The sequence below is a fragment of the Loktanella sp. D2R18 genome (assembly GCF_003318235.1).
GTDB lineage: Bacteria > Pseudomonadota > Alphaproteobacteria > Rhodobacterales > Rhodobacteraceae > Yoonia.
In genome coordinates this window covers 113,637-169,015 of sequence record NZ_QOCG01000030.1, presented here as the reverse complement: position 1 = coordinate 169,015, position 55,379 = coordinate 113,637, and the positions used below count along the sequence as shown (strand labels likewise).

General features: G+C 55.2%; 61 protein-coding genes, 1 tRNA gene, 1 other RNA gene and 1 pseudogene (2 of these 64 cut by a window edge). 34 read left to right on the top strand and 30 right to left on the bottom strand.

Going from position 1 to position 55,379, the window contains the following annotated elements:
• Both DS901_RS14315 and DS901_RS14310 read right to left on the bottom strand, forming a co-directional pair.
• A protein-coding gene (locus DS901_RS14315) for a DUF58 domain-containing protein (protein WP_113777605.1) crosses the window boundary here: on the bottom strand, positions 1-709 show its 5' portion. The gene continues 161 nt to the left of window position 1, outside the view; 709 of the gene's 870 nt are visible here — the first part of the coding sequence; its start codon is at positions 707-709; its stop codon lies off the left edge, out of view.
• Positions 706-1,710 (bottom strand): AAA family ATPase, encoded by a 1,005-nt coding sequence (locus DS901_RS14310; protein WP_113777604.1) that lies wholly within the window; start codon positions 1,708-1,710, stop codon positions 706-708. Before DS901_RS14310 ends, DS901_RS14315 begins: the two co-directional genes overlap by 4 nt.
• A gap of 69 nt (positions 1,711-1,779) precedes the next feature.
• On the opposite strand from DS901_RS14310, the gene DS901_RS14305 reads away from it, so the two are divergent.
• Complete coding sequence (locus tag DS901_RS14305) at positions 1,780-2,355, top strand: DUF1285 domain-containing protein (protein ID WP_113778043.1); 576 nt, start codon at positions 1,780-1,782, stop codon at positions 2,353-2,355.
• Positions 2,356-2,430: 75 nt separating this feature from the next.
• Here DS901_RS14305 and DS901_RS14300 read toward each other — a convergent pair whose 3' ends face one another.
• On the bottom strand, positions 2,431-2,757 hold the full coding sequence (locus DS901_RS14300) for a cupin domain-containing protein (protein WP_113777603.1): 327 nt from the start codon (positions 2,755-2,757) through the stop codon (positions 2,431-2,433).
• A gap of 157 nt (positions 2,758-2,914) precedes the next feature.
• Here DS901_RS14300 and DS901_RS14295 point away from each other — a divergent pair, with 157 nt between their 5' ends.
• The 5 genes from DS901_RS14295 (at position 2,915) to DS901_RS14275 (ending at position 6,744) form a co-directional block, all read left to right on the top strand.
• A complete protein-coding gene (locus DS901_RS14295) occupies positions 2,915-3,664 on the top strand; it encodes a hydroxypyruvate isomerase family protein (RefSeq protein WP_113777602.1) in 750 nt (249 codons plus the stop codon).
• Positions 3,665-3,838: 174 nt separating this feature from the next.
• Positions 3,839-5,206: an MATE family efflux transporter gene (locus tag DS901_RS14290; RefSeq protein ID WP_113778042.1), complete on the top strand. Its 1,368-nt coding sequence runs from the start codon at positions 3,839-3,841 to the stop codon at positions 5,204-5,206.
• Positions 5,203-5,634, top strand: a complete 432-nt coding sequence (locus DS901_RS14285; protein WP_113777601.1) for a glyoxalase superfamily protein — start codon at positions 5,203-5,205, stop codon at positions 5,632-5,634. The genes DS901_RS14290 and DS901_RS14285 overlap by 4 nt, the downstream gene beginning before the upstream one ends.
• Before the next feature lie 61 nt (positions 5,635-5,695).
• The gene (locus DS901_RS14280) at positions 5,696-6,061 is read left to right on the top strand and encodes a VOC family protein (RefSeq protein ID WP_181820881.1); all 366 of its coding nucleotides are present in this window, start codon (positions 5,696-5,698) and stop codon (positions 6,059-6,061) included.
• Positions 6,061-6,744, top strand: coding sequence for a helix-turn-helix transcriptional regulator (locus DS901_RS14275; RefSeq protein ID WP_113777600.1), 684 nt, complete (start codon positions 6,061-6,063; stop codon positions 6,742-6,744). The genes DS901_RS14280 and DS901_RS14275 overlap by 1 nt, the downstream gene beginning before the upstream one ends.
• Positions 6,745-6,748: 4 nt before the next feature.
• On the opposite strand, the gene DS901_RS14270 is transcribed toward DS901_RS14275, so the two are convergent.
• The 3 genes from DS901_RS14270 to DS901_RS14255 are packed head-to-tail and all read right to left on the bottom strand — an operon-like array spanning position 6,749 to position 10,575.
• A complete protein-coding gene (locus tag DS901_RS14270) occupies positions 6,749-7,702 on the bottom strand; it encodes a formylglycine-generating enzyme family protein (RefSeq protein ID WP_147249944.1) in 954 nt (317 codons plus the stop codon).
• 60 nt (positions 7,703-7,762) lie between these two features.
• Positions 7,763-10,042 (bottom strand): vWA domain-containing protein, encoded by a 2,280-nt coding sequence (locus tag DS901_RS19040; RefSeq protein ID WP_258546742.1) that lies wholly within the window; start codon positions 10,040-10,042, stop codon positions 7,763-7,765.
• A complete protein-coding gene (locus tag DS901_RS14255; protein WP_181820913.1) occupies positions 10,039-10,575 on the bottom strand; it encodes an RNA polymerase sigma factor in 537 nt (178 codons plus the stop codon). Before DS901_RS14255 ends, DS901_RS19040 begins: the two co-directional genes overlap by 4 nt.
• A 571-nt stretch (positions 10,576-11,146) precedes the next feature.
• Here DS901_RS14255 and DS901_RS14250 point away from each other — a divergent pair.
• Positions 11,147-11,881 carry a tetratricopeptide repeat protein gene (locus DS901_RS14250; protein WP_181820880.1) on the top strand — a complete coding sequence of 245 codons (735 nt, stop codon included), beginning with the start codon at positions 11,147-11,149 and terminating at the stop codon, positions 11,879-11,881.
• Positions 11,882-12,295, top strand: coding sequence for a peptidoglycan-binding domain-containing protein (locus DS901_RS14245; protein WP_113777596.1), 414 nt, complete (start codon positions 11,882-11,884; stop codon positions 12,293-12,295).
• 196 nt (positions 12,296-12,491) lie between these two features.
• Here the strand turns inward: DS901_RS14245 and DS901_RS14240 are convergent, their stop codons facing one another.
• Entirely contained in the window at positions 12,492-13,970 is a 1,479-nt protein-coding gene (locus DS901_RS14240; protein WP_113777595.1) for an NAD-dependent succinate-semialdehyde dehydrogenase, read from the bottom strand.
• Between the two features lie 63 nt (positions 13,971-14,033).
• On the opposite strand from DS901_RS14240, the gene DS901_RS14235 reads away from it, so the two are divergent.
• Both DS901_RS14235 and DS901_RS14230 read left to right on the top strand, forming a co-directional pair.
• A complete protein-coding gene (locus tag DS901_RS14235; RefSeq protein WP_113777594.1) occupies positions 14,034-14,819 on the top strand; it encodes an alpha/beta hydrolase in 786 nt (261 codons plus the stop codon).
• Between the two features lie 111 nt (positions 14,820-14,930).
• Positions 14,931-15,266, top strand: a complete 336-nt coding sequence (locus DS901_RS14230) for a hypothetical protein (protein WP_113777593.1) — start codon at positions 14,931-14,933, stop codon at positions 15,264-15,266.
• A gap of 49 nt (positions 15,267-15,315) precedes the next feature.
• Here DS901_RS14230 and DS901_RS14225 read toward each other — a convergent pair whose 3' ends face one another.
• A complete protein-coding gene (locus DS901_RS14225; protein ID WP_258546741.1) occupies positions 15,316-15,915 on the bottom strand; it encodes a ribonuclease T2 in 600 nt (199 codons plus the stop codon).
• Positions 15,916-16,081: 166 nt separating this feature from the next.
• Between DS901_RS14225 and DS901_RS14220 the strand changes: the two genes are divergently transcribed.
• From DS901_RS14220 to DS901_RS19170, 3 genes and pseudogenes are all read left to right on the top strand, one after another.
• Complete coding sequence (locus tag DS901_RS14220) at positions 16,082-16,837, top strand: DUF1013 domain-containing protein (RefSeq protein ID WP_113777592.1); 756 nt, start codon at positions 16,082-16,084, stop codon at positions 16,835-16,837.
• A gap of 141 nt (positions 16,838-16,978) precedes the next feature.
• Positions 16,979-17,299: a hypothetical protein gene (locus DS901_RS14215; RefSeq protein WP_113777591.1), complete on the top strand. Its 321-nt coding sequence runs from the start codon at positions 16,979-16,981 to the stop codon at positions 17,297-17,299.
• Positions 17,300-17,317: 18 nt separating this feature from the next.
• Positions 17,318-17,530, top strand: a pseudogene (locus DS901_RS19170) (hypothetical protein); the annotation flags it as partial.
• Positions 17,531-17,651: 121 nt separating this feature from the next.
• Here DS901_RS19170 and recR read toward each other — a convergent pair.
• The 3 genes from recR to DS901_RS14195 all read right to left on the bottom strand — a co-directional run bounded on the left by recR (position 17,652) and on the right by DS901_RS14195 (position 20,741).
• Positions 17,652-18,245, bottom strand: a complete 594-nt coding sequence (gene recR, locus DS901_RS14205; protein WP_113777589.1) for a recombination mediator RecR — start codon at positions 18,243-18,245, stop codon at positions 17,652-17,654.
• 18 nt (positions 18,246-18,263) lie between these two features.
• Positions 18,264-18,608, bottom strand: a complete 345-nt coding sequence (locus DS901_RS14200) for a YbaB/EbfC family nucleoid-associated protein (protein ID WP_113777588.1) — start codon at positions 18,606-18,608, stop codon at positions 18,264-18,266.
• Between the two features lie 381 nt (positions 18,609-18,989).
• The gene (locus DS901_RS14195) at positions 18,990-20,741 is read right to left on the bottom strand and encodes a DNA polymerase III subunit gamma/tau (protein WP_113777587.1); all 1,752 of its coding nucleotides are present in this window, start codon (positions 20,739-20,741) and stop codon (positions 18,990-18,992) included.
• A 148-nt stretch (positions 20,742-20,889) separates the two neighbouring features.
• On the opposite strand from DS901_RS14195, the gene DS901_RS14190 reads away from it, so the two are divergent.
• The 4 genes from DS901_RS14190 (at position 20,890) to DS901_RS14175 (ending at position 24,843) form a co-directional block, all read left to right on the top strand.
• Positions 20,890-22,275 (top strand): multicopper oxidase family protein, encoded by a 1,386-nt coding sequence (locus DS901_RS14190; RefSeq protein WP_113778039.1) that lies wholly within the window; start codon positions 20,890-20,892, stop codon positions 22,273-22,275.
• Positions 22,276-22,369: 94 nt separating this feature from the next.
• On the top strand, positions 22,370-22,684 hold the full coding sequence (locus DS901_RS14185) for a DUF1272 domain-containing protein (protein WP_113777586.1): 315 nt from the start codon (positions 22,370-22,372) through the stop codon (positions 22,682-22,684).
• 202 nt (positions 22,685-22,886) lie between these two features.
• Complete coding sequence (locus tag DS901_RS14180) at positions 22,887-24,377, top strand: ankyrin repeat domain-containing protein (protein ID WP_113777585.1); 1,491 nt, start codon at positions 22,887-22,889, stop codon at positions 24,375-24,377.
• Positions 24,370-24,843: a protein-tyrosine phosphatase family protein gene (locus DS901_RS14175; RefSeq protein WP_113777584.1), complete on the top strand. Its 474-nt coding sequence runs from the start codon at positions 24,370-24,372 to the stop codon at positions 24,841-24,843. The genes DS901_RS14180 and DS901_RS14175 overlap by 8 nt, the downstream gene beginning before the upstream one ends.
• On the opposite strand, the gene DS901_RS14170 is transcribed toward DS901_RS14175, so the two are convergent.
• From DS901_RS14170 to ffs, 3 genes are all read right to left on the bottom strand, one after another.
• A complete protein-coding gene (locus DS901_RS14170; protein ID WP_113777583.1) occupies positions 24,840-25,763 on the bottom strand; it encodes a glycosyltransferase family 8 protein in 924 nt (307 codons plus the stop codon). The genes DS901_RS14175 and DS901_RS14170 overlap by 4 nt on opposite strands.
• Positions 25,764-25,769: 6 nt before the next feature.
• Complete coding sequence (gene rsgA / locus DS901_RS14165; protein WP_258546740.1) at positions 25,770-26,801, bottom strand: ribosome small subunit-dependent GTPase A; 1,032 nt, start codon at positions 26,799-26,801, stop codon at positions 25,770-25,772.
• A 210-nt stretch (positions 26,802-27,011) separates the two neighbouring features.
• Positions 27,012-27,110, bottom strand: an RNA gene (gene ffs, locus DS901_RS14160) — signal recognition particle sRNA small type.
• A 108-nt stretch (positions 27,111-27,218) separates the two neighbouring features.
• Between ffs and nudC the strand changes: the two genes are divergently transcribed.
• On the top strand, positions 27,219-28,163 hold the full coding sequence (nudC, locus tag DS901_RS14155; protein ID WP_113777581.1) for an NAD(+) diphosphatase: 945 nt from the start codon (positions 27,219-27,221) through the stop codon (positions 28,161-28,163).
• Between the two features lie 38 nt (positions 28,164-28,201).
• Positions 28,202-28,666 (top strand): SRPBCC family protein, encoded by a 465-nt coding sequence (locus tag DS901_RS14150; RefSeq protein WP_113777580.1) that lies wholly within the window; start codon positions 28,202-28,204, stop codon positions 28,664-28,666.
• Here the strand turns inward: DS901_RS14150 and DS901_RS14145 are convergent, their stop codons facing one another.
• Positions 28,667-29,506, bottom strand: coding sequence for a prephenate dehydratase (locus DS901_RS14145; RefSeq protein WP_113777579.1), 840 nt, complete (start codon positions 29,504-29,506; stop codon positions 28,667-28,669).
• A gap of 120 nt (positions 29,507-29,626) precedes the next feature.
• On the opposite strand from DS901_RS14145, the gene DS901_RS14140 reads away from it, so the two are divergent.
• The 8 genes from DS901_RS14140 to DS901_RS14105 all read left to right on the top strand — a co-directional run bounded on the left by DS901_RS14140 (position 29,627) and on the right by DS901_RS14105 (position 38,335).
• Entirely contained in the window at positions 29,627-30,145 is a 519-nt protein-coding gene (locus DS901_RS14140; RefSeq protein ID WP_113778038.1) for a c-type cytochrome, read from the top strand.
• Between the two features lie 155 nt (positions 30,146-30,300).
• Positions 30,301-32,220: an extracellular solute-binding protein gene (locus DS901_RS14135; RefSeq protein ID WP_113777578.1), complete on the top strand. Its 1,920-nt coding sequence runs from the start codon at positions 30,301-30,303 to the stop codon at positions 32,218-32,220.
• A 9-nt stretch (positions 32,221-32,229) separates the two neighbouring features.
• Positions 32,230-33,309: a microcin C ABC transporter permease YejB gene (locus tag DS901_RS14130; RefSeq protein ID WP_113777577.1), complete on the top strand. Its 1,080-nt coding sequence runs from the start codon at positions 32,230-32,232 to the stop codon at positions 33,307-33,309.
• Positions 33,306-34,475: an ABC transporter permease gene (locus tag DS901_RS14125; RefSeq protein ID WP_113777576.1), complete on the top strand. Its 1,170-nt coding sequence runs from the start codon at positions 33,306-33,308 to the stop codon at positions 34,473-34,475. The genes DS901_RS14130 and DS901_RS14125 overlap by 4 nt, the downstream gene beginning before the upstream one ends.
• The gene (locus tag DS901_RS14120; RefSeq protein WP_113777575.1) at positions 34,472-36,067 is read left to right on the top strand and encodes an ABC transporter ATP-binding protein; all 1,596 of its coding nucleotides are present in this window, start codon (positions 34,472-34,474) and stop codon (positions 36,065-36,067) included. Before DS901_RS14125 ends, DS901_RS14120 begins: the two co-directional genes overlap by 4 nt.
• Before the next feature lie 69 nt (positions 36,068-36,136).
• Positions 36,137-36,778 (top strand): PEBP family protein, encoded by a 642-nt coding sequence (locus tag DS901_RS14115; protein ID WP_113777574.1) that lies wholly within the window; start codon positions 36,137-36,139, stop codon positions 36,776-36,778.
• Positions 36,775-37,737 (top strand): YHYH protein, encoded by a 963-nt coding sequence (locus DS901_RS14110; protein WP_258546739.1) that lies wholly within the window; start codon positions 36,775-36,777, stop codon positions 37,735-37,737. The genes DS901_RS14115 and DS901_RS14110 overlap by 4 nt, the downstream gene beginning before the upstream one ends.
• 64 nt (positions 37,738-37,801) lie before the next feature.
• Positions 37,802-38,335 carry a ricin-type beta-trefoil lectin domain protein gene (locus DS901_RS14105; protein ID WP_113777572.1) on the top strand — a complete coding sequence of 178 codons (534 nt, stop codon included), beginning with the start codon at positions 37,802-37,804 and terminating at the stop codon, positions 38,333-38,335.
• A gap of 123 nt (positions 38,336-38,458) precedes the next feature.
• Here the strand turns inward: DS901_RS14105 and DS901_RS14100 are convergent, their stop codons facing one another.
• Positions 38,459-39,976, bottom strand: coding sequence for a D-alanyl-D-alanine carboxypeptidase family protein (locus DS901_RS14100; protein WP_113777571.1), 1,518 nt, complete (start codon positions 39,974-39,976; stop codon positions 38,459-38,461).
• Between the two features lie 260 nt (positions 39,977-40,236).
• Between DS901_RS14100 and clpS the strand changes: the two genes are divergently transcribed.
• From clpS to DS901_RS14085, 3 genes are read left to right on the top strand one after another with little or no spacing between them, the layout of a single operon-like run.
• Positions 40,237-40,581, top strand: a complete 345-nt coding sequence (clpS, locus tag DS901_RS14095) for an ATP-dependent Clp protease adapter ClpS (RefSeq protein WP_113778037.1) — start codon at positions 40,237-40,239, stop codon at positions 40,579-40,581.
• Positions 40,582-40,605: 24 nt separating this feature from the next.
• Positions 40,606-41,577 (top strand): class I SAM-dependent methyltransferase, encoded by a 972-nt coding sequence (locus DS901_RS14090; RefSeq protein WP_113777570.1) that lies wholly within the window; start codon positions 40,606-40,608, stop codon positions 41,575-41,577.
• Between the two features lie 18 nt (positions 41,578-41,595).
• A complete protein-coding gene (locus tag DS901_RS14085) occupies positions 41,596-42,399 on the top strand; it encodes an SDR family NAD(P)-dependent oxidoreductase (RefSeq protein ID WP_113777569.1) in 804 nt (267 codons plus the stop codon).
• Here DS901_RS14085 and DS901_RS14080 read toward each other — a convergent pair whose 3' ends face one another.
• Positions 42,400-42,786 (bottom strand): hypothetical protein, encoded by a 387-nt coding sequence (locus tag DS901_RS14080; RefSeq protein WP_113777568.1) that lies wholly within the window; start codon positions 42,784-42,786, stop codon positions 42,400-42,402.
• 103 nt (positions 42,787-42,889) lie between these two features.
• Between DS901_RS14080 and hemF the strand changes: the two genes are divergently transcribed.
• Positions 42,890-43,768 carry an oxygen-dependent coproporphyrinogen oxidase gene (gene hemF / locus DS901_RS14075; protein WP_113777567.1) on the top strand — a complete coding sequence of 293 codons (879 nt, stop codon included), beginning with the start codon at positions 42,890-42,892 and terminating at the stop codon, positions 43,766-43,768.
• The gene (locus DS901_RS14070) at positions 43,759-44,400 is read left to right on the top strand and encodes a LysE family translocator (RefSeq protein ID WP_181820879.1); all 642 of its coding nucleotides are present in this window, start codon (positions 43,759-43,761) and stop codon (positions 44,398-44,400) included. Before hemF ends, DS901_RS14070 begins: the two co-directional genes overlap by 10 nt.
• Here the strand turns inward: DS901_RS14070 and DS901_RS14065 are convergent.
• Together DS901_RS14065 and hemE are read right to left on the bottom strand one after the other, a co-directional pair.
• Positions 44,387-44,770, bottom strand: a complete 384-nt coding sequence (locus DS901_RS14065; RefSeq protein WP_113777566.1) for a hypothetical protein — start codon at positions 44,768-44,770, stop codon at positions 44,387-44,389. The genes DS901_RS14070 and DS901_RS14065 overlap by 14 nt on opposite strands.
• A complete protein-coding gene (hemE, locus tag DS901_RS14060; RefSeq protein ID WP_113777565.1) occupies positions 44,763-45,797 on the bottom strand; it encodes a uroporphyrinogen decarboxylase in 1,035 nt (344 codons plus the stop codon). Before hemE ends, DS901_RS14065 begins: the two co-directional genes overlap by 8 nt.
• Before the next feature lie 81 nt (positions 45,798-45,878).
• Between hemE and hemC the strand changes: the two genes are divergently transcribed.
• Positions 45,879-46,823 (top strand): hydroxymethylbilane synthase, encoded by a 945-nt coding sequence (gene hemC / locus DS901_RS14055; protein ID WP_113777564.1) that lies wholly within the window; start codon positions 45,879-45,881, stop codon positions 46,821-46,823.
• Here the strand turns inward: hemC and DS901_RS14050 are convergent.
• From DS901_RS14050 to DS901_RS14035, 3 genes are all read right to left on the bottom strand, one after another.
• A complete protein-coding gene (locus tag DS901_RS14050) occupies positions 46,820-48,235 on the bottom strand; it encodes an FAD-binding oxidoreductase (protein WP_113777563.1) in 1,416 nt (471 codons plus the stop codon). The two genes, hemC and DS901_RS14050, sit on opposite strands and share 4 nt — an antisense overlap.
• Positions 48,236-48,307: 72 nt before the next feature.
• The gene (locus tag DS901_RS14045) at positions 48,308-48,673 is read right to left on the bottom strand and encodes a hypothetical protein (protein WP_113777562.1); all 366 of its coding nucleotides are present in this window, start codon (positions 48,671-48,673) and stop codon (positions 48,308-48,310) included.
• 471 nt (positions 48,674-49,144) lie between these two features.
• A tRNA-Met gene (locus DS901_RS14035) sits at positions 49,145-49,221 on the bottom strand.
• A gap of 157 nt (positions 49,222-49,378) precedes the next feature.
• Between DS901_RS14035 and uraH the strand changes: the two genes are divergently transcribed.
• The gene (uraH, locus tag DS901_RS14030; RefSeq protein ID WP_113777560.1) at positions 49,379-49,723 is read left to right on the top strand and encodes a hydroxyisourate hydrolase; all 345 of its coding nucleotides are present in this window, start codon (positions 49,379-49,381) and stop codon (positions 49,721-49,723) included.
• Here the strand turns inward: uraH and DS901_RS14025 are convergent.
• From DS901_RS14025 to DS901_RS13995, 8 genes are all read right to left on the bottom strand, one after another.
• Positions 49,720-50,682: an aldose epimerase family protein gene (locus DS901_RS14025; RefSeq protein WP_309472534.1), complete on the bottom strand. Its 963-nt coding sequence runs from the start codon at positions 50,680-50,682 to the stop codon at positions 49,720-49,722. The two genes, uraH and DS901_RS14025, sit on opposite strands and share 4 nt — an antisense overlap.
• Complete coding sequence (locus DS901_RS14020; RefSeq protein ID WP_113777559.1) at positions 50,679-51,503, bottom strand: SMP-30/gluconolactonase/LRE family protein; 825 nt, start codon at positions 51,501-51,503, stop codon at positions 50,679-50,681. The genes DS901_RS14025 and DS901_RS14020 overlap by 4 nt, the downstream gene beginning before the upstream one ends.
• A gap of 12 nt (positions 51,504-51,515) precedes the next feature.
• Entirely contained in the window at positions 51,516-52,421 is a 906-nt protein-coding gene (locus DS901_RS14015) for a 2-dehydro-3-deoxygalactonokinase (RefSeq protein WP_113777558.1), read from the bottom strand.
• A gap of 69 nt (positions 52,422-52,490) precedes the next feature.
• Entirely contained in the window at positions 52,491-53,363 is an 873-nt protein-coding gene (locus DS901_RS14010; RefSeq protein ID WP_113777557.1) for a dimethyl sulfoxide reductase anchor subunit family protein, read from the bottom strand.
• Positions 53,363-54,112: a 4Fe-4S dicluster domain-containing protein gene (locus tag DS901_RS14005; protein ID WP_113777556.1), complete on the bottom strand. Its 750-nt coding sequence runs from the start codon at positions 54,110-54,112 to the stop codon at positions 53,363-53,365. Before DS901_RS14005 ends, DS901_RS14010 begins: the two co-directional genes overlap by 1 nt.
• Positions 54,109-54,258 carry a hypothetical protein gene (locus DS901_RS18805; protein WP_181820878.1) on the bottom strand — a complete coding sequence of 50 codons (150 nt, stop codon included), beginning with the start codon at positions 54,256-54,258 and terminating at the stop codon, positions 54,109-54,111. Before DS901_RS18805 ends, DS901_RS14005 begins: the two co-directional genes overlap by 4 nt.
• Positions 54,255-54,875 (bottom strand): DUF6882 domain-containing protein, encoded by a 621-nt coding sequence (locus DS901_RS14000; protein WP_113777555.1) that lies wholly within the window; start codon positions 54,873-54,875, stop codon positions 54,255-54,257. The genes DS901_RS18805 and DS901_RS14000 overlap by 4 nt, the downstream gene beginning before the upstream one ends.
• Positions 54,872-55,379, bottom strand: partial view of a molybdopterin oxidoreductase family protein gene (locus tag DS901_RS13995; RefSeq protein ID WP_113777554.1) — the 3' end only. It continues 2,300 nt past the right edge of the window; the window shows 508 of its 2,808 coding nt (coding positions 2,301-2,808); the start codon falls outside the window, past its right edge — the gene reads right to left on this strand; it ends in the stop codon at positions 54,872-54,874. The genes DS901_RS14000 and DS901_RS13995 overlap by 4 nt, the downstream gene beginning before the upstream one ends.

Genomic DNA, 55,379 nt, shown 5'->3' with positions numbered 1-55,379 from the left:
CAGCCTTCATGGTTTCATGTTCCAATGCGCCCGTCATCGATGTGAACACGGTACGCCCGTCAAATGGAAATTCTTCTTCTTGCGGGTCAAGCACCTGTAACAATGCACCGCCCACACCGCGATCTGCGGCGCGCATCAAGGCTTCTTCGACGGGGGCGATATCGCCCATGAAATCGCTGATGAATAGGGCGCGCGAATGTGGCAGCATCCCTTGGGTTTCGGGCGCGCCGTAATCGACATCGCTTTGTTCTGACAGGATTTGTGCCATCTGCGAAATCTGGGTCTCGCCACGCCGGGGGCGCAGGCGCAACCCGGTCAGGCCTACCCGTTCACCGCCACGTATCAGCAAAATGGCGGTGGCCAACCCAAGGAGCCGCGCACGCGCGCCCTTGCTTGGCAGGTCACCTGAATGAAACTGCATTGACGCCGACTGATCGATCCAAAGCAGGATCGATTGGGCAATCTGCCACTCTTTATCTTGTACGAAATTCGCGTCTGATCGGGCCGAGCGCCGCCAATCGATACTGCGCGCCGCGTCTGACGGTTGCGCTGGGCGGTATTGCCAAAACGCATCGCCCACGCCAGCACGCCGCCGCCCGTGGTCGCCCAGCAAAACGGTGGTCGCCAGATGCTCTGCCTCGGCCAGAAGTGCCGGCAGCGGGGCTGAAAGGGTCTGGGCCTCAGCGCGAAGGGCGAGCGGGGTGATCATGCGGCGGCAGAGACCTTGGTCACATCGGCGGCCACGCGGGTGATGATATCTGCGATGCTTTCGCCACGCGCACGTGCCGCAAATGACAGCGCCATCCGGTGCTCTAGCACAGGCACAGCCATTGCAAGCACATCTTCGGCCGAAGGTGCCAAACGCCCATCAAGCAGCGCCTGCGCGCGCACGGTCAGCATCAATGCTTGCGCGGCGCGCGGGCCGGGGCCCCAGCTGACGTTTTGTCGGATCACTTCGGGGGCGTCTGCGTCAGGGCGGCAGGCGCGCACCAAATCGAGGATCATTTCCACGATATTATCGCCAACCGGCATGCGGCGTAGCAATGTCTGAGCGTTTAATAATTCGGAAGCGGTGAAGACGGCGGTCGCCTCCGCCTCGGCCACGCCGGTTGTGGCAATCAAAATGTCACGTTCGGTTGCGCGGTCAGGGTAGGGAACATCAATCTGGACAAGAAAACGGTCGAGTTGCGCTTCGGGCAGCGGGTAGGTGCCTTCTTGCTCAATCGGGTTTTGTGTCGCGAGCACGTGAAACGGCGCGCCAAGGGGGCGATGTTCGCCAGCGATCGAAACTTCTTTTTCCTGCATCGCTTGCAACAGCGCAGATTGGGTGCGCGGCGAGGCACGGTTAATTTCGTCGGCCATCAATAGCTGGCAGAAAATCGGACCTTCGATAAAGCGAAAATTGCGAGTGCCGTCATCAGAGGTTTCCAACACTTCAGACCCCAAAATATCCGCAGGCATCAGGTCGGGCGTGAACTGAATTCGATTGCCATTGAGCCCCATCACAGTTGAAAGCGTATCAACGAGCATGGTTTTCCCAAGGCCGGGCAGTCCGATCAAAACGGCGTGTCCGCCACAGATCAGCGCAGTCAGGGTCAAATCAACCACCCGCGTTTGGCCGATAAAACGGGCCGAAATACTGCTGCGTGCTTCTTGCAGCTTTGCGCCCAGATTTTCAATTTGGACAACAAGATCGGCGTGATCGGCCATGACTTTCCTCCGGATAAACGTTATCAGCTATACCAACAGATATTTACATAAACCCCAATGGCAAAAACAATGACAACACAAAAGAGTGTGACCCCAAACGCCCAAAGCATCGCCGAAAGTGCCCGTGCCGCCCAAAAAGGGGGCTTGCCGCCGGTGCATTTGTGGAATCCGCCCGATTGCGGGCCGCTTGATATGCGGATCGCGCGCGATGGGACGTGGTTTTATATGGGCACACCGATAGGGCGGCCCGAGCTGGTACGCCTTTTTTCGACGATTCTGCGCAAAGATGGCGATGATTATGTATTGGTCACGCCTGTTGAAAAGGTGACGATCACCGTAGATGACGCGCCGTTTGTCGCGGTGGATTTCAACCGGGTGGGGGATGCGCTGGTGTTTGAGACGAATGTGGGGGACACGGCGACCGCTGGGCCTGACCATCCGATCCGCGTCGAAAAAGACCCTGACACCGGCGAACCCAGCCCCTATATTTTGATCCGCGCAGAGTTAGAAGCGCTAATTGATCGCAAATCGTTCTACCGCCTCGTTGAGATCGGAGAAGTGGCGACACATGGTGGGAATGACTGGTTTGGTGTGCGATCGAATGGACACTTCTTTCCAATTATTCTTGCAGAAGAGTTGAAGTAGGAAATGTACGGGTGCATCGCGCCGAGCTGATGATTTTACGCGGTTGGTCGAGGTGAGCACATTTGGGCAGGCAGACTATGTGGTCGTCACTACGCCTGCCCTCGGCTCTAAAAGCTCAACCTCTACAAATGCGCATGCAAAATCATTGCCATTGATAACATCGTGTTCGACCCCAATTTCGCGGTAATAGGGCACCCCATTTTGCATTTGAGCCGTGATGTATTCCCCGTCACCCAAGTTTATTTTCAAAAAACCATCGAACAAAGGAATAACGATGTAGTCATAGGCGTGACGGTGCCAGCCAGTGTTGTCGCCTTTGGCGTTAAAGCGCCATTCGGTAACTTTTACACGGTCATTGTCGATCCTCACCGTTGGCACCGCGGATCCGCTTGTAGAACACATGATTGCACCCTTCGTTTTTCAAATATGAAATCTTAGCCTCACGATGGGAAATCTGGATAGGTCCAATCTAAGGCCTGCTTGCGTCCAGTCATATTGACGATCTTCTTGCACGCACGCGATTCCCGTTTAAGCTGTGCCCGAGTTTTCTGGAGCCTGTATGTCCAAATATTGTGCCAATCTGACGTGGTTGTTTGCCGAACTGCCGTTCTTGCAACGCTTTGGCGCTGCTAAGGATGCGGGCTTTGACGGGGTTGAGGTGCAGTTCCCCTATGATGTGAATGCGCAAGATATCGTGAACCAATTGGCGCGGTATGATCTAAAAATGGTGTCGCTCAACTGCCCGCCACCAAATTACACGGGTGGGGAACCCGGATGGGCAGCCGTGCCCGCGTTGCAATCCCGATTTCAGCGCGATTTCATGCGGGCCGCACGGTATGCGAAAACGCTTGGCGCGCAGCATTTGCATATTATGGCTGGCGTGGCAGACGGGCCCGAGGCCGAAGCCGTCTATATCGAAAACCTTGCTTGGGCGGCTGCGCAGGTGCCCAAGCAAGACCTGCTCATTGAGCCGATCAATGGCGACAATATGCCTGGATATTTTTTGCGCGATTACGATCTGGCGGCAAAGGTGATCGCAGCCGTGAATGCGCCCAATTTACAGCTTCTGTTCGATGCCTATCACGCAAAAAAAATTACGGGGGATGTGTGCGCGACTTGGGAACGAATGCGCCCAATCACGGCCCATGTGCAAGTTGCACAAACCCCTGACCGGTCAGAACCTGATGCAAGTGATATCGATTACCCGGCCTTCTTTGACCGGCTACAGGCGGATGGATATCAAGGTTGGATCAGCGGCGAATATAGACCACGCGGGGAAACGGCAGCAGGATGTCAGTGGCTTGCTTGACCAAAGCAATACCCCACGCTAAATGACGTGCAGGCCGCTGACGCCCGCCACCCGCTGACATCTGTCTTGGTGAAGTTTAGCATAACGATACATACTTCTCTTCCGCATTTCGCGCGGATGGTAACGCGGGTGCCCATCCTAAACGACGCGATTTTTGGATTCCGGAGTATGGGCATGTCTGACATCCCAAGAAATAAATACCTGTCTGACCCTTTGGGCCAGCTCTATATCAAAACTGCGCTGCCAATTATTTTTGTGATGGGGATGAATGGTGCGCTGACGGTCGCGGATGCGCTGTTTTTGGGGCATTACGTAGGGCCGCAGGCCTTGGCCGCGGTCACCTTGATGTTTCCAATCTACATGCTGATTGCCGCCTGCGCGACCCTAGTGTCCAGCGGCATGTCGAGCATTCTTGCGCGCCATCTGGGCGGAGATCGTATAGCACAGGCCCGCGCGGTGTTCGCAGGCGCGCATGGGCTCGCACTGTTGGTCGCGGGGATTTTGATCGTGCTGTCGGGGTTGTTCGGGGCAACCATTGCCAGCCTGTCTGCTGCATCTGACCCTGCGCTTGCGCAAATGGGGCTGACCTATCTGCGGATCACGGTGTTTTTCACGCCGTTGATGTTTGTCCTGTCGGTCAATTCGGATGCTTTGCGCAACGAAGGCCGGGTTGGTTTCATGGCCGCGATGAGCCTGCTTGTGTCGCTCGCCAATATTGCGTTCAACTATGTGCTGATTGCAAAGCTGAATATGGGGGTTGCCGGGTCTGCCTATGGTACGGGGATGGCGCAATTGCTCGCCTTTGCGATCATTGCGACGTTTCGGCTGCGCGGGAAAACGCCATTGCCGTTTGTAGTACTGCGCCAGTCTTCTTGGTTACACGGGTGGACACGGATGCTGGCACTTGGGGCACCGCAAAGCCTGAATTTCACAGGGCTGGCGCTTGGGTCTGCGGCGATCATGGCCGCGCTACAACTGGCACAAACCCCGCATTATGCTGATACGGTCACGGCCTATGGGATCATCACGCGGATCGTGACGTTTACCTATCTGCCGATGTTGGGGCTGTCGTTTGCGATGCAATCGATCACAGGCAACAATTATGGGGCTGGGCTATGGGTGCGATCAGCAAGGTCGCTGCAGATCGCTTTGGCCACATCACTTGTCTATTGCGTGATTGTGCAGATCATCGTGACCAGCTTTGCCGTGCAAATCGGAGCGGCTTTTGTCGATGATCCAGATGTCATTGCAGAGGTCGCGCGGATCATCCCAATTATGGCGATTGTGTTCTTCCTGATGGGACCGTTGATGATGGTGGCGAGCTATTTCCAAACCATCGGGGACGCCACACGTGCCGCTATATTGGGGCTATCTAAACCCTATCTCTTTGCGATCCCGCTTACGTTCGTCTTGCCGATGGTCTTCGGAGAACCCGGCATTTGGTACGCGGGGCCGCTCGCCGAAGTCATGCTTTTGCTACTGACAATTGCGGTCGTCGCATTGCGGCGTAGCCAAAAGCGCTCTCAGGAGGTCACACAATGAGCGGACAGTTCCCAACGCTACACAAAGCAAAAACAATGGCCAAGGTATTGCGCGCCGGGGCTTCAGGTATGAGCCACGCACAAGCGCTTGAACAAATCGCCAAAGATCACGGGTTCCGGGATTGGAACAGTTTTCACGCGGTGATCTGTGATTTTACGCCAGCGTATCTGACGGTTGGTGCAAGGGTCGCTGGGCGCTATCTGGGCCATGCGTGCGCGGGCGAGATCATACACCTAAGTCCGCAGCAACCGGGTTGGACCCGCGTTGAAATTCAGCTTGATCACCCCGTTGACACAGTTTGTTTCACTAGTTTCAAAAATATGCGCAGCCGGATCACAGGAACAATTGGGCCTGACGGCTATTCAAAAGAACGGACATCTGACGGGCAGCCACATCTTATTTTGGATACTGAAAACATGCTGACATAACGCTGTCAGGAGGGGTATGATTAAACGTGGCCATCAACATCGCAAAACAAGGAGATGAACGATGGGTAACAAAGCAATTGTGGTATGGGCTGAAATTCCTGTGACCGATATGGATAAATCAGTGGCATTCTACAGTGAGGTTTTCGGTTATCAGATGAGCATTGATAACTCTGGGCCAAACCCGATGGCGGTTCTTGGGTCCGAAATGAACGCGGTTGGTGGGCATTTGTACCCGGGTAAACCTGCGGCGGATGGTGGTAACACGATCCACCTTTGCGTGCCCGATACGCTTGAGGCTGCGATTGAACGCTGTCAGGCGGCAGGTGGCAAAGTCGTCAGCCCGGCCATTACGATCCCGCCCGGCCGCTTTGTTTATGCCAAAGATCTGGACGGTAATTCAATCGGCCTGTTTGAGCGCGCGTCATAATGCGTAGGGCCGACCGTCTTTTCCAGATATTGCAGTATCTGCGGGGTGGTCGGCTCACCACGGCGGCACAGTTGGCTGAACGGCTTGAGGTGACAAAGCGCACGATCTACCGCGATATCGCGCATTTGATTGGGTCTGGCGTGCCGATTGATGGTGAGGCGGGCATCGGATACCTGATGCGTGACGGCTATGATTTGCCGCCGCTGATGTTTTCTGAAGATGAAATCGTGGCCTTGGTCGCGGGCGCGCGGATTTTGCAGACATGGGGCGGCACAAAGATGTCAGCCGCAGCCCAAGAAGCCTTGGTCAAGATCGACACCGTTCTGCCCGACACGGCCCGGCGCAAGATCGGCCAAGTCAATGTCCATGCGGTCACGATGCCATGGCACGGCGGCAGTTGGCGCGATCATATTGATCAATTCGAAGAGGCGTCAGAAACCCACACCCGCCTGACAATCAGCTACGAAGATGAAAAAGGCGCAGCCAGCACCCGCACCGTGCGCCCGCTTGGGGTCTGGTTCTGGGGCAAAGTCTGGACCGCCGTCTGCTGGTGTGAACTGCGGAATGATTTCCGGATGTTCCGGCTCGACCGGATGGTCGCGGTTGAGGACGCAGGGACGTTCCGCCCGGCCAAAGGCCAAACGCTCAAGGATTTCATGGATTGCAAGGCGTATGAGCGGTGAGGGGTTATGGGTTGGGGGTGCGCATTTCACGCAGGACACGAAACCCCACAAATGATACACGCGCATCGTCGTCAATCGGGTAGCGCGCACCAGTACGCGAGAAGTTCTTACTGAAGACATAATTGCCCCCGCGCCGAACGCGATCACATGTCCCATTTGTTTGCGCATGTTCTAGGTATTGGCTAGTGAGTGTGAACAGCTGTTGCCGTTCAGACCAACACGACAGTGTGATTTCTCCCACATTCCCGGACATATGTCGCAATCCCCATCCATTAGCTGCATCTAAATTTTCAACGGGAACCGGAAACGAGCTTATAATATAATCGGGATCACCATCAGCACGTACGCGTGCGGCATCCTGATCACTGTAATTTACTTGGTCTTGGGTAACATACACCCCTTGATAGAAAGGTGTTTGGGTGCCCGCGCGTGCGGCATACTCCCATTCAGCCTCTGTCGGTAAACGATAAGATGTTGTATCCGTTTTATCGTTAAGCCAATCAACATATGCTAATGCATCTATATACGAAATGTTGCGCACTGGATGCGACCCTACGGCCTCAACTCGGACGACGTCTTCAATGCTTTCTGTCGCGGTTAGCAGCAAAACTGAAGAGTTGGGCGTATACCCGTTACATCCGCTATCATTCACGCAAATCATCCATTGATCATATGTAATCTCAGTGCGCGCCATAGCGACAGGAATATCAACTTTCACGAGATGCAGCGGCCCTTCTTCATGTGCAATAAAAGGGTTTTCAATAGTCGTGGGGCGCAAGGCACCATTGTACCAATGGTATTCCAGCTGCGCTTCACCTTCAGGCGCACCCATCATGAATTCACCCAATGGCAGTTCAATCATCTCGGGACATTCATCACAGTCACGGAACATGTCGAGAGGTGCGGTAAAGGCTGGTGACGCGGTGAGAAGACAAAGCGCGGAAAATAGTGTTTTCATCAAAATACCAATCAAATTTTGTCCCACCCTACACACCCGCAGGGCAGGACAAAACCAGCGTTATCGCGACAGGCTTTGCGCGAGCCGCATGAGTTGCACGGCCTCGGTCCGGTAGCCGAAGTTATCTTCTCCACGGTTGGCATTGGCCAGTGCGATGGCATCAGAATAGCCCCAATCACCAAGGTAGGTATCGTCGCGCAGGAGTTGCCCGAAGCCCGCGATTGCGGCGGCGAAATTGGCCTCTGTACCGGGGATGCTTGTCCCCGTGATCGCGGTTTCGATCAGCTGGCTGGAGTCTTCGCCCGGTGCTTTATAGCGCAGTTTGACAAAGCCGAGTTCATCCGATGTCGCCGCGACCGTATTGGGCGCATAGCGGAGCGGATCAGACAGTTGCGCAGGGCTGCCCACGGGCGTGATTTCATAGATCGCCGTAACCGTGTGGCCCGCGCCAAGCTCCCCGGCATCGACCTTATCATTGTTGAAATCTTCACGGTTGAGCGCGCGGGTTTCGTAGCCGATTAATCGGTGTTCGGCGACTTGGGCCGGGTTGAACTCGACTTGGACTTTGACGTCGCCCGCAATCGGGAAGAGCGCGCCTGACAGTTGATCAACCAGCACTTTTTGTGCTTCGGACAATGTATCGATAAAGGCCGCAGTTCCATTGCCATTTTGGGCGAGCGCCTGCATCGTCGCGTCATCCAAGTTTCCGCGCCCAAATCCAAGCACCGATAGATATGTGCCTGTGTCGCGTTTGCCCGCGATAAAGTCTTTGAGTGCATCGGGATTGTTGATCCCGACGTTAAAATCCCCATCCGTGGCAAGGATCACGCGGCTCACCTCGCCATCTTCGGCCATCGTGTCAGCTACGGCGTAAGCCTGTTCCAGCCCGCCTTGACCATTGGTCGATCCACCTGCGCCTAGCGACTGCAGCGCTTGCAAGATCGTCGCGCGGTCAGAGGCCGCCGTGGGCGCGAGCACCTGACCGGCGCTGCCCGCATATTCGACAATCGCGACCTGATCTTCGGGGCGCAACTGGTCAAGCATGATCCGGAAAGATTGTTTGAGCAGCGGCAGTTTTTCGGGCTGGTTCATTGACCCCGATGTGTCGATCAAAAACACAAGGTTCAGCGGCGGGCGGTCGTCAAGCGCAGGCATCTGTCCTTGCAGCGCAATATGCACCAGTTGCGTGTCCGGGTTCCATGGCGTTTCAAAGTTGGACACGGTTGTGCGGAACGGCCTGTCATCTTCGGGAGCCGGGTAGGCATAGGGAAAATAATTTACCATTTCTTCGATCCGCACCGCGTTGGCGGGCGGTAGCTGCCCGCGAGACAGGGACGAGCGGATAACCGAGTAGGAAGCCGTGTCGACATCGATAGAAAAGGTCGAAACCGGATCGTCAGAAGTGATTTTGAGCGGGTTCGTGGCCGCGTTGGCGTAGGTTTCTGTGAAGGGTCGCACGATGCTGGGGCTTTCTACCGCGATGGACGACAGGGTCCCCGCAGCGATGCCTTCGAACTGTGGTGCCCGACGCGTCACTTCGTCGGCCATGACAGGGGCTTCGGAATTCATAGCTGACGTCACCGCTTCGCTCACGGATGGAGCCCTTGGGGGAGTTGCTATACGGTCAGCGCTCGCATCCCCTGAGTTCCACACAGTTTCGGCCTCAAATGAGCTTTCGCCATAAAGCATGGTTCCTTCTGAGGCGCCGGTAGCCGCCAAATCCGCAACGTCCAGGCTGCCTAACTGCTCGGAATCCAACGCTTCCCAATGATCTGAAAGGCCTTCTTGTACTGCCGCCACATCAACGGATGACCCCATATCTAAGTCAGCGGTAGGTTCTGGTTCTTCCGACATTGTCTTGGCAATGCTGCCAGTCAGATCGCCTTCGGCAGTACCTGCGTTTGGCGTATCGGCTTTTTCAGGTTCATTGAAGCGTATGTTGTCGTCGCTTTGCGCGGCGCTATTCTCTGGCACTGGCACTGGCACTGGCACTGGCGCTGGTATCGGCGTTGGGTAGAAATCATATTCGTCGGGTGCTGGGCTGGGGCCAGATGTCAGCAGGTCTTGCCCCGTTGGCGTCAGTACAAGAAATCCGCAGGCCACGATGGCTGTGGTTGTCGTCAGTGCCGCTTTTGATGTCATTGCGTTCAGCATGTCTCTTACTCCTGTCCAAAGGCGCTTTGGCCCGGTTACAGGGGTGGGACGCGGCCGCTGGCGCGATCCTTGGAGGTCGTCGAAATTTTTCTGTGCAAGCGCAAGGTTTTCACCCCGGCGCGCGGCATCAGGGCGCGGGGTGGCGGTATTCATCATAGATTTGAGATCATCGAGGTCGTCTGTCATAGCGCGTCCTCCTTTTGTTTGATTGCGCGCAGTGCTTTCTTGGCTTCGGATATGCGCCAGCTAATCGTGCCCTCGGACACACCCAAGATTTCGGCGGTTTGGGCGTGGGTCATATCATCAAGCACAAGTGCCAGCGTGTCGCGTAGATCATCGGTTAATTGGTTCATCGCGGCGGTAAGCCAGTCAATTTGTTCTGCCGTGTCTTTGTTTGTCTCAGTCCGGGCGATCTCCCAATCGCCCCAGCCGGCGGTGGCCTTCATATATGTCGCGCGTTTGCGGCGGCGATCATGGGCGGCATTCACGGCCACGCGGTAAAGCCATGTGGTGACCTTGGCGCGGCGTTGGTAACTGGCCAGTTTCGCAGGCAGGGCGGCGCAGATATCTTGCGTCAGGTCTTCGGCCTCTGCCCGTGCGCCGGTCAAGCGAAAACAAAAGGCAAACAGCCGATCGTAATGACGATCCAGCAGGCTCGCAAAAGCCTGCCCGTCACCATTGGCAGCCGCAGCCGCGAGATCTTCGTCGCTGGTTATCATACGCATCACAATTGGTTGGACGCAGACGAAACGTCAATCCTTGGCGGGGTTTTCATTTTTTACGAAGTTTGTAAAAAATATTGGACCGGGTAGGGCGCATTGCCCCTGTATCGTTAGATAAAACCCGCGGGCTTTTGGTGCGTATTGCTTTTGTCATGATTGGGGAACTAACAGAAGTGCTGCCCTCCACAACGAAAGCCGACGTTCACCGTTTAACGCATTGATGACCGCTCTGCGGGACTTTGCCGCCGTTCTCTGCATATTGCATAGATGTCTGCTTTGCATAAGCTGTGTCAGGCGTCAGGTACCGCTAACATTGACTGATGCTGCAGATTATCTTCTAACGTCCAAACTCAGAATCTTTTCACTTACAATGATTCACTAAAGGACCTTTATGACGCTTAGAAAGCTAAATCTGTTCATTATAACCTGTGCAATGGGAATACTGGGCTATGTATTTTTGATCAGCGACAACAGAATGGTTCAGGCATGTTTTCATGGCAAAAACGATGCAGAGGATGTGTCCGCTTGTACCAAGTTGATCGCGGCATCTGACGGAACAAACGTGCCGATGCTGGCGCAGTTTCATCTGCACCGTGCCCAAAAATATGTACGGTTGGATCAAGATGCGGATGCATTGCCTGATCTAGATCGCGCAATCGCCTTGGATGACAGCAATGCGGAAAGTTACACACAACGCGCAATAGTCCATTCGAAACTGGGTGATCATTCGGCTGCCCTGCCAGATTTTGAAACCTCTTTGCGGTTGTCCCCGGAATCTCGTTGGGCATTGCATTGGCATGCTTTTACCTTGTTCGAAATGAAACGATATCAAGAGGCTCTTGATGGTTACGAGGCAGCGCTGGTTATTGACCCTGAATATATTCCAAGTCTGACAGGTCGGAGCCGAAGCTTAGCTTGGTTAGGCCGTTCGGATGAAGCAATTCAAGCTACCACGGACATTCTGGAGCTCGATCCCGAGAACCTGTGGGCTCTGCAAGGGCGGGCCAATATGCTCGCCAACGCAGAACAGTTTGAACCCGCAATCGCAGATATTGAGCGGTACATTCAGATTAACCCAAACAATTCGTATGTGCACGTAAAGCTAGCTAGCTACCTTGAAAAGGTTGGCGAAATTGATGCTGCCGCTGAAGCTTTGGATAGGGCCATAGAATTGAATCCCGAGAGTGTAAACCATCAGATTGCACGCATCGGACTGTGGTTGATGGTTGAAAATTATGAACAGATGGCTGCCGACGCCGAGAGTGCATATGCACGCTTTCCTCACAACGATGAAGTGTTGTAATTGTTATTCACATCATATTTACGGACCGGACAGGATGCCCTTGCCGGCGAACATTTCAACATTTGGGCGGGACGGCAGCCTGCTTTCTTGCATGTTCTGCAACATGCGGAAAATTCGTGGGGTCAAAACCACCCGATTGCATCCGTAGATGCACAGCTTCATCTGTTCAAAGGATTTACGTTCGCTCAACCATTTTTCCAAAGAGCTGATCTAGCGAAGACTGCGTTCGAACGCTACTTCGAAGCCGGTGGGCCGGATAGTGTTCGTCAGATCCAGAGACTGTTAGACGAAATGGGCCTGTATCGTGGTGATTTCACCGGCATATACGATGATAGTACATCAACCGCGTTATCAGCTTGTATAAAAAACGCTGAAAGCTGTTTTGAAGAATGGCAGAAGTCTACCGCGCTTTGACATGTTGCTACTTCAAGTTCCCGATAGCTGACATTGCTGCGCTGCAGAAGATCGGTCGAGAGGGCTCTGAGCTGCCATGCGTTGAATGGTGCACCAACGTCTGCATTGTTAGAACGCCCACGCAGCGATGTAGGTTTTGAGAGAATGGAATGCCCCCATGCAAGTCGTGATGGAGGCATTCAAGTCGTTGATTTATCTACACTTGCGTACAAATGTATTTCATCTCAAGGTAGTCTTCGATCCCATGCGATGATCCTTCGCGTCCCAAGCCAGATTGTTTGACCCCGCCAAACGGCGCGACCTCGGTGGAAATGATCCCGGTGTTTACGCCCACAATCCCGTATTCGAGCGCTTCAGCGACTTTGGTCACACGTGACAGGTCCTTGGCGTAGAAATACGAGGCCAACCCAAAAATCGTGTCGTTGGCTTGAACGATTACGTCGTCTTCGTCTTCGAACATGAACAGGGGCGCGAAGGGGCCAAAGGTTTCGTCGGTGCTGACGGTCATGTCTTTGGTGGCATTGCTGATGATGGTTGGCTCAAAAAACAAACCACCCAGATCATGAGGTTTCCCGCCTGTCAAAACGGTCGCCCCCTTGGCCAGCGCATCATCAAGGTGATCTTGAACTTTATCAATCGCTTTTGGTTCGATTAGCGGGCCAAGCGTTGTGCCGTCTGCCAGTCCATCGCCGACGCGCAACGCATTCACAGCGGCAGTGAACTTTTGGGCAAAGGCATCATATACACATTTTTGAATATATATCCGGTTGGCGCAGACGCAGGTCTGCCCGTTGTTGCGGAACTTACAGGCGATGGCGCCCTCAACGGCTGCGTCCAAATCAGCATCATCGAACACGATAAACGGCGCATTGCCGCCCAATTCCATGCTGCATTTCATCACCTGATCGGCGGCTTGGCGCAGCAGGATGCGGCCAACTTGGGTTGACCCTGTAAAGGTCAATTTGCGCACGATGGGGTTTTCGCAGAATTCTTTACCAATCCCATCAGCATCGTCAGAGGTGACGACGGAAAACAGCCCCTTAGGCACGCCTGCTTCTTCGGCCAATTTGGCCATTGCCAAGGCCGAAAGCGGGGTTTGTGATGCGGGACGTACGACAAAGGCGCATCCGGCGGCCAGCGCGGGGGCGACCTTGCGCGCGATCATCGCATTTGGGAAATTCCACGGTGTGATCCCGGCGGCGACGCCGATGGGTTGTTTGATCACGGTGATCCGTTTGTCGGGCATATGGCCGGGAATGGTTTCGCCGTAAACGCGCTTGGCCTCTTCGCCGAACCATTCGATAAAGGACGCGCCATAGGCAACTTCGCCGCGGGCCTCTGCCAGCGGTTTGCCCTGTTCGGCCGTCATAATGATGGCAAGATCATCTTGGTGCGCCATTAATAGATCAAACCATTTACGCAGAATTTGCGCGCGTTCTTTGGCGGCGCGGGCCGCCCAAGATTTCTGAGCCTTTTCAGCGGCTGCGATGGCGTCATTGACCTCTGCGCGGGTCAGGTCCGGCACACTTGCGATCACATCGCCACGCGCCGGGTTGATGACGTCGAAACTTGCGCGCCCTTGGGCCAAAACCCAATCGCCCGCGACAAACGCTGCCTCGCAAAGCAGATCAGGGCGTGTAAGCATAGATTTTAGATTGGTTGATTTTTCAAGCATGGTAGGCTCCGTCATGTTTCGCGCTATCTGACCTGTCTGCGGCGGGCGCGTAAAGGGGGCCTGATGGAATTAGATGATGCATTTGCGAACGCGGCCTATATCCCGGATGGCGCGCGCTATCCCGATAAATGGGCACAAGAAGCCGCGCAGTTTCGCAAAAACGCGCTGTGCGAGTTGGATATCGCATATGGCGAAGGGCCGCGCGCCCGGTTCGATCTGTTTCACCCTGCGCGGCTTGCACGCGGCGTTGTCGTTTTTGTGCATGGGGGCTATTGGCGGATGTTCGGCAAATCCTATTGGTCGCACCTTGCGGCAGGGCCGCTTGCGCAGGGGTGGGCGGTCGCGATTGTATCCTATGATCTTTGCCCACAAGCCACCATCACCCAGATTGGCGATCAAGTCGCCACTGCGGTTGATGTAATTTCCCAGCGGGTACCTGGCCCGATTCGGCTGACGGGGCATTCGGCGGGTGGTCAGTTGGTCGCGCGTTTGGGCGCAATCGGACCGAATGCTGCTTGGAAAACACGCCTTGCGGGTATTGTCCCGATCTCACCCGTTGCAGATTTGACACCATTGCTTAACACTTCAATGAACGCGGATCTGCGGCTTGATGCGCAAGAGGCGCGCGCGCAAAGCCCGGTGCATATGCCAGCGCCGGATTGCCCGGTTGCGGTTTGGGTGGGTGCCGACGAACGCCCCGTATTTATTGCGCAATCGCAGCGCCTTGCGCACCTTTGGGGCTGTGAAATCTATATTGACCCAGCCAAACACCACTTTGATGTGATTGCGGGGCTTACCAGGCCAAGCAGTCGGCTGACGCAGGCGGTTTGCTGCGGGGAGATAGCGTGATCGGAGCAAAGACTAGATAGCGTTTTTGTGACGTGCTAAGGCATTCATGGAATCTAAATTGTACTTGTTGTATAAATGCGCGGCAGGTAGTGCCGTCGTGAGGAAAAAAAGATGAAGAACAATATGACTGTCCGGATGCTGTCTATCATCGCAGCTGCAACCGTATTAGCGGGCTGCGAGGTTTCTCGTGATGGGAGCGGTATTACCGATGGTGGTTATGACGGCGGGGGCGCCGGTGGCCGCTATTTGGCTGATGGTGTTGCGAACATTTGGGTGGATCCCGATGGGTGCCAGCATTGGTATATTGATGACGGTATCGAAGGGTACATGTCGCCACGTCTGAACCGTGATGGCACGCCACGTTGCCAAGATGACCGCGGCGAGATTGTCTTGAAAGATGGCACTACAATGATGACCGAACAAGAACCCGTGCTTCCAACGACCTAAGCGCGAATGATACCCTAAAATCGGCGCCCAATCGGGCGCCTTTTTTGTTTTAGCGCATCGGGGTGAAATACGCGTCGGTCATTGAACAATCGCGGATGACATCAGCACCGCAGGTCCGCAATTCTAAATTACGGGTCAGGCAAATGCGCGCCTCTTGGATGTACCCATCCTTGCAAGTGATCGTGATCTGATCTGACGCCATATCGTGGTTATCGGCAAGAAAGGCCTCTTCAATTACATGCGCGGGAACCGTGATGTCGCGATTTATCGTACGAAAGACGGGCGGCCGCGTGACACTGGCAAAAGCGACCCGCGATAAAGCATAATAGTCTTGCGCGCTTAATCCCGTGCAGACCCCGTGTTTGCGCCATTGATGCCAGGCAAGCCCCGAACTGCCCATGATGTCGGTCATTTCAGCGGTTTCCCGTCGCGATGGCGCGCTGTGGCCAGTGCGACAATAAGATGGGTAGCCAGTTTCATATTGTGGCCAAAGCCCGTGCAATATCCAATCAAAATCTGCCGCATCATCGCATTGCTCTGCCCCACGCGCGTCACCTTCGAGGGCGCACCAATTGGCAGACCAGGACAGGGCCATAACGTAGTAATCAAATTCGCCCGCGACGTCCTCGGCTTGAGCGGGGCTGGACATAGCGAGTAAAAGGGCGAAAAACCTGCGCATTTTGATCTTTCCTAAATCTGTTTGCCCCACTATATAGGGTTCAAGTTCCCCGACAATGCGAACCCGGCTGTAACGACAGTCTGCCTAGTTTAAGGGCGCAGGATACGCTTGTCTGAAAATACGCAGGAGATGAAAGATGTCCAATACACCGATTATGGCCAAAGCAACGGCTGTTTGGCTTTGCGACAATACGACCATGACATTCAAGCAAATCGCTGATTTTTGCGACCTGCACGAATTAGAAGTCCAAGGGATCGCCGATGGCGACGTGGCCGTGGGCGTGAAAGGGTTTGATCCGATCGCGAACAAGCAGCTGACCCAAGAAGAAATCGACAAGGCCGAAGCCAGCCCGCTGCACAAGCTCAAGCTTTTGTATAACCCGGCATCTGCAGGCGAAGAAAAGCGCCGTGGTCCGCGCTATACGCCACTGTCAAAACGCCAGGATCGCCCAGCTTCCATCTATTGGTTGGTGAAATTCCACCCCGAATTGTCAGACGCGCAGGTCAGCAAATTGGTTGGCACGACCAAGCCGACAATCCAAGCGATCCGTGAGCGGACACACTGGAATATCAACAACATCGAACCGATTGACCCGGTTGCTTTGGGCCTGTGTAAGCAGTCTGAGCTGGACGCTGCTGTGCAAAAGGCAAACGCTAAGAAAGCTTCTGAAGGCGGCGCGATGTCCGACGATGAACGTCGCAAGCTGGTGAGCACGGAGCAGTCTTTGGGCATGGAGCCAGAGCCGAAAATGCCGGCGGCCCTGTCCGGCTTGGAAACCTTCAGCCTCTCCGATCCGCGCGACGATGAAGAAGACAGCGGTGCTGATCCACGCGATGTGTCAGATGCGGACAGTTTCTTTAACCTGCCAGATAGCGACGACACGGACGATTGATCGCTAGAAGATTGTGAACTTTAAAGGCGTGTGGCCAGTAAAGGTTGCACGCCTTTTTGTATTGTTGTTGGATGCTGGGTAACATGACGTGTCCGCTTAGTAATTGGCACGAGGCCCTGAACTCATCGGAGCACTCTGTGAATGCGCTTTTTCTTTGTGATGACCTTGCTAGTGATCGTGGTTGGTGTTGCCGTTGTACCTACTGGCGTCCCGAGAAATGTGTTTTCTGAAGCAGAGCCATCCAAGATACCCAATGCGCTCTTAGCGGCCGCAAAATTTGAACGGTTAAGCTCTTACGCCGTTTCTATCGCTGTAAGTGACCATGTTGTTTCACGCGGACCGGGGATGCCCCAACCTGAGACACTCCTAACTTATATTCGTGGGCGATTGTTCGCAGGTGAAGTGCAAATGACGGCTTTTGCGCTTGAGCGCGCATACATCACGTCGCAGATTCAAGGTTGAGAATTAGCCGCGAATTTATGCTTTGGAAAACGTGCAGAGGAACTTACCCTCGCTGATGCGGCTATTCTGCTTATTCATATCAGATCACCTTCGACAGTGTGGGACGCAAGAGCAGACGAGTTACGCGCACGTCGAAATGCGTTTGTTCAGGGGATGGTTGAAAATGAATACGCGGCGCCTAATGACGCGGCATCAGCGATAATGTCACCGATCAGTTTTTGTAAGGCATAGTGGGTATGGCGCTTTACCTGTATCGCGGGCAGCGGACACGTGTTTTGTTCCAGATTATAGACCAATAAATTCTTACAATTGTAGGCGTTGCGTTTGATCTGATAGGAAAGTTGCCGCGCGGCTAAAGCGCTTTGCGCGCGTTCAGCGCAGCCGTAATTGTGCCATCGTCCAGGTAATCTAATTCGCCCCCGACAGGCACGCCCTGCGCCAATGATGTGACAGTGATGCCGGGCAGTTGGTCGGCGATGTAATGCGCCGTTGTTTGGCCGTCGATAGTCGCCCCAAGCGCAAGGATCACTTCGGTGATATTTTCGGATTTGACCCGGTCCAAGAGTTTCGGAATGCGCAGCTCATCTGGCCCGACCGCATCCAGCGCCGAAAGCGTCCCGCCCAGCACATGATAGCGGCCTTTGAACACCTGTGACCGTTCCATCGCCCAAAGATCTGCGACATCTTCGACCACAGCAATCTGGCCGATATTGCGTTTCTCGGATTGGCAAATATCGCAGATATCTGCGGTGCAGATATTGCCGCAGTTCAGACATTCGCGCACCGTTGATCCAACGCGGTGCATGGCCTCGGCCAGTGGGATCAGCACAAGGCTACGTTTCTTGATCAAATGCAGCACCGCACGGCGGGCTGACCGGGGTCCAAGCCCCGGCAGCTTTGCCATAAGCGCGATCAGATTATCGAGATCATCGGTGCCGTTGGTCATTGCGGTCGCTCCCCCCCGCTAGAACGGGAGGTTCATTCCCGCCGGTAGCCCCATGTCTTCGGCCATTTTCGCCATCTCGCGCTGGCTGCGATCTGCGGCTTTGGCTTGCGCATCTTTGATCGCGGCCAAAATCAGGTCTTCGACAACTTCTTTTTCGTCGCCGTTAAAAATGGATGGATCAATATCCAATCCCTTGAGTTCGCCCTTGGCAGTTGCTGTCGCTTTGACCAGCCCCGCGCCGCTGACACCTTCGACCATGACGTTTTCAAGGTCCTCTTGCATCTGCGCCACTTTGCCCTGCATTTCTTGGGCTTGTTTCATCATCTTGGCCATATCGCCAAGACCACCTAATCCTTTGAGCATTTCATGCACCTCTTCTTGCGCGCCTTAGGCACGCCCATGTCATTAGGATACATATTGCAGCACAGCCCCCGATCGACAAGTAGGTAGGACCGATGCAGCCCTCGATAATAGCTGCACGATGGACATCATCTACATAGAATGGACTAACTTGAGCGAGTAATAAAATACCCCATAGAACCGACGATAGAGCCAGTATTGCACGGTGGCCTGAAAGTAAGGCAATCAATGCAATAGCGCTGAATACGACCCCGATCGGGCTTGTTAACAATGCAAGCAACTCATCTACCGCAGTTGCGTCGCCGCTGGCGGGAGACCAAAGGGGGCGCTGTTTATCGCATACTTCTGCAAATGTGGCCGTTGGCAAGCTGCAAGTGAGTGCGATTACTCTTCGTCGAAGGGATCCCATTCGTCATCTACCTCGGGCAATGCATCTTCGAGCGCGTCTTGCGTCTTATCCGCCTCGGTTTGGATTTTACTGATTTTGGCCTTGGGGAAGGCTTCGATCACGGCTTGCACCAGCGGGTGTGCTTGGACTGTAGCGCGGAGGGCATTTTCATCGGCGTCGCGCACTTCGGCGATTGTGGGTGCACCTTCTTCTGGTGAGGCTGACACGACCCAACGGGTCCCTGTCCATGATTGCAGCCGCGACCCCAGCCGCCCAAGCAAATCTTTGGCCGCATTCTGGGTTGGGTTCACGGTGATCCGGCCCGGTTGGTAGCCGACCAGACGCAGACCGGTTTCGACTTCGACCAAAAGCTTCACATCGCGGTGGGTGCGGATCAGTTCAATGACATCTTCGAACCGTGCGTAGTGTTGCAATGCGTCGGGCGTTAGCGCGACAGCCGTCTGCGCGCCTGATGCGGATGGGCCGCTGGGACCGCTATGTGTCGGGGTTGGGGTTTGCGACATTGCTGAGGTCGTGCCACCCGTAGGGGCGGGGCGTCCGCCTGATGGACCGCCGCCGGGGGGCGGTGTTGCGTTTTGCAGTTTGCGCACCAATTCGTCCGGTGTGGGCAGGTCGGCAACATGGGTCAGTCGGATCACAGCCATTTCGGCGGCCATCATCGCGTTGGGGGCCATCGCGACCTCTTCCAATGCCTTAAGTAGCATCTGCCACATCCGCGACATGACACGCATGGGCAGATCCGCAGCCATTGCCTGACCGCGGGTGCGTTCATCGGGGCTGATGGTGGGGTCTTCGGCAGCTTCGGGGGTGATTTTAATGACGCTGACCCAGTGGCAGATCTCGGCCAAGTCACGCAGCACGGCCATCGGATCGGCCCCATCGGCGTATTGGCCAGACAATTCGGTCAGCGCCTTGGCAGCTTGGCCGCGCAGGATCATGTCAAATAGGTCAAGCACACGTCCACGATCCGCCAGCCCAAGCATCGCGCGGACTTGGTCGGCTGTGGTTTCGCCTGCGCCATGGCTAATCGCCTGATCTAGCAGGGACGTTGCGTCGCGCGCTGACCCTTCGGCGGCGCGGGTGATCAGCGCAAGGGCGTCATCACTGATCTCTGCGCCTTCGCCCATCGCGATTTTGCGCAACAGCGCGATTTGTACTTCGGGTTCGATCCGGCGCAGGTCAAATCGCTGACAGCGCGACAGCACAGTGACCGGGACTTGCCGGATTTCTGTCGTTGCAAAGATGAATTTGACGTGCGCGGGCGGTTCTTCAAGCGTTTTCAAGAGCGCGTTGAACGCGTTCTTGGATAGCATGTGGACCTCATCGATGATGTAGATCTTATAGCGGGCAGAGGCCGCGCGGTAATGTACTGAATCGATGATTTCGCGGATATCGCCAACACCGGTACGTGACGCGGCATCCATCTCCATCACGTCAACATGGCGGCCTTCCATGATGGCGGTGCAATGTTCGCATTTGCCACAAGGTTCGGTCGTTGGCCCGCCGTTTCCGTCTGCGCCGATACAGTTCATACCCTTGGCAATGATCCGCGCGGTTGTGGTTTTTCCGGTGCCGCGAATACCCGTCATGATAAAGGCTTGGGCGATCCGGTCCGCCGCGAAGGCGTTTTTGAGGGTACGCACCATCGCGTCTTGGCCGACCAAATCGACAAAGGTCTCGGGCCGGTATTTGCGTGCGAGCACTTGATAAGCAGGCGTGTCGGTCATGGTGGCCTTTGGGGTGTGGATTCTGTCGACACCAGCCTATGCGGGCAGGGCGCGAAGGTCCACCAGTTTGACTGCGACGGCATTGCACCTTTTGCTTTGGCCATACGGGGTGCATATGTGGGGAAGGTTAGAACAAGGTGTGTCACAGATGACCATTTCACGACGTGGATTTATGGGGGCAATGGGTGCCGGGGCAATCGGGGCTGCGGGGTTGTGGCCGCGCCAAGCCACTGCACAAGTACAAAGCCTGACCATCCAACCCGCCAGCTACACGGTGTTGGATCAACCGACGCGCGGAATGGTGTCGGGTTTTGCAGATGCGCCGCCGCCGGTAATCCGTATGGCGCAAGGGCAACCATTTACGATTGATGTCACCAATGCCACCTCGGATTATACGGCGATGCATTGGCACGGGTTGCGGGTGCCAAATGCGATGGACGGTGTCCCTTATCTGACGCAATTCCCGATCGCCCAAGGTGAAACTTTTCGCTACGCCTTTACCCCCACGGACGCGGGCACCTATTGGTATCATCCGCATTGCATGACGATGGATCAAATGGCGCGTGGGATGACAGGTGTGCTGATCGTGGACGAGGCTGATACGCTTGATTTTGATGCAGAGGTGGTTTTGAACCTGCGCGACTTTCGCCTAAACGGTGCAGGTGAATTTATCGATCTGTGGACCGCGCGCGGAGCGGCCCGTTCGGGCACCTTTGGCACAGTGATGACGGCCAATTGGAACCAACTTGATCTGCATGATGTGCCAACGGGCGGGTTGGTACGCCTGCGCCTCGCTGCCACTGATACAACCCGGATTTACAAGATGATTGTGACGGGCGCCGAAGGGGCCGTGATCGCCATGGATGGACATCCACTGCGCGAGGCGGTGCCGTTTCCCACTACAGATACCCCGCTGATCTTATCACCTGGTCAGCGGGCAGAAGTCTTACTAAGAATGCCCGCCGTTGAAGGCGCCGAAGTGACCGTGCTGACCGACGCACCCGGTGCGCCGCGTGCTTTGGCACAATTGCGTAGCGTGGGCGCGCCCCTTGGGCGGGCGCTTGCAGATGCGCCGCTACTGCTGCCCAACCCGGTGGCAGACCCAGACCTTACAGCGCCGCGTATCGAAGAGTTCGTCTTTGGCTGGACCCCCGAAGGCGGGCCACCCGTGGACGGGCTGTGCGGGTCGCTTGGCTATTCGTTCTGGTCGATTAACCGGACACCGTGGCAAGGCGACGCCGCTGAAAACACCCCAGCTTTGGCGACCTTCCAAAAGGGCGAAAGCGTGGTGCTGCGGTTACGTAATGAAAGCCCCAATGACCACCCCATTCACCTACACGGTATGACCTTCCGGCCCATTTCATCCAACAAACGGCACCTGCCATCCAACTGGACCGACACGGCCTTGCTGCTACGCGACGAGACAATCGAGATCGCCATGGTCATGGACAACCCCGGCGACTGGGCGTTTCATTGCCACGTGATTGAGCACCAAAAGACTGGGCTTGCGGGTTTCATTCGGGTTGTTGGGTGAGGGGGCTGGCCAAAGAGTAGTGAAAACTGTGTAATTGCTTCGTGCGAAATGATGTTCTTACTAAACATGATGGACATCGAAAACGAGAGTGACCATGCTTGAACTGAGACCAAATTGCGAGTGGTGCGACAAAGATTTGCCACCTGAGTCAACCGAGGCGCGGATATGTAGCTACGAATGCACCTATTGTGCTGAATGCGTTGAGAACATTCTACATTATGTCTGTGCGACCTGTGGTGGCGGTTTCGTAAACCGACCCATTCGCCCCCAACAGGCTTACAGGAACGAGCTGAAGCTTGGCTTGTCGCACCAACCCGCTAGCAGCCAGAGAAAACAATCGCAGTGGTCGCGTGAACAAGTCGATGAGCTCAGCCTTCGTCTACGTGATACCTTACCGCAAGAACGATAGTATTGCGTGATGCTGGCGATGGGTTTGGACTCTCGCCTTGCACCTCCCACTTCCGCCCGCTAACCTGATCTTGCCGATATCGGGCGGCATCCTCGGTTCGCGGAAAGCGCAGAGCACCCGTTAGACTTGAACGACCCACAGATGTGGTCTTTCTCATTTGCCCGAAGCAGCGAACTGTCGGGCCGAACTGGTGAGGAAGCCAATGACCGATACATTAGACGCGCTGCGTCAACAGGCGAAAACCCTGCAAAAACGCTATCAATCTGGTGATCGTGCCGCGATTGCACGCATTGATTCTATGCGGCCACGTGTGGGCGCGCTGAAACGGGCTGACTTTTTACATGTGATTGCACGCGAAAACGACTTTGGGACGTGGCCACAGCTTAAGGCGGCGGTGGAAGCCCAAGGCATGGATCGCGCTGCCAAACTGCAACGTCTGAAGATCGCGTTGTATCATGGGCAAACCAGCGTCGTGGAACAGCTCATTGGCGATATCCCTGATCTTGCGGCGGGCGCTTTTGGGTTGATGGTCGCGCTGTATGATCTCGACGGGGTGAGCGCGATGCTTGCCGTTGATCCGCAGATCGCGACACGTAAGCTTGGGCCGCGCCGTTCGATCTTGCACCTTGCGTTTTCCAAGATGCTGACTGTTTGGCCTCATAAAGAAGCGGATATGTTGGCGATTGCTGATCTGCTGTTAGAGGCAGGTGCCGATGTCAACGATGGCTACGGTGCGCAGACCGGTGATCCGCATTTGCTGTCTGCGCTCTACGGCGCGCTGGGCCATGCGGGGAATATGCCGCTTGCGCGATGGTTGCTGACACAGGGTGCGAACCCTGATGATGGCGAAAGCCTGTATCACGCGACCGAACTGGGGCATCTTGATGGGCTGGCCCTATTGCTAGAATATGGGGCGCAGCCTGCGGGCACAAATGCGCTGCTGCGGGCGATGGATTTTGACAATTTAGAGGCGGTGCAAATGCTGCTCGCGGCGGGCGCACAACCTGATGAAACCTTGCCAGCCCTGCACCATGCGGCGCGGCGCGGATCCTCGGCTGAGATGGTCGCGCTTTTGTTGCGCGCAGGTGCCAATCCAGATGCGATGTATCAAGGTGCAAGCAGCTATGCTGCAGCACGCGTTTTTGGGAACAGGGCACTTGCAAATGCGATTTCCGAGAGAGGTAAGTTGTCAGAGGTCGAACAGATTTTGGCTGACTGTGCCGATGGACAAGATGTCGCAGGGCGCTGGATAGACCCCGCCAAGATCGCGCCTGCGTTTACATATCTCTTGCACGAGGTCATGCTTGCACCGGCTAGGATGGATCATCTGAAGGCGCTTGTAGCGGTCGGTGTTCCTTGGGACCTGCCAGATGACCAAGGTGTGACCCCTGTGCAATCGGCGGGTTGGCAGGGTTTACCCGAAACAATGCAGTATTTCTTGAAACTTGGAGCGGACCTAAGCTTTGTGAATGGCTTTGGCGGGACATTGCTGACGACCATCATTCACGGATCCGAAAACTGCGCAGACCGTAGAACACGCGACCACATCGCCTGTCTTGATCTGGCGCTCTCGCATGGTGTTGCCCTGCCACGAAAAGCGATTAAGCATGCTGGAAATCCTGCGGTTGCGGCGTATCTTGCAGATTGGGCGCAAGCCCATCCCGGACAAGTAGTGGAGCACGGGATTGTCTAGTTTTGCGATCTTTGAACTGGCGTTGGGGGCTGGGCGCATTGCGCTTTGCCCCGCGCCAGGCGGGCAGGGGGATTATCTGGCCGATGTGCAAAACATATTGGACTGGGGCCCCGCGGTCGTATGTAGCTTGACCGCACAAGCAGAGTTAGATGCTTGCGGTGCGGGCGATTTCGGCGCGCGGCTTGCCCAGAATGGCATCCCGTGGTTGCACCTTCCTGTGCCCGACTTTGGTGTTCCCGAACAGATGAACTGGGCCGATCAATCCGCGCAGCTTTTGAAGCCATTAGATCAGGGGCAGCGGGTGTTGGTGCATTGCAAGGGCGGCTGCGGACGGTCGGGGATGTTGGTGCTACGCATAATGATTGCCGCCGGTGAAGACCCTGACGCAGCCTTGGCGCGCTTGCGGGAGATCCGCCCTTGCGCAGTTGAAACGGATGCCCAGCTTGCTTGGGCGTATCAGGGTTAAGCGTTGCGCCCCATCCAACGTTTCAACCGGCGTTTGGTACGATGTGCGGCACGATCTTTCCAGCGCAAAAAAGCTTGCGCGCTGGCCAGCCCGGCCGTCTTGATCCAACCTATAACAGGCGTATCAACTTGCGCGCGGCGGTAGGCTTGAAAATATTGATCAGCCATCGCAGTTTGCGCGCTGCGCACCCATGGTTTGTGGGTAGTATAGTGCAATATGCCGTAGCCGGGCAATGTGCAGCCAAGGTTAAAGGCAACCTGCGTATTCCACCAATCATCAAGCGGCTTCCAAGCCCCGACACCTACGGCGTTAAGTGCACATTGATCCATGTGGGTTAGCGCATGCCCGTGCCGCGAAATAAAGTCACGTGCTTTGACCATAATTTCGCGCCTGCGCCATTCGGGCATGTTGATCAGCATGACGCCAGAATTGAAGTAGAGGGTCGCAGGTGGGGCAGCAACCTCAGGAAATTTGTCGCGGATGAGCTTGTCAAAATTGCTGTTTGGCCCATCAAGTGCGCACATGAATGCCGTATCTGTCATGTCGATGTCCCAAAGTCTCGAAATATCGTCCCCCACGACCACGTCGCAATCGATATAAAGCACGCGGTCGATGTTGTCTGGGACGATGTCACTGACAAAAATGCGGCTGAACGTGGCCGCGGTCAGGTGCCCGCCATCAATTCCTGCAAACTCTGTCAGGTCGGGCCGATACCAATGGAGGTCCATATTCGGATGCGCCGCGCGCAGGATTTTTGCGCAGCGCGTCTTCGTCGCGGGTGTAATTCCGCTATCGGCGATAAACACTTCGGCGCATACCGTTTTTGAAAGATGATAAAGCGCAGAATGCAGTGCGACCGCCATCGGCAAAGCATAGTTTTCGTCCGCAGACGCCAACAGCGCGACTATTTGATTGCCCATCGCCGATCAGCGCCCCTTTTTCTTAATTGCCCGCTTTACACCCTTTGCGAATTTCTTGGCCCGCTCGCGCGATTGCGCGATTGTTTCGGTCGCATGGGTGTTTTCACGCTTGAGCTTCTTAAACCGACGCAGGCGTTCGGGGTCGATATCCCCCGCCGCAATGGCCGCCTGAACGGCGCAGCCCGGCTCACTTTCATGCGCGCAATCGCGGAATTTGCATTGGGTCACAAGTTCCGAGATTTCGGGGAATGTCGCATCGATGCCAAAGGCGGCTTCGGCCAATCCCAACCCGCGCATCCCCGGCGTATCGATGAGCCAACCACCTAAGGGAATCGCATGAAGCGACCGCCCCGTGGTGGTATGTCGCCCGCGTGCGTCATCTTCGCGAATACCTTGGGTCGCGGCCTGCCCACCTGTGAGCGCATTCGCCACAGTAGTCTTGCCGACACCCGACGATCCAGCCAGCGCAACAGTTTGCCCCTTGCCGCACCAAGGCGCGAGTATCGCGGCGACGTCTTGCGTTTTCGCATCAAGCGCGATCACCTCTAGCCCACGCCCTAAGGCACGCGCCTGATCAATGTAGGCGTCAGGATCATCGCATTGATCCGCTTTGGTAAGCAATATCACAGGCGTCACCATCGCGTCATGCGCCAACGCGAGATAGCGTTCTAGCCGTGCCACGTTGAAATCATTGTTGCACGAACTTGTTATGAATAACGTGTCGAGGTTGGCAGCGATCAATTGTTTGTCGCCGGTGTGGAATTCGGTGCTGCGTGACAGTTCAGTCTTACGCTCTAGCACGCGGATCAGGCGATGTTGGGCGGGGGCGGCGAGCGCCCAATCACCCACCGCCACTGCGGCGGTTGTGATTTGTGGATCAAGCGTCAGTTCAAGGCTTCCTATCTCGGAAAATCCGACAACGCGGTCTCTGTGAACGGTGGCAATACGGGCGGGTGTAAGGGTTTCAAGCTCGTCTATTTCAAGCTGAGACATAAAGAAGGGCGACCAGCCAAGGGCGTCGCGGGTAAGGTCTGTCAATGGAATGTCCTCGTCAAAGGCAATGCGTTGGCTGATAGGCATAGGCTATCAGCGGGAACCGGACGAGGGAACGGAATATCTTCAGCGCACCCAAACCGGGAGGGACGATAACACAAACATAATTGTCCTCCTTGTGGCTCATAGCGTTGCGACACAGCCAAATGATTTTGCTCTGTCGCGTGACGTGATTTTACTTGCGCAAAATCACTGAGGTGAGAGGTTGGACATCGACCCAAGTGGGGCTCGTTGTGGCTGCTTCCTTCCGGACCTGACCAGGTTGGCGAGGCACTCGCCCGCGCCAACCTCTCTCTTTCCATATAGGGCGCAAGGGCGGGCAGTGCAAGCGGTCAGCGTGGCAAAGCGGGCTGTTCGACAGAAGCGTTTGAACTTTCTGGGTGCACATGCCATTTCAGGGGCATGAGAATTGCAGAGACAGTGACATTCGGAGGGTCCGGGCTTGACCGCGCAGCGCAGCTGCGTGTGCAGGCCATCGCGCTCGCGCAGCAAAATGATGCGCAGTTCATTCTTCTTTGGCGCGGCAAACCGCTGGTGTACGACGGCGCGCTGATCCGTGTATCGCCCGGCCATCCGATCTTAGCGGATGCAAGCCCAGATATGATTTTTTTGGGTCAAGAAACGGGCCCGACCTTTGCTGCGGACCTGTCGGCGTGGACCCCGCAGGCTTACGGCGGCGAATCACTGGACAGTTTTCTTGATGCCACGCAGCAGGAACACCCGGCGGTAAGCGACGCGCAGTTTGTTGAACTGCGGGCGATCATGACGCGGCTGAACCCGCGTGATGCTGAATTGGCCGCCACCGCGCGTGCCGTGTTCGGTTGGCACAAATCCCACCGGTTTTGTGCAATATGTGGTCATGAAAGCCAAATGGCGATGGGCGGTTGGCAGCGCGATTGTCCAGCTTGCGGCGGGCATCATTTTCCGCGCACAGACCCGGTTGTGATCATGCTGATTACGCATGGGAATTCTGTCTTGTTGGGGCGGTCACCGGGCTGGCCCGAGGGTATGTATTCTTTGCTCGCAGGCTTTGTCGAACCCGGCGAGACAATTGAAGCCGCCGTGCGTCGCGAAGTGCTTGAAGAAGCAGGGGTGAGCGTTGGTGAAGTGCTGTATTTGGCCAGCCAACCTTGGCCGTTTCCCGCGTCTTTGATGTTTGGCTGCGCGGGCGATGCCACCAGTACAAAGATTACCATCGATCCGTCCGAGATCGAAGATGCGCGCTGGGTGACCCGTGAAGAGGTTGCACAGATATTTGCTGGGCAGCACCCTGAAATCCTGCCCGCCCGCAAAGGCGCAATTGCACATTTTTTGCTAGAAAATTGGTTGGCGGATCGATTTGATTAACCAAACTAGTCTAACACGGTCCCAAAAAGGAGCGGTAGATGAAATTTAGCACACGCGAGGATATCGAAGTCCCGATCGCCGATACGTTTGCGCGTGTCAGCGATTTTGTGGCGTTTGAGCGGCGCGCGTTGCGGCACGGTGTGCAGGTCACGCGGGATGACGATGGGCCGGTCAAACCTGGGTCACAATGGCAGATTGCGTTCAAATTCCGGGGCCGAAACCGTGCGCTTGATGCGACATTGGCCACGCTTGATGACCCAAATTTCTATCAGGTTTTGGGCGCGTCAGATGGGATGTCGTTCACCACAGAGGTAGAGCTTGTCGCGCTTTCCCCGACACGTACGCGGATCATCGTTGGGTTGGATTTGCGCGCAAAATCAATGACCTCACGGCTAATTCTGCAATCAATGAAGCTGGCTAAGGCCAAGCTTTCCAAACGGTTTCGGGCGCGTGTCCTTGAATTTTCTGAGGAAATCGAAGACGCTTACCGCAAGGGGCAATAACTATTTTTCGTGCCGCCGTGCAGCGGCCGGATAAACACCCATCACGTGCAGCTTATCTGTGAAATAGTCCAGCTCTTCGAGCGCAAGTTGGACATTGTGGTCGTCAGTATGCCCTTCGATTTCGGCGTAGAACTGCGTTGCGGTAAAGGTTCCATCGACCATATAGCTTTCGAGCTTGGTCATGTTGACCCCATTGGTCGCAAAGCCACCCATCGCCTTATATAGTGCCGCGGGAATGTTACGGACGCGGAAAACAAAGCTGATAACCATACCGTATTTGCCGCGGCGGCTGACATCAGGTTCACGCGCCATGATTAAGAAGCGCGTTGTATTACGGTCATGATCTTCGATGTGGCGGGCGACGACCTTGAGATCATAGATTTCTGCGGCCAATTCAGACGCGAGCGCTGCTACCGTGATGTCATCGCCTTCGGCGACTTCGCGGGCGGCGCGGGCATTGTCGGTGCTCGTATGACCGATAATGTCATTTTCACGCAAGAAAACCCCGCACTGCGGCAAAATAACCGGATGCCCGTGCGCTTCTTTGATGTCCGATAGTTTGGCTGCTTTTTTACCCAAGAGGTTCACATGGACGCGGACAAAGGTTTCATCAACAATATGTAAACCGCTTTCAGGCAAAAGCGAATGCACGTCAGCAACCCGACCATAGGTGGAATTTTCAACAGCAATCATGCCAAGATCGGCCGTGCCACTGCGCACAGCCTCAATCGCGTCTTCGAAGGTGGGGCAGGGCAGCGGTTCAAAATCGGGGCGGGAATCTGCACAGGCTTGGTGGCCATAGGCGCCAAGCTCGCCTTGGAATGCGATTTTTTGGGTCATATGCGTCCCCTCCCGACGACAGAGTTCAAAAATGGGCGATTGGTCGCGGCAGTATACCTTGCAACCGGGTATGGGAAGCGGATAGATAGCGATAAATCTGTGAACTGAATGGAACGCGACATGTTCGACACAATGACTTTGACGAAAGTAATCGGCGGCCTTTGCGGGACGTTTCTTGTATTCTTGCTGGGCGGCTGGGCGGCTGATTTGATTTACGCAGGCGGCGGAGGTCATGGCGACCACCACGAGCAAGCCTATGTGATCGAAGTCGACGACGGGAATGCCGTTGAAGAAGTTGTTGTAGAAATTGATTTCGCAGAAGTTATGGCAACCGCAAGTGCCGCTGATGGCGAAGGTGAGTTTCGCCCTTGTAAAGCTTGCCACTCTGTAGAGCCTGGTGACCACGGCATCGGCCCATCGCTTTACGGTGTTGTTGGTCGCGCAGTTGGGTCTGAAGATGGGTTTGGTTATTCCGGCTCGCTCGTTGCCGTGGCGGATGTGTGGGACGCAGAGCACCTGAACGGTTTCCTCGAAGCCCCAGGTAACTATGCACCAGGCACTGCGATGAACTTTAACGGTGTGCGCAAGATAGAAGATCGGGCAAACCTGATCGCTTATCTCGATAGTCTTGACGACTGATCCTGTTTGAGAATGCACAATACAGAGGCCGCCCCAGCTTGGGGTGGCCTTTTTGTTTGGAAATACTGTTGAACACGGCTTGATCACGTAATCTCAACTTGAATGTTTACCGAAGTGTCACGTAGCCTTGCAGCAACTGATCGCTATCGGAGACAATGATGCCAAACCGCACCCAAGCAAAGGCTATTGCCTTGAAACCCGCAGATGAATCCGCACCGTTCGCGCGGTTGCTTGCTGGCGGTATTGTCGGGCTTGCGACGGTGTTTTGTGCGCATACCTTGCGCGCCGAAAGTCACGATACGGTCATCCAAAGCCATGGGTACAACGAATACGGCACGCTAAAATACGCGGCTGATTTCAGGCATCTCGACTATGTGAACCCTAATGCGCCTATCGGCGGCGAGGTCAGTATTTCAGCCAGCGGCACGTTCGATAACATGAACCCGTTCGCAACGCTGAGCGGCTCTCCGGGTGCGATGTCGTCGATGATGTACGAACGGATCATGACGGGCACCGATGATGAGATCGGTTCAGAATATTGCCTGCTGTGCACGACGCTGGAATATCCCGAAGATCAGTCTTGGGTCATTTTCCACCTGCGTGATGATGTGACATTCTCGGATGGCACGCCGATGACTGCGCATGATGTGATCTATACCCATGAATTATTGCGCGAACAGGCAACACCATCCTACCGCGCGGGGATTGTGCAACTTGTCGAAGCCTATGAAGCGATTGATGATTACACGGTGAAATTCACCTTTGCGGAAGACGCGCCCGAAGTTGGGCGTGTGTCGCAAATGGCCAGCCAAATTGTGATGTCTAAGACTTGGTTCGAAGAAACTGGCGCGCGTCTGGACGAGGCACGGATGGAAACATCGCCGGGAACGGGCGAATATATGGTTGGCACAATCGACCCCGGACGTCAGCTGACCTATGTGCGCAATCCTGACTATTGGGGGCAAGACGTGCCAATCAATGTCGGCCGTGGCAATTACGATTCGATCCGAATTGAATATTTCGCTGATACCTCGGCCGCGTTTGAGGCTTTTAAGGCGGGTGAATTCACGTTCCGCCGCGAAAATAGTTCGTTGAACTGGGCGACCTCTTATGAATTCCCGGCAATCGACAATGGGTGGGTTGTTCGGGATACGCTTGATGACGGGACGTTGCCCGCAGCCACTGGATTTGTCTTCAACTTGCGCCGCGAAAAGCTCCAAGACCGCAATGTCCGCCGGGCGTTGGGGCTGATGTTTAATTTCAACTGGACCAACACCAATTTGCAATACGGGCTTTTCCAGCAGCGCGAAAGCTTTTGGGAAAACGACCGGCTTAAGGCGGCTGGCCTCCCCGAAGGGCGCGAATTGGAAATGCTGGAAACGGTGCGCGAATTTCTTCCAACAGAGATTTTCACCCAAGATGCTTTACTGCCACACGAAAGCGGCACACGCGCATTGGACCGCAACAACCTGCGTCAGGCGCTTGTGTTGATGGAAGCGGCCGGGTTCACGTCTGGCGATGATGGGCTGCTGCGGGATGCAAATGGCGATACGCTCGACATCGAATTTTTGGAAACGCGCCAAAGCTTTGACCGGATCATCAATCCCTATATCGAAAACCTGCAACGGCTTGGGGTGAATATCACATACAACCGGGTTGATCCCTCACAATACCAAGCCCGCACGCAAGAAAACGATTTCGACATGATGTTCGGCTACTATGTGAACGGTCTTGTCGAAGGCCGGGGTATCGAACAGAAATTCGGCTGTGACGATAAGGATGATGTTTTTAATCCGGCGGGGTACTGTTCAGAAGCCTTTGAAGAATTAGCAAAATTTGTCACCGGGGCCGAGGATTACGAAGAAATGTCTGCGGCCGTTCGTGCGATTGATCGGGTTATGCGCTATGAATATTTCATCGTGCCGACATGGTATTTAGGCAAAAACTGGGTCGCGTATTACGACATGTACGAGCACCCCGAAAACCTGCCCGAATTCGGCCTTGGCTATCTGGATTACTGGTGGATCAACCAAGACAAAGCAGATGCGCTTGCCGCGGCTGGCGCGTTTCAGTAGTTCATAGACATGGGCGCGTATATCCTTCGACGGCTTTTGCTGATCATTCCCACGTTGCTGGGCATTATGATCGTCAACTTTGCCTTAATCCAATTTGTCCCTGGTGGGCCGATTGAGCAAATCCTTGCCAACCTCGAAGGCAACGGCGATGTTTTTGAGGGCATCGCGGGCGGGGGGGGCGACGCTGATTTTGGCGGCGAGGCGGAAAGCGAATATGTCGGCGGACGCGGGTTACCGCCCGAATTTATCGCCGAACTTGAGCGCGAATTTGGCTTTGATAAACCACCGTTGGAACGGTTCCTGAACATGATCTGGAACTATATGCGCTTTGATTTCGGCGAAAGCTATTTCCGGTCGATCAGCGTGTTTGATTTGGTGATGGAAAAGATGCCAGTCTCGATCACGCTGGGGCTTTGGTCGACGTTGATCGCCTATTTCGTGTCGATCCCGCTGGGTATCAAAAAAGCGGTGCGCGATGGTTCAGCCTTTGACACTTGGACATCTGGCGCGATCATCATCGGCTATGCCATTCCCGGTTTCTTGTTTGCGATCCTATTGGTCGTGCTGTTTGCTGGCGGGTCTTACTGGCGGCTGTTTCCGCTGCGCGGTCTGACATCAAATGATTTTGACCAGCTTAGTCTGATCGGCAAAGTGATCGATTATCTGTGGCACATTGCTTTGCCGGTGTTCGCCTCGACCATTGCGGCCTTTGCGACGCTGACTTTGCTCACTAAAAACAGTTTTTTGGACGAGATCAAAAAACAATACGTCGTCACCGCTAAAGCCAAAGGGCTGTCAGAGCGTAAAATCCTTTATGGTCACGTTTTCCGCAACGCGATGTTGATCGTGATTTCCGGGTTTCCTGCGCTGTTTATCGGTGTGTTCTTTGGCGGTTCGCTGATCATCGAAACACTGTTTTCGTTGGATGGGCTAGGGCGACTCGGCTTTGAAGCAGCCGTTGCGCGCGACTATCCAGTGGTGTTTGGGACGTTGTTTGCCTTTTCCCTGATCGGGTTAGTCGTCGGGATCATCACCGATTTGACTTATGTATTTGTCGACCCTCGGATCGATTTTGAGGCCCGCGGATGAAGATGTTATCCCCCCTGAACCAACGCCGTTGGCGTAATTTCAAACGTAACCGCCGCGCAGTTTGGTCGTTGATCATCTTTAGTGTTTTATTTGGTGTGTCATTGATGGCTGAATTTGTCGCCAATGATAAACCCATCGTGGTCAGCTATCGCGGCGAATTGCATATGCCGATTTTCAACTTCTATTCCGAGCGTGATTTCGGCGGCGATTTCCCGACCGAAGCCGCCTATAAGGACGCCGAGGTTGAATGTTTGATTGTCACGGGCGGGCTGGACACCTGTTTCGACACACCAGAGGCGTTGATCGATGCGGTGGCAAACGGTGACACAATTGAAGGCGATTTTGCAAAGGGCTGGATGATCTGGCCGCCAATCCGCTATTCCTACGACACCATTGTGGATGTCTCTGGTGTCGCCCCCGCACCGCCAAGTGCGGACAATTGGCTTGGTACCGATGACACCAAACGTGATGTCGTGGCGCGGGTCATCTATGGGTTCCGGCTATCGATTGCCTTTGCCCTGATGGTCACAATCGCATCATCCGTCTTGGGTATTTTGGCGGGGGCCGTACAAGGATATTTTGGCGGCTGGACAGACCTTATTTTTCAACGGTTTATCGAAATTTGGACCGGAACACCGTCGCTTTATGTCATCATCATCGTGTTTGCGATTTTGGGACGCAGTTTTTGGTTGCTTGTGTTCTTGACTGTGCTGTTCGGGTGGCCGTCATTGGTCGGTGTGGTCCGCGCCGAATTTTTGCGCGCGCGTAACCTTGAATACGTCCGCGCGGCCAAAGCTTTGGGCGTGCGCGACCGGACAATCATGTTCCGCCATATGCTGCCAAACGCGATGGTCGCGACTGTGACAATGCTACCGTTTTTGGTGACGGGCGCGATTGCGACTTTGGCGTCACTTGATTTTCTTGGCTTCGGCTTGCCGTCCTCTGCACCGTCCTTGGGCGAAATGACATTGCAAGCAAAACAAAACCTGCAAGCCCCTTGGCTGGGGTTCACCGCCTTCTTTACCTTTGCGATTATGTTGTCGTTGCTGGTGTTTATCTTTGAAGGCGTCCGCGATGCGTTTGATCCGCGCAAAACCTTTGTCGCAGATGGCAAGGTCGATACGGCGGATCTGCCGTTTGGAAATGATAGCGGGGCCGCACAATGAACACGGTTTTAGATGTGCGCAACCTGCGCGTGGCCTTCCGTCAGGACGGCGGCGTGACCCATGCCGTGCGTGGTGTGTCGTTTCAAGTTCACAAAGGCGAAACAGTCGCCCTTGTCGGTGAGTCTGGGTCAGGTAAATCGGTAACCGCCTTGTCGACGGTGCAGTTGCTGGACGAAAGCGCGATGATGGCTGGATCCATCAAATACGCGGGCGAAGAAATGGTCGGCGCGGATGAACGCGCGGTGCGGGCCGTGCGCGGTAACGACATCAGCTTTATCTTCCAAGAACCGATGACCTCGCTCAACCCGTTGCACACGCTGGAAAAACAACTGGGCGAAAGCATTGAACTGCACCAGGGCATTCGCGGCCCGGCTGTCCGAACACGTATTCTGGAACTGTTGGATCGGGTGGGTATCCGCGACGCTGAAAGCCGGTTGAATGCCTATCCGCATCAATTGTCGGGCGGGCAGCGCCAGCGCGTGATGATCGCGATGGCACTGGCGAATGGGCCCGATTTGTTGATCGCGGACGAACCAACCACCGCACTTGATGTCACCATTCAGGCGCAAATTTTGGAACTGCTGGCAGAGCTGAAAAGCGGCGCGGGCATGTCGATGCTGTTCATCACCCATGATCTGACAATTGTGCGTAAAATCGCGGACCGGGTCTGTGTGATGAAAGACGGTGAAATTGTCGAAACAGGTCCAGCCGTCGAGATTTTTTCAAACCCGCAACACCCTTATACGCGATCGCTTTTGGCGGCGGAATCGACGGGCCACCCCGTGCCAGTGCCTGAAGGCGCACCCGTTGTATTGGAGGCGGACGAAACCCGAATTTGGTTCCCGATCCACGCTGGACTTTTGCGGCGCACGGTGGGGCATATCAAAGCGGTGAATGCTGCGACGCTGCGTATCCGAGCGGGTGAAACCATGGGTGTTGTCGGCGAAAGTGGATCAGGCAAGACAACGCTTGCGCTGGCCGCGATGCGGCTCATCCGTTCAGAAGGACGAATCGCGTTCCAAGGCAAAGATATTCACGGCTACAGCCCGAAACAGATGCGCCCACTGCGCAGCGATATGCAGATCGTGTTTCAGGACCCATATGGTTCGTTAAGTCCGCGCATGACCGTGGCCGAAATCATCGCCGAAGGTCTGGGTGTACATGGCGTCGATCCGGGGCGGGACCGGCGCGATATGGTCCATGAGATCATGCAAGAGGTCGGACTTGATCCGGCCACGATGGACCGTTACCCGCATGAATTTTCCGGCGGCCAACGCCAACGTATCGCGATTGCCCGCGCAATGATATTACGCCCAAAACTACTGATCCTTGACGAACCGACCAGCGCTTTGGACATGACCGTTCAGGTGCAAATCGTGCAGTTGCTGCGGGACTTGCAGCAAAAATACGGGTTGGCTTATCTGTTTATCAGCCACGATCTTAAGGTTGTGCGCGCCTTGTCTCACAAAGTTATAGTGATGAAACAAGGCGATGTGGTTGAGGCGGGTGATGCGCAAGCGATCTTTGAAAACCCGCAAACCGATTACACCCGTGCGCTGATGGCGGCAGCGTTCGAAAGAAAGGTCGTCTGAAAGATATTGCGTCGGAAAATCGCGGTTTTCGCGTTAAAGAGGGAAGGTATTACTCAAAAGGAGCCCGCTATGCGCAAATTCGTTTATTCCGTCGCTTTGATCCCGTTATCGAGCGGGGCACTTTTCGCGGAACCTTACAGCGCAGATGTCTGGGCCGACAATTGGTTTGAGATGCGGATTGATGGTGTGCAAGTCGCCGAAGACAGCGTTCCGATCACCACCGAACGTTCGTTCAACGCCGAGAGTTTTACTTTTGAAGCCGAACGCCCATTCACGATTGGTTTGGTCGCGAAGGATTTCAAAGAAAATGACACCGGGCTTGAGTACATCGGGACCCGTCGTCAACAAATGGGTGACGGCGGTGTTATCGTTCAGATCATGGATGCGGCGGGCGACACGGTTGTGGTCAGTGACGCCTCTTGGCAATGTCTCGTGATCCATACTGCCCCGCTTGATAAATCCTGCGAGAGCGAAGAAAATCCCGTTGCTGGCGAAGGCATTTGTGGATTTGAAGCCTCGGATGAACCAGATGGTTGGGACCTTGCTGGATTTGATGCAAGCGATTGGCCCCAGGCCGATGTGTTTAGCGAAAGCGCTGTCGATCCCAAAATGGGCTATGATGAAATCAGCTGGGATGACACGGCTGAACTTATTTGGGGTCCTGATCTTGAACAAAGCAACACGGTTCTATGCCGTTTGACAGTCGAATGAGCCGCTCTGGCGCCATGGTCGCGGCGGTGTGTTTGACCGTCGGCACTGCAACCGCTGCACACGCCCATGAGGATCATTGTACAGCCGTCGTGGACTCGGTCGCAGAGGCGGGGTTTGATGACAGTGTCACGGTAACATGTTCGGACAGCCACGCGCTGATTACCTCAGATACCTATCCTGATCATGATTTGATGACAGGAATCACAGGCACGAATGAACAGGTGCCTGTCCCGGCGGACTATGCTGCCCCAGTTATCCTTGCGCCTGTTTTGGGCGACACACCGTTGACACGCGATGCGGCGCTTGGTGTTGCGGTGAATGGGGTGCCGATCTACGACTATACGGGTGGCGGAGAGATGACACAGGCCGATCTGGCCCATCATCAAGCCCACCACGATACGATCCAGACGGGTCAGCTTGATGTTTGCGGCGGACATGCAGGACGCGGTGACGATTACCATTACCATGCGGCCCCCGTGTGCATGATTGCGCAGATGGAAAACGCAGGTCCCGATGCGATCATTGGCTGGGGTTTTGATGGCTTCCCCATCTATGGCGATACTAACCCTGATGGCTCAGTGATCGCGCAAGGCGTTCTCGACGTTTGTAATGGGCAGACCGATGACACCTTCGGATATCGCTATCATACCTCGGCAGATGCCCCGTATATCGTTCAATGCCTCATGGGAGAGGTCGCAAGTTTTGATCGCTTGCCCCGTGTTAGTCCGTTGACTGCCACGGATGGGAAAGGGGTTGAAGCAGGCCGCCCACCCGAAGGCGGGGTGGAAAACCTTGTGTTTACCCAAGATGCACAAGGCGGGCGTAGCATGGACTACAGCTATGCCGGAGAAGACTATTTTATCCGCTACAGGCCAGCAACCGCCGAAGGTTGCTACGATTTTGAAACGAAAACAATCACGCATAACGGGGCACTTGTCGCAGATGAATTCTGCCGATAAATGCGCCGCGACGCTTGCCATATCAACCTGCAGACCTCTCGGCACCTTATCATAGGAAACAATCATGAAACGTCTATTTTTCCCTACCGCCATTGCATCGCTATTACTGAGCGCGAGTCTGGCTCATGCTGAGACCGTGGAAATCAACCTGATCGACCTGCTTGATAACACCCAAGACGGTTACTGCGTTGATATCTCGGGCGGGCAGGGCGCAGATGCCGATCCAGACAACGGGCTGCAAGCACACACGTGCTACAGCCCCTCGGGCGACATCTTTGTCGACCAAGGCTTTGATTCTGAGCAATTCGCTGACGGCACGCTGTACATGCCTGAATTCGATGTTTGCGCCGAGGTCGCATCTACCGAGGCTGGCGCAGCTGTTGGTCTGTCCGCATGCGACGGCAGCGATCTGCAAAGCTTTGTCTTTGCGGGCGAAGGCACTATCACAGTGGCGGGCGCTACAGACATGTGTCTGACCGCTGGCGAAGACACACGCAACGGCCGCAGCGATACAAACCAAATCAAAGAGCTGACACTCGAAGTCTGCTCTGACGCATTTGCCGGGTCGCAGATGTGGGGCAATCGTACCGCAAACTAAACGAAAGCGGGCACCGCATAAAACATGTCGGTGCCCGTACTGATCTGACGTTCATGCACCGTAAATGCGGGGAGATATCAGGTTGTGCACGCTTCCTTTGTGATAGCAGAGGGGGCGTTTTTATTAGCCTTCAGAGCCGATCATAAAACATGTCGTGCCGCGCGCTTGCAGCCGACGGCAGGCCAGGTCGGCGCCTTCGCGGCTCAATCCCATAAAGTTGGCATCAAATCCGCCAGAGCGTTGCACAACACGGCGCAAGGCCCCGTCAAGCGTGCTCATTTCATTCAATGCCACGCGAAGTAGGACCCGTTCTGCGTCATAGCGGCTGTTATACCGGCCAACGTTCACGCCCCAATGCCGTCCGCCAGAGGTCGAGATGCGGGTGACCACTTCGGGTTCCGCCTCTGCGGTGACCACAGCAGGTTCTACTGCTGGGGCAGCGGCAACAGTGGTGCCGCTGATGCTTGCTGGCCGCAGATGCGGCGTGACGGTTGGCGTATCCGCAGCAATAAGCGTTTGCGGCGCTGGCGCGGTGGGGGCTGCTGCCTGGGCCGTGGCGGCGGGTGCAGGTTCGGGCGCTTCCATCGCCTCAAGCAAGGCGGCGTTAATCACGTCGTTCAGAACATCCTCGATGATCGCGGCATCTGCCGTGGTGACCAGCACCTCTGCCTCGGGCACGGGTGCTTCGGGGCGCGGACGTGCGACAGGGCGCAAGCTGCGGCTCACCAGTCCAGAAACGCGGACCGCTGTCTGGCGCTGGACTGGTGCTGCGGTCAGCATTGCAGCGGGTGGATTTGGGCGCCGGATTGTGGCGCGTGATGGTGCACGGTTAAAGCCCATATCCATCAACTCAGTCACACGGGCGTTGCGTGCGGTGGTGGATGATCCGCCAAACATAGTTACGATCACACGTTCCTGACCACGTTGCGCAGAGGCAACGAGGTTAAAGCCAGCAGCGCGGGTGTAGCCGGTTTTGATGCCGTCGCCGCCTTCGTAGCTATCAAGCCAACGACGGTTTGTATGGCGTACGGTGGCAATACCTGCATCGGCTGTGCGGCGTGAAAACAAGTTATAATACTGTGGAAAGTCGTAAATCATGTGACGGCCCAAGACGGACATATCACGCGCAGTCGACATATGCCCGGACTGTGTCAATCCATGTGCGTTTACGAATGTGGTATTGCGCATGCCCATGGCTTGGGCTGTGCGGTTCATGCGTGTCGCAAAGGCTTCCTCTGATCCGGCGATGGCCTCGCCAATGGCGGTGGCCGCATCATTGGCTGATTTCACCGCAGCCGCACGCAGCAAGTACCGCAGGCGAATGGTTTGCCCTGCCTGTACGCCTAGTTTCGAAGGCGGTTCAGAGGCTGCGTTACGGCTGATCCGCACCTCGGTATCAAGGGTGATCTCGCCGCGTTCCAACGCCTGGAAGGCGATATAAAGCGTCATCATCTTGGTCAGCGATGCCGGATGCAGCCGGGTATCGGCGTTGCGTGAATGCAAAACCTCGCCGGTGCGCGCGTCCATCACCATCGCGGCATAGGGGGCCGCGATCGCGCTGATGGGCGCAAACAAAGTTACGATCAAGAATGCGAATAGATACAGCCCCTGAAGGGCCAATTGTCCCGGACGACTTGCCACGTCGCTTGCCTCTTTTTTACTGCCTCTGGCCCCGAATTTTTTCGGTGACCTTATTTTTATGAGGTAACGCTAGCACAGCTTATGAAATCGGAAAATACCCTAAATTCAAAGACTTTTCATGTGATCATAATGTGCGAAATGGCACATATAGTGGTGCGTTAGGGTGGGGTAACTAGATGCGCGATTGCACGAAATGCACTGGGGGGTTTTCACCCGCGCAGGGTGCCTTATATATGGGGCTCACCAAACAGGGCGATGTAATGCGGACTGATTTCTACATGATGGCGGATAAACCGGATGACGGTGACGACGGCGATTTTGGCGTGGCGCTTGAGACCAAACCAAAAACAAAACGTCCACCGATGTATAAGGTTATGATCCTAAACGATGATTTCACCCCGATGGAATTTGTTGTACAGGTCCTAGAGCGGTTTTTTGGACTGTCACATGCGCAGTCATTTGAAATTATGTTGACCGTCCACAAGAAGGGTATCGCAGTTGTCGGCGTCTTTAGTCATGAGATCGCAGAGACCAAAGTTGCGCAAGTGATGGATTATGCGCAGCGTCATCAGCACCCTTTGCAATGCACGATGGAGAAAGAGTAACGCACCAGCGTTATTCGTACAAAAATGTCACAGTCTCGTCTTACCACCGCCCTTGATGACGGTCTTTTGTCGCTGCCCGAAGGCGAAATCGCGATCATGCGTCCAACCGCCACCTATGATGTATCGGCCTTGCCGCGCGACCGGGTGCAGATCGTACATGGGTTTTATCCCGATTATGCCGCGTGGGAAAACGCGGGCTATCCGGTTGCGCAAGAATTAACCAAGGTTGCCGTTGCGATCGTTGTGGTTCCGCGCGCCAAGGCGCTGGCCCGTGCGATGGTCGCTGCCGCCTGTGCCCGCGCTGATATCGTTGTCGTCGATGGGCAAAAGACGGATGGAATCGATAGCGTCTTCAAAGAATGCCGCAAGCGTCTTGGCACACTGCCGTCGATCACCAAAGGGCACGGGCGGATTTTTTGGTTTGCTGCCACAGATAAGTTTGCCGATTGGACTACCCCGCCGCTAGCCAAAGCGGGGCATGGGTATTTCACGTCTGCTGGGGTTTTCTCTGATGGGGCTGTTGATGCAGGCTCTGCCTTGCTTGCGAACGCCTTGCCGCCGAAGCTGCCCGCGCGGATGGCCGATTTGGGGGCAGGCTGGGGATATCTCGCTGCGCCTGTGTTGGGCCGCGCAGGCGTGCAATCGCTTGATTTGATCGAAGCCGAGTCCCTTTCCGTAGCTTGTGCCAAATTGAACGTCACCGATCCGCGCGTAACATTTCATTGGGGCGACGCTACACAGTTTCAGGCTAAACCTGCGTTTGATGGGATCGTTATGAACCCGCCGTTTCATGTCGGACGCGCTTCTGATCCGTCGCTTGGACGCATGTTTATTCAGTCTGCGGCCCGTCTGCTTGCGCCGCATGGCAAGCTTTGGATGGTTGCAAACCGGCATTTGCCCTATGAGGCCACCTTGTCTGAATGTTTCCGCAATGTGGACATGATTGCCAGTAATGGTGCATTCAAAGTCTTTCATGCCAATCGGCCGCAGCACTAGCGGCACAGGAGAAACGCGATGTCATATTCAATTGCTGGTAAGACAGTGATCGTTACAGGGGCGGCCAATGGGGTCGGGCTCGCGATTGGGCGGCATTTCGTGCAAGGCGGCGCAAACGTCGTTTTTGCAGATATGGATGAAAAGACGCTGTGCCATGAAGTTGGCGAAGCGGCTGAAAAAGAAGAAAATGTACGCATTTTCGCAGGTGATCTGCGCAAAAAACTTACGATCAAGAACTTGCTGTCGGCGACGATTGATGCGTTTGAACGGGTGGATATCTTGGTGAACGCCTCGCGGCAGGTGACGCAGACTGATCCGCTTGATCCCGATGATAACAGTGTCGAAGAACTGCTGCAGCAAAACACGATGACGGCCCTTAGGGTCAGCCAAGCGGTTGCCCGTAAGATGATCAAACAGGCCGAAGACGGCCCGGCAGGCCCGATTGGATCAATTGTAAATATCAGTTCTATCGCTGCGCGCCGCACACATCCCGAATTGCTGGCCTATTCTGTCAGCTCTGCAGCGTTGGACCAGATGACCCGGTCGCTTGCGGTTGCCTTTGCGCCGCACGGCATCCGCGTGAACGCTGTCGCATTTGGCAGCGTAATGAGCGCGAGCCTGAAGGGATCTCTCAAAGGCTGCGATGAAACCCGTGAAGCCATTGTGGACAATACGCCGCTGCACCGGATCGCAAGCCCAAGCGAGGTATCGGATGCGGTGCAATATCTGGCCTCTGATGCGTCTAGTTTTGTAACCGGGCAGATTATCACCGTCGATGGCGGCCGCACCCTGTTGGACCCGGCCGCGGTGTCGTGTCACTGATTATTCTGGGTGGATCGCAATACATTGCGAAATTGATGTGTTGGCATTGACCTGAGCCTGCGACAGACGGCGTTCAAGTTGGGCGAGCTTTACCTGTTCTGCATCTAGATCAATTGAAACGGGGCGTGTCGTCGTGAAGGTCTCTGTTTCATTGCATGGGTAAGTAAAGATTTCATCGTTGGCATCACGTCCGCGACATGTCCGCACCAGCGTGCGCACGTCGGTTGATTCAGCAATTGCGTAGCCACGGGCTAAGTTCCCGCGCGTTTCATTGACCAAATGGGTCAATACGCGCACTTCGCGGTTGGCATCATTGATACATTGTTCGCGTGGGGTTGCGCAGGCGGTGAGGGCAATCAAAGGTAATATGAATAAGGCGGGGCGCATGGTGGTCTCCGGAATGATACAGTAAAATCTGCGTTCGTGATTGATATATACCAAAGAAGCTAAGATAGAGTGTTATGCAATAGCACAGCACGTGAGGGCGATTATGTCACAGGGTTTCGATACACAAAAGCAAACAGCTTCGGCTTGGTTTCGCAGCTTACGCGATGACATCGTTGCGGCCTTCGAAAGTCTTGAAGATTGCCACGCCAGTGATGCACCCGCAGGCCGGTTTGAGGTCACGCAAACCACCCGCGCTTCTGATGATGGGGCGGATGCAGGCGGCGGGTTGATGTCGGTCATGCGCGGCGGGCGCGTGTTTGAAAAAGTCGGCGTAAATGTGTCGACCGTCTATGGGCAGCTCGGCGAAGCCGCGCAAAAATCTATGGCCGCACGTGGCGTCCCCGGCATGGATAGTGATCCACGTTTTTGGGCCTCTGGCATTTCGCTCGTGGCGCATATGCAAAACCCGCATGCGCCTGCCGTTCATATGAATACACGGATGTTCTGGACCCCGCATGCGTGGTGGTTCGGCGGCGGGTCTGATCTGAACCCTTGTATCGAATATGATGAAGATACTGCGCATTTCCATGCCGAACAAAAGGCGCATCTGGATCCACATGGCGCTGATCTTTACCCGGAGCTAAAAGCATGGGCGGATGAGTATTTCTATATCCCGCACCGTCACCGCGCACGCGGCGTTGGGGGGATCTTCATGGATGATCGTTGTACCGGCGATTGGGAGGCCGATTTTGCGCTGACCCAAGATATCGGTCGCGCATTTCTGCCCGCCTATGTGCCGCTTGTCGACAAGCGCCGTAACACCGTTTGGACAGACGCGGATAAAGATGCACAGTTGGTGCATCGCGGGCTTTATGCTGAATACAATCTTGTCTACGACCGTGGCACCAAATTTGGACTAGCGACAGGTCATGACGCAAACGCGGTACTGATGAGCCTGCCGCCGATGGCCAAATGGGTCTAGCTGCGATTGACCCAGCGGTCTTGTTGGCCTTTGCAGGCACGGCGATGCTGATCGAGCTGACGCCGGGGCCGAACATGGTCTACCTTGCTGTTGTCGCCGCGAGCCAAGGGCGCAGGCTCGGCTATGCGGCGGTTGCTGGCGTAGCGGTTGGCTTGGCCGTGGTCGGGGTGGCAGCGGCACTGGGATTGGCCGCTGCGATCAATGCCTCGCCTCTGTTGTTTCAAGCGCTGCGGTTTGGTGGTGTCGCCTATATGTTATGGCTGGCTTGGGACGGGTGGCGTGACGCCGCAGAACCCGTACAAAAAGTCGCGAACGGTGTGGCTGCGCGCACGTATTTTCGGCGCGGCCTGATCACGAATTTGCTGAACCCTAAGGCGGCGGTATTTTACGTCGCAATCTTGCCAAGCTTTATCCAGACGGATGCCCCCGTCATGGCGCAAACCCTTGCGCTATCTGCTGTTTTTGTCGTGGTGGCGACGGCTATTCACGCCGGGATCGTCACCCTTGCCGGGACCGCGCAGAACCTACTTGAGAACGAAACCTACAGCCGCACAATCCGGCGCGCTTTGGCATTGGCCCTTGTCGCAGTTGCGCTTTGGTTCGGGTGGACAACAACGTTTAGTCCCGGCTGATAAACTTTGGTCCATCAATGTCGTCGCCAAGTGCGGGTTGTGGCGCGGTTGCTGGCGGCTGCGGGGCACCCGATGCGACCTGCCGCAGTAGCATCCCGGCCAGTTCAGGAGAAATATCGCCGTTTGACGCGTCGCTGAGCAGTTTCGCCGCGCGTTCCGGGGCGAAATGCACCATCGCGCGCGCGATCCGCATTGCCGTCAACCCCTCGGGGCGGTTTATCCCAATTGGCGCAGAGAGCGCATCGCGTTCCATCGGTGTCGCTGGCACGAGCCAAATCCAAGCGACAATGAACAGGATCAACCCGACCCAAGCGGCACGGACGGCGTGAAATGCCAACCGCAGCGTCAGAGGCGCGCGTAACTTAGCCACCGCGCACAGTATCGATCATCAGCTGCACATTGTCAGGGCTGGCGTCTGGTGTGATCCCATGCCCAAGGTTGAAAATATGTGGACCATTGGCAAAGGCATCACAAATACGCTGTGTCTCAGAAACCAAATCAGCACCGCCCGTCACCATATGCGACGATTTCAGATTGCCTTGGACGCAGCCGTCAACCTGCACATGTTTCGCAGCCCATGCCGCATCAACCCCATCATCAAGCGCGATACAATCGGCACCTGTTGCCGCATGCATGCCGATGTTACGAGTGCCCGCGCCGCGTGGAAAGGCGATGATGGGAATATCCGGGTGCTTTGCCTTAAGCGCGGCAATGATCCGTTGCATCGGCTTCACCGAGAAATCGATGAAATCCTGATCTGTCAGCGACCCTGCCCAGCTATCGAACAGTTTGACAACCTCTGCGCCCGCGTCGATCTGCTTGGAAAGATAGGAAATCGTGCCCTCAGTAATCCGGTCGATAAGCCCTTCAAACACGGGCCGGTTTTCTGCCAAAAGCGCATGGGCTGGCCCTTGGTCAGGGGTGCCTTTGCCCGCGATCATATAGGTCGCGACTGTCCAAGGCGCACCCGCGAAGCCGATCAACGTCGTTTCCTTTGGTAACTCTTGTGAGAGAATTTTCACGGTCTCATAGATCGGGTTCAGGGTGTCGTGAATGGCATCCAGTGGTTTGAGCTTCGCCAGTTCATCCGCGGTGGTGATGGTCGAAAGCCGCGGCCCTTCGCCTGTCACAAACCATAAATCCGCACCAAGCGCTTGGGGAAGTAGCAAAATATCCGCAAAAAGGATCGCCGCGTCAAATCCGTAGCGCCGAATAGGCTGCAAAGTGACCTCGGCTGCCAATTCAGGATTATAACACAGCGACAAAAAGTCACCCGCCTGCGCGCGCGTGGCTTTATATTCGGGCAGGTACCGACCAGCCTGACGCATCATCCAGATGGGTGGGGTTGGTAATGTTTCACCGGCAAGGGCCCGAAGGATGGTTTTTTGCTGCGTCATTGGCTCGTCCTTTTGATTGGGAAGGTGGTCCCAATTGCATGGCTTATTGTCAAGCGGGTTCACCGTCGCTAACAAACCAGCATGACAGTTGAAATGCCCACACCCGCCCAGAGCTTTAAAATCGGAACCCGTGGTTCGCCACTTGCATTGGCGCAAGCCCATGAAACACGTGATCGATTGATGGCGGCCTGGGATTTGCCGGAAGACGCATTTGACATTTGCGTGATCAAAGTCACCGGCGATCTGATCCAAGATAAGCCGCTGCGCGAAATTGATGGTAAAGGCCTGTTCACCCGCGAGATCGAAGAAGCCCTGATCGGCGGCGGCATCGATATTGCGGTTCATTCGACCAAAGACATGCCAGTTGTGCACCCTGCGGGGCTAGTGATGGATGTCTTTTTACCGCGCGAAGATGTGCGCGATGCTTTTGTATCGCTGAAATACAAAAGCTTGGCTGATATGCCCGACGGGGCGGTTGTTGGGACTTCGTCAACACGGCGGCGTGCGCAAATTGCAGCGCGGTTCCCGATGCTGAAGGTCGTTGAGTTTCGCGGCAACGTACAGACACGCCTGAAAAAACTGGCGGACGGTGTTGCAGATGCGACGTTTTTGGCGACAGCAGGCCTACGGCGGTTGGGCATGGATGATGTGCCTTATACGCCGATCGCAGCAGATGATATGTTACCTGCGATTGCCCAAGGGGCGATTGGGATTGAACGGCGTGGCGATGACACTCGCGCCGCTGCGCTGCTGGCCGCGATCCATGATACGCCGACTGGCGCGCGCGTCGCGGCAGAGCGCGCGTTCTTGGGCCGCCTTGATGGATCATGCGAAACGCCGATTGGGGCGCTCGCGGAAATTGACGGGGATCAGTTGCGGCTGCGCGGCGAAATCCTCAGCGAAGACGGTGCACGTGTTCTGACGGATGAGGCCACAGGCCCCATCGCAAGCGGCCCAGATATGGGGAACGCGATGGCGCTGCGTTTGTTGACGCGCGCCGGACCGGGGTTCTTTGACGCGTCTTAATCCGCTGCCGGAATAACCTTGCCGGGGTTCAGAATATTCTTCGGGTCAAGCGCTGCCTTAATCGCGCGCATTGCATCAAGCGCAACGGGGTCTTTACGGCGGCGCATCGTATCAAGCTTGGAAATCCCTACACCGTGTTCGGCGCTAAATGATCCGCCAAGCTCTTGCACCACATCTTCGACGGCTTCGACCATGGCCTTCATCGCATCGGGGTCATTTTTGCCAACAAATGTTGTGTGGTGAATATTTCCATCGCCAAGGTGCGAAACGATGACCTCGTAACAATTTGGATCGATTGCCTGTAGGCGCGGGGTGATCGCGCGTTCAAAGGTCGCGACTTTGTCCAAGGGCACCGCTACATCTGTGTTCACGAATGGGGTGCCGCGGGTCATAACCTCGCCCGCGTCTTCTCGGCGTTGCCACATCTGCGTACGTTGGGCTTCGTTCTGGGCAATCACGGCGTCCAATACACGGCCTTCTTCTAGCATCGTCCCTAGTGTTTCTTCAAGCTGCGCCACGACAGGGACCTGACCGTCGGTCCCTGGAGTCGCATCACGCTGCGCCGTTGCACCGACTTCGATCAAAATATTGACGTCATAAGCATCTTCAAAGGGTGGTTTTGCATCTGGTATGACCGACATGTGCTTATCGATATAGCTGCGCGGCATATATTCAAATGCTTCGACTGCGCCGCCTGTGCTGTCTCGCATTTCGTGCAAGAGCGACAGCGCGTCGTCAAGCGAGGGCAGGGCGATCATCGCAGTTGCATAGGCGCGTGGTTTGGGTTTGAGCTTCATCACAGCAGCGGTGATAATGCCCAATGTGCCTTCGGCCCCAATCATGAGATGGCGCAGGTTCAGCCCGGAATTATCTTTGTGCAGCGCGCTCATCAGGTTCATTATCCGCCCGTCGGCCATCACGACCTCTATCCCTAAACACAGATCGCGGGTATTGCCGTAACGCACGACGTTCGATCCGCCTGCGTTTGTCGACAAGACGCCACCAATCATCGCAGAGCCGCGCGCGCCAAACGTCAACGGGAAAATTAAATCATGTGCATCAGCGGCGTCATGTAATTTCGAAAGGATGACGCCCGCGCCAACTGTTGCTGAACGCCCGGCGACATCTATTGCGTCGATCGTGTCTAACCGGTCTACAGATAGCACCAGCGCATTTGTCGCCAATGTCGCGCCTGTCAGCCCGGTATGCCCTGATACCGGGACAACGGGCGTATTTGTCGCATAGGCAATTTTCATAATCTCAGAGACTTCATCAGTATTCGCGGGGCGCAGCACCGCTAAAGGTTCGCCTTTATACTGGCCGGTCCAATCTGTCGCATAGGGGGCCGCATCCGGACCCGTCAATACCCGATCACTGCCGATCACGGCGGCGATATCGTCGCAAATCCCCATCACAATTTTCCCTAATAATTGTTCGCGACACTGCTAACGCGAATTTTGAGGGGATAAAAGATGGCGCGCGCATCAGCGGTGCGAAGGTGTTTCGCTTTGGCGAAAATAGGCTAACCCAATCACCAATGTCATAAGCAAACATAACCCAATCGTTAGCATGAGAGGTATCCAACCGTGTAGCAGGACTATTTTGAACAAAACCAACGCCAGCGCAATTGCGGATGCAGTGCGGACCCAAAAATAAAGGATCAGCCAAAAACCAAGCGCCAAGTCTATCCATAGATAGATGTCGTCAAAAAGCTCTCCAAGCCCAGAGGGCTGTAACAAGGTTGTTGCTGCCTCTATGGGTTGGATCGAAATGTCATATAATCCTACAAAGGCTATGGCGCTGAGGATTAATCCAGCAGTCGTACACGCGATATAAGAAATATATTCCATCCAGAGACCCGACTAACTAAAAAGAAAAATGACGATAGGAGCGGTAATCCGCCTATCAATCTAAACTCTTAATGGATTATTAGTCAAGAATGGCAACTTTAGGGTGTGGTTTTTCTCTGCAGCGATTTGAAACCCGGTTTTGCAATGTTTCTTAGCGTCTTACGCAAGAAACTCACTATTTGCTTTCCACGGTTGTTTGCAGCGCTAGAGTTAGCCACAACGCCTAAAACTAACAAGGCAATCAATAAAAAGTCTAACATTGTCGTCATTCTTTCTCAGGGTTTGGCGACATGTAATCGCAAAAATCAACTTCTTGGTGTTGCTTTTGCCTCAACTACCGCAATGAGTGAACATGGACTTTAGTACAGTCTGTCGTTCCTGACGCCACGTAATAGTCATATTCCGGGATGCAATAATCAATTATATGCCCGCTACAACTTCAAAGTAGTTCGTCTGTATGAACGGAAAGTGTGGTGGCGTGGGGGAGACTTGAACTCCCGACCTATCGATTATGAGTCGATCGCTCTAACCAACTGAGCTACCGCGCCTGATCACGAAGGACCGATTACGCAATGGGGCGCAGGGTGTCAAACCGATTCTGGGCGGTTTTTCGGGTTTTCTGATATCCTTGCCACTTCACATGAAAACCGCGTGACAATCTGGATTGGTTTTTGCACCATCTGCGGCAACAACACGAGGCACGCTATGACCGGATTCTTAACAACACATGTGCTTGATACGGCCAGCGGACTGCCTGCTGCGGGGATGACCGTTGATTTGTTTCGGCTGGATGGTGGCACGCGCGACCATTTGATCACAATGGTCACAAATGACGACGGGCGCACAGATAATCCGATCCTGCCTGCAGATGCATTTTCAATCGGGAAATATGAATTGCTGTTTCAAGCGGGCGCTTATTTTGCGCGCGGAGAAGACGTAAGTTTTCTTGACGAAATTCCTATTCGTTTTGGCATCAACGACCCGGCGTCACATTACCATGTGCCGCTTTTGGTTTCGCCCTTTAGCTTTTCAACCTATCGCGGCAGTTAAGCTGTGAATGTCCAACGTGAGGTTTGGTGGTAGGGCGCATCTGGCGTCACCGCGATGCTTGGAAAACCGCGATGGTTTGGCGCGTCCGGCCAGTGCTGGGGTTCAATCGCGAGCCCTTCATAGGTCGCTTTGCCGGGCCGGTTTGCGCCGCGCCCATCATAGACCTGAATGCCGGGTGCCGTTGTTGCCACCGTCATCGCGACGCCGCTTTTGCCGGTAAGTGTCAGCGCGTCTTGCTGTTGCGCCGCATTTGAGAGGCAGAAATTATGATCCAGCGCCGGGGCATTTTTTTCAAAGACCCGCGCGGCCTGAAAATCCATATCGGTGCCATTGACGTCACAAATCTCGCCCGTTGGCGCACTTGTCGTATCCGTGGGCAAATAGTGACCCGCTGCGACCCGCAACCTGTGACCTACCCAAGTGTCGCCACCGTCCAAGTTCCAATAGCTGTGATTGGCAAAGTTCATCAGCGTTTTGGTGTCCGTGGTTCCGGTGATATCCAGCGTCAGGCCTGCAGGCGCAGCCACAGTAAATGTCGCGGTTATCTGGCGGCGTCCGGGTAGGCCGTTTACCCCGTCTGCAAGATCAAGTGTCAGTGTCACGCTGTTCTCGCTTTGCTTACTGACAGTCCAGATTTGTGCATGCGTTCCGTCGCTGCCCGAATGCAGGTGCCCAGCGCCGTCGTTGCGCTCAAGCTCGTACATCATCCCATCAAGGCGCACGCGCCCATTGCTGATCCGGTTCGCGATAGGGCCCACAAGCGCGCCATGATAGCCCATGCTGGTTTCATAATCAGACAGCGTGCCCGATCCCAGCGTCAGCTCGTGATCAACCCCGTCTAGCCGCACATCTTGCAAAATCGCGCCAAGCGTGAGGACGCTAACCTGTAAGCTGCCCGCGCGCAGCGTGATTTTCTCGACAGGAATGCCGCGCTTTGTTGTCCCAAAATGCGTTATCAAAGGATCACCCGGTGTTCTGCTTGGCCACGCATATCTGTCGTGATTTGAAAAGTCTTTCCGTTGTCGGCCCCTTCAGTCAATCCGACCGCAGCCGACGTACAGAACAAAATATTGCGATCCGCGCCACCAAAGGCAGGGCAGGTGGTTTGCGGGGCCGGGAAATCATAGGCTTTGATGAATGTTCCCTCGGCTGTGTAGCCAGCCACCCGTCCCAACCCCCACTGCGCGTTCCACATATTGCCGTCCTGATCGATGACTGATCCATCGGGACGTTCATCCGTGCCCTGCAGGTCAAGATAGACAGTCGGTTCTGCATTCGGCCAGCCCTCGGCGTCCAAACTGACCTGCATCACCAATTGGGTGGGTGTGTCAGTGAAATAGGCGGTCTTGCCATCAGGTGCAAAGCAGATGGAATTTGAAATCGAAATTGGCGCAAAGATTTGGCGCAACTCGCCTTTGTAATAGCGGTAGATTGCGCCCGCACTGTCTTCGGCGTTGATACCCATCGTCCCAATCCAGAAGCCGCCTTGCGGGTCGGCGCGCCCATCGTTTGAGCGGGTGATCGGGTTGTCGGCCTCAAGCGTGCAAATTTCTGCATGTGCGCCGGTGGCTATGTCAAGCCGCAGCAACGCCTTGGCCGAAGCAACCATCAGCGTGTCATTATCGACCCAACCTGCGGCACTGACGAACGTGTCAAAACCCCAATGCTGACCCTTGGTGTGCATACGGTTATTAAGAATATCGAACCAAAAGAATTGGTTGCGCGTCGGATGCCAAAGCGAGCCTTCACCAAGCTGGCATTTTGTGTCGTCAAAAATCATCTTTATACCTCCCTAAATGCCATCACTTTTGTACGCGCGGTAGGCGGCGGTCAGCCCGGCAAGTGTGATTGCGCTGCCATTGACTTGGGTTGCAGGGGCGGATTGTGCGGCCAAAGCGTCAACATATAGTTTCGACAGGCTACCAGCTCCAATCACAGCAATCTGCTGGCCCAGCCAATAGGGTTTGGCAGCAGCAAGTTCGACCCCAATTAAAAGCCCCGAGAGCCGCGCGCGTGCGGCGTCATTGCCAAGCCCGTCAAGCAACCCTTGGGCGCGTAATGAAAATAGCTGCGCTGCGATCCGTTCCGGCCGTGCCATACCATCGGACAACCCGCCGTCAAAACCGGCCTGATCCCAGCCGTCACTGGTCACGGAATGGCGCAACACGGTGTGTTTGCTGATGACCTCAAATAATTCCCCGGTCATGAAGGTTTGAAAACTGACGATTTCAGCGGCGCTGATGTGGACCCATTTCGTATGGGTGCCGGGCAGGCAGATCACGCCGTCCCAACTTGGGTTTCGGGCCAAAAAGCCTGCGATCTGCGTTTCTTCGCCACGCATCACATCGGCAGGGGCCGCCTGTTTAATGCCGGGAACAATATGCACAGACAGATCAGGGTTTTGTGTCGGGGCTGTTACAAGGTTACCACCCATCGCAGCACAAGGAACGGCGGCATAGGGGGCTTCGATCCAACCTTGCTTTGCGCCGACCATGCCGCAGGCGATTACGGGTGTTGGACCTTTGATCCACTCACCCGCGACCTCTAGCAAAGTGGGTTCAAATTCAGCGGGCGTCAGCCGCCCCATGCCTTTGTCGCTGGACCCTTCATCCAATACCGTACCTGAACCAGACATGGCCCAAGCGCGCATATTGCTGGTACCCCAATCAACGGCGATCCAATCGGCTTTGATGGTCATGCTTTGCCCTCCCTGATGTGTTGCATGGGTGGTAGAACATGGGGGCATGAAGTTAAAGCGCGGTTTGCATCAGCGCTGCCCGTAGTACAGCCCCACCACATGTTCGGCCTGTGCAAAGAACAACCAGCGCAGTGTCAGGACACCTGCAATATGGCTGAGCACAGCGAGCGCGGCAAAGATATGGCTGAACGGGATCAAGAGTAGAATGATCGGCATGATACACCCAAGGACCAATGCGATCGCTTGCAGTTTTTGCGCATGTTTGCGGCCAACAACATAGATGAATTCACGCATCAGGTAATTGGTGCCAGTATGTGGCGGTTCAAACGCGCGCACGGTGCCAATGTCGCCAAGCCCGGTTGCTGTTTGCATATCAGTTCCAGACTGCGTAAACCGTTTGTCCCCAGTATACCAAGCAAAAAGCTGCACCGCTGCCGCCGCAATCAAAAGGACGACACAGAGGGTTACTTGACCTGCAAGCAAAGCCCCACCTCCAAGTGAGAGCAAAAGGAACAGCAGCGGCGTTGTCGGCTGGTGCCAACGCGGCACTGTTTTAAGCTGCGTGTAGATCATTGATGTCGTGAACACCGTGGCAAGTGCGCCCAATGCGCCGATCCAACCCAATAATGCATACGGTGTGTCCGCGAATACCAGCCCCGCGCCATAAATCGCCATCACGATCAGGGTCACAACCGATGCGATGCCTTCACGGCTCAGCCAACTTGTTTTCCATTGGCTAAACGCCTTGAGCGCGCGTTCGGGGTGCCCAAGGTGGAAGGTCGAGGCGAGCAACCCGCCGACTGCAAAAATATAGGCAATCGCAAACCAGATGAATGCTGAGATGCCAGTTGGTGTGATCACCCCAAGCCCAAGCCAAAACAGCAACCCAAAGCCGAGCCCAGAGAATGTCGTGAAGATGATAACGGAAGGTGCAGGATGCATTAGGACTTACCTCCGGGTAGGGCTGAGAGCGCACGGTCAAGCCAGGCTGCGAAACCGTGGCCGTCTTCTGCCACGGTTTCCAGCGGTGCGCAGGGGGTTGCCACGTCCTTGGGGCGCGGTGGCAGGTATTTGTTGACGGGTTTTGTGCCAAGCTCTGGCATCAGATCAAAGCCGCCGCGTTCTGCGACCAGCTTGGAAACATCGCTATCTTCGTCGCCCAAATCTCCGAAATGCCGCGCGCCTGCTGGACAGGTGCGCACACAGGCAGGCTGGCGGTCTTCTTCAGGGAGGTTTTCATTGTAAATCCGATCTACACAGAGCGTGCATTTCTTCATCACCCCCGCATCGGCATCCAATTCGCGTGCACCATACGGGCAGGCCCAAGCGCACAGCCCGCAGCCAATACAGTCACTTTCATTGACCAGAACGATCCCGTCTTCGACGCGTTTGTAACTGGCGCCGGTGGGGCAGACGGTGACGCAAGGCGCGTCTTCGCAGTGCAGACAGGATTTTGGAAAATGGATCAGTTGTGCGGGGGCCTCGTTTGGCTGAACCTCAAACGAATGGACGCGGTTGAGGAATGTGCCCGACGGGTCAGCGCCATAAGGGTCTTGATCCGATAGTGGCGCGCCGTAGTTTTCGGTGTTCCACCCCTTGCAAGAAATCACGCAGGCATGGCAACCAACGCAAGTATCAAGGTCGATCACAAGGCCGAGTTTTTTTGCGGATGGCGGGGGCAGTTGGGTCATGCTGTGGCCCTTTCGATCTGTGCTGGCGTCAGCTGGCCAATCGGTTGTTCTTTGTCAGGATCCCAAGTCACGATGAACCAGATGAAACTGCCGAGTGTGAGAGCTACGAACGCAGCGATAATCAATAGAACCTTCGCATTACTCATTGCAGCGGATCCCACGCAAGCTGGTCAATTATGAAATAGTGATAATTGAGATCATTCACCTTGGCGCGATAGGTGCCCTGAAAACCTGCGATTTTTGCGGCGAGGTTAGTCAGGTGCCATGTTTCATGCGCATTCACCAGCAAATGTTTGGCCGAGGTGATCTCCCACTCTTGTTCGCGACCCGCATCCAACAGGGGGTGCGCTTGCTCAATAGCGGCGCGCGGTATCCAGCTTTCGTCCATTTCCCAAGACCATAGCCAAGAATGCGTCTTTTCATTCCAAGAGCCAACGACTGCGTAGCGCCCACTGGCCTTGCGGCCATCCGGTGCGGTCTTGATAAAAAGCCCGTTGTCGGGATCGACATCCCATCGTCCACTATCGCTATTAAAGTGGAAATCGTCATACATCTTTTGTGTCGATCCAGAAATGTCGGCGCAGGCGTTCTGGACCTCGTCGAAAAAGGCTTGGTCCACGACCTCATGCGGGGCGTTGCAGTCTGGGCATATCCACCAAATGCCGGTTCCTTTGTATTCACCCCAGTTTTTGCAGGCATCGTTTACTGCCTCGACGGGTGGGGTTTGGGGTTTGAACCAGTGCACGGGATTCCAACGGGTCATTTTCCCACCTTCCAACGTAAAATCTTTGGTGCCTTAGGCACCGCTGATTTTATCGGTGGCATTTCTGGCTGTACCTCTTTGGGCGCCGGCGCTCTTTCGATTTTCACGCGCAGGTCGAACCATGCGGCTTGGCCTGTGATCGGGTCCGAATTGGTCCATCGTAGCCCGTCACCTTTAGGGGGCATCAATTCGTTGATCAGGTGGTTGAGCAAGAACCCTTTGGTGGCTTCGGGCGCGTCGTTGTCCAGCGCCCAAGCCCCTTTGCGTTTGCCAATCGCGTTCCAGGTCCAGACCGTGTTTTCGTTGAGGCTGGCCTGATGTGCGACGGGGACGGTGATGGTGCCATGCGGTGATGTGACCTTGGCCCATTCGCCGTCCGCAAACCCGTTCGCCTCCCAAATTTTGGTCGGCACATAAAGCGGGTTCACCCCGTGGATTTGACGCAGCCACGCGTTCTGCGACCCCCATGAATGATACATCGCCATCGGGCGCTGGGTGAGCGCG

Bases quoted from the DNA above. Each gene is read 5' to 3' on its own strand.
- DS901_RS14310 (WP_113777604.1), bottom strand. From the start codon at position 1,710: ATGGCCGATCACGCCGATCTTGTTGTCCAAATTGAAAATCTGGGCGCA.
- DS901_RS14305 (WP_113778043.1), top strand. From the start codon at position 1,780: ATGACAACACAAAAGAGTGTGACCCCAAACGCCCAAAGCATCGCCGAA.
- DS901_RS14300 (WP_113777603.1), bottom strand. From the start codon at position 2,757: ATGTGTTCTACAAGCGGATCCGCGGTGCCAACGGTGAGGATCGACAAT.
- DS901_RS14295 (WP_113777602.1), top strand. From the start codon at position 2,915: ATGTCCAAATATTGTGCCAATCTGACGTGGTTGTTTGCCGAACTGCCG.
- DS901_RS14290 (WP_113778042.1), top strand. From the start codon at position 3,839: ATGTCTGACATCCCAAGAAATAAATACCTGTCTGACCCTTTGGGCCAG.
- DS901_RS14285 (WP_113777601.1), top strand. From the start codon at position 5,203: ATGAGCGGACAGTTCCCAACGCTACACAAAGCAAAAACAATGGCCAAG.
- DS901_RS14280 (WP_181820881.1), top strand. From the start codon at position 5,696: ATGGGTAACAAAGCAATTGTGGTATGGGCTGAAATTCCTGTGACCGAT.
- DS901_RS14275 (WP_113777600.1), top strand. From the start codon at position 6,061: ATGCGTAGGGCCGACCGTCTTTTCCAGATATTGCAGTATCTGCGGGGT.
- DS901_RS14270 (WP_147249944.1), bottom strand. From the start codon at position 7,702: ATGAAAACACTATTTTCCGCGCTTTGTCTTCTCACCGCGTCACCAGCC.
- DS901_RS19040 (WP_258546742.1), bottom strand. From the start codon at position 10,042: ATGACAGACGACCTCGATGATCTCAAATCTATGATGAATACCGCCACC.
- DS901_RS14255 (WP_181820913.1), bottom strand. From the start codon at position 10,575: ATGATAACCAGCGACGAAGATCTCGCGGCTGCGGCTGCCAATGGTGAC.
- DS901_RS14250 (WP_181820880.1), top strand. From the start codon at position 11,147: ATGCTGGCGCAGTTTCATCTGCACCGTGCCCAAAAATATGTACGGTTG.
- DS901_RS14240 (WP_113777595.1), bottom strand. From the start codon at position 13,970: ATGCTTGAAAAATCAACCAATCTAAAATCTATGCTTACACGCCCTGAT.
- DS901_RS14235 (WP_113777594.1), top strand. From the start codon at position 14,034: ATGGAATTAGATGATGCATTTGCGAACGCGGCCTATATCCCGGATGGC.
- DS901_RS14230 (WP_113777593.1), top strand. From the start codon at position 14,931: ATGAAGAACAATATGACTGTCCGGATGCTGTCTATCATCGCAGCTGCA.
- DS901_RS14225 (WP_258546741.1), bottom strand. From the start codon at position 15,915: ATGTCCAGCCCCGCTCAAGCCGAGGACGTCGCGGGCGAATTTGATTAC.
- DS901_RS14220 (WP_113777592.1), top strand. From the start codon at position 16,082: ATGTCCAATACACCGATTATGGCCAAAGCAACGGCTGTTTGGCTTTGC.
- DS901_RS14215 (WP_113777591.1), top strand. From the start codon at position 16,979: ATGCGCTTTTTCTTTGTGATGACCTTGCTAGTGATCGTGGTTGGTGTT.
- recR (WP_113777589.1), bottom strand. From the start codon at position 18,245: ATGACCAACGGCACCGATGATCTCGATAATCTGATCGCGCTTATGGCA.
- DS901_RS14200 (WP_113777588.1), bottom strand. From the start codon at position 18,608: ATGCTCAAAGGATTAGGTGGTCTTGGCGATATGGCCAAGATGATGAAA.
- DS901_RS14195 (WP_113777587.1), bottom strand. From the start codon at position 20,741: ATGACCGACACGCCTGCTTATCAAGTGCTCGCACGCAAATACCGGCCC.
- DS901_RS14190 (WP_113778039.1), top strand. From the start codon at position 20,890: ATGACCATTTCACGACGTGGATTTATGGGGGCAATGGGTGCCGGGGCA.
- DS901_RS14185 (WP_113777586.1), top strand. From the start codon at position 22,370: ATGCTTGAACTGAGACCAAATTGCGAGTGGTGCGACAAAGATTTGCCA.
- DS901_RS14180 (WP_113777585.1), top strand. From the start codon at position 22,887: ATGACCGATACATTAGACGCGCTGCGTCAACAGGCGAAAACCCTGCAA.
- DS901_RS14170 (WP_113777583.1), bottom strand. From the start codon at position 25,763: ATGGGCAATCAAATAGTCGCGCTGTTGGCGTCTGCGGACGAAAACTAT.
- nudC (WP_113777581.1), top strand. From the start codon at position 27,219: ATGAGAATTGCAGAGACAGTGACATTCGGAGGGTCCGGGCTTGACCGC.
- DS901_RS14150 (WP_113777580.1), top strand. From the start codon at position 28,202: ATGAAATTTAGCACACGCGAGGATATCGAAGTCCCGATCGCCGATACG.
- DS901_RS14145 (WP_113777579.1), bottom strand. From the start codon at position 29,506: ATGACCCAAAAAATCGCATTCCAAGGCGAGCTTGGCGCCTATGGCCAC.
- DS901_RS14140 (WP_113778038.1), top strand. From the start codon at position 29,627: ATGTTCGACACAATGACTTTGACGAAAGTAATCGGCGGCCTTTGCGGG.
- DS901_RS14135 (WP_113777578.1), top strand. From the start codon at position 30,301: ATGATGCCAAACCGCACCCAAGCAAAGGCTATTGCCTTGAAACCCGCA.
- DS901_RS14130 (WP_113777577.1), top strand. From the start codon at position 32,230: ATGGGCGCGTATATCCTTCGACGGCTTTTGCTGATCATTCCCACGTTG.
- DS901_RS14125 (WP_113777576.1), top strand. From the start codon at position 33,306: ATGAAGATGTTATCCCCCCTGAACCAACGCCGTTGGCGTAATTTCAAA.
- DS901_RS14120 (WP_113777575.1), top strand. From the start codon at position 34,472: ATGAACACGGTTTTAGATGTGCGCAACCTGCGCGTGGCCTTCCGTCAG.
- DS901_RS14115 (WP_113777574.1), top strand. From the start codon at position 36,137: ATGCGCAAATTCGTTTATTCCGTCGCTTTGATCCCGTTATCGAGCGGG.
- DS901_RS14110 (WP_258546739.1), top strand. From the start codon at position 36,775: ATGAGCCGCTCTGGCGCCATGGTCGCGGCGGTGTGTTTGACCGTCGGC.
- DS901_RS14105 (WP_113777572.1), top strand. From the start codon at position 37,802: ATGAAACGTCTATTTTTCCCTACCGCCATTGCATCGCTATTACTGAGC.
- clpS (WP_113778037.1), top strand. From the start codon at position 40,237: ATGCGGACTGATTTCTACATGATGGCGGATAAACCGGATGACGGTGAC.
- DS901_RS14090 (WP_113777570.1), top strand. From the start codon at position 40,606: ATGTCACAGTCTCGTCTTACCACCGCCCTTGATGACGGTCTTTTGTCG.
- DS901_RS14085 (WP_113777569.1), top strand. From the start codon at position 41,596: ATGTCATATTCAATTGCTGGTAAGACAGTGATCGTTACAGGGGCGGCC.
- DS901_RS14080 (WP_113777568.1), bottom strand. From the start codon at position 42,786: ATGCGCCCCGCCTTATTCATATTACCTTTGATTGCCCTCACCGCCTGC.
- hemF (WP_113777567.1), top strand. From the start codon at position 42,890: ATGTCACAGGGTTTCGATACACAAAAGCAAACAGCTTCGGCTTGGTTT.
- DS901_RS14070 (WP_181820879.1), top strand. From the start codon at position 43,759: ATGGGTCTAGCTGCGATTGACCCAGCGGTCTTGTTGGCCTTTGCAGGC.
- hemE (WP_113777565.1), bottom strand. From the start codon at position 45,797: ATGACGCAGCAAAAAACCATCCTTCGGGCCCTTGCCGGTGAAACATTA.
- hemC (WP_113777564.1), top strand. From the start codon at position 45,879: ATGACAGTTGAAATGCCCACACCCGCCCAGAGCTTTAAAATCGGAACC.
- DS901_RS14050 (WP_113777563.1), bottom strand. From the start codon at position 48,235: ATGGGGATTTGCGACGATATCGCCGCCGTGATCGGCAGTGATCGGGTA.
- DS901_RS14045 (WP_113777562.1), bottom strand. From the start codon at position 48,673: ATGGAATATATTTCTTATATCGCGTGTACGACTGCTGGATTAATCCTC.
- uraH (WP_113777560.1), top strand. From the start codon at position 49,379: ATGACCGGATTCTTAACAACACATGTGCTTGATACGGCCAGCGGACTG.
- DS901_RS14020 (WP_113777559.1), bottom strand. From the start codon at position 51,503: ATGATTTTTGACGACACAAAATGCCAGCTTGGTGAAGGCTCGCTTTGG.
- DS901_RS14015 (WP_113777558.1), bottom strand. From the start codon at position 52,421: ATGACCATCAAAGCCGATTGGATCGCCGTTGATTGGGGTACCAGCAAT.
- DS901_RS14010 (WP_113777557.1), bottom strand. From the start codon at position 53,363: ATGCATCCTGCACCTTCCGTTATCATCTTCACGACATTCTCTGGGCTC.
- DS901_RS14005 (WP_113777556.1), bottom strand. From the start codon at position 54,112: ATGACCCAACTGCCCCCGCCATCCGCAAAAAAACTCGGCCTTGTGATC.
- DS901_RS18805 (WP_181820878.1), bottom strand. From the start codon at position 54,258: ATGAGTAATGCGAAGGTTCTATTGATTATCGCTGCGTTCGTAGCTCTC.
- DS901_RS14000 (WP_113777555.1), bottom strand. From the start codon at position 54,875: ATGACCCGTTGGAATCCCGTGCACTGGTTCAAACCCCAAACCCCACCC.